This is a genomic window from Nonomuraea sp. NPDC050451, assembly GCF_044458585.1.
On the sequence record NZ_JBITHZ010000004.1, the window covers coordinates 650609 to 708279 of the forward strand.

General features: G+C 72.1%; 46 protein-coding genes (1 of these 46 cut by a window edge). 25 read left to right on the forward strand and 21 right to left on the reverse strand.

Annotated features, from left to right (window positions below; all coding sequences use genetic code 11):
• The 5 genes from ACIBI9_RS17990 to ACIBI9_RS18010 all read right to left on the reverse strand — a co-directional run.
• Positions 1–337 (reverse strand): carbohydrate-binding protein (locus ACIBI9_RS17990; RefSeq protein ID WP_397223221.1); only part of this gene is annotated, 337 nt, incomplete at its 3' end.
• Between the two features lie 139 nt (positions 338–476).
• Complete coding sequence (locus tag ACIBI9_RS17995) at positions 477–1427, reverse strand: catechol 2,3-dioxygenase (RefSeq protein WP_397223222.1); 951 nt, start codon at positions 1425–1427, stop codon at positions 477–479.
• Between the two features lie 51 nt (positions 1428–1478).
• Positions 1479–2555: a 4-oxalomesaconate tautomerase gene (locus tag ACIBI9_RS18000; protein WP_397223223.1), complete on the reverse strand. Its 1077-nt coding sequence runs from the start codon at positions 2553–2555 to the stop codon at positions 1479–1481.
• Positions 2556–2560: 5 nt separating this feature from the next.
• The gene (locus ACIBI9_RS18005; protein WP_397223224.1) at positions 2561–3271 is read right to left on the reverse strand and encodes a 4-carboxy-4-hydroxy-2-oxoadipate aldolase/oxaloacetate decarboxylase; all 711 of its coding nucleotides are present in this window, start codon (positions 3269–3271) and stop codon (positions 2561–2563) included.
• A complete protein-coding gene (locus ACIBI9_RS18010; protein WP_397223226.1) occupies positions 3268–4005 on the reverse strand; it encodes a PIG-L deacetylase family protein in 738 nt (245 codons plus the stop codon). The genes ACIBI9_RS18005 and ACIBI9_RS18010 overlap by 4 nt, the downstream gene beginning before the upstream one ends.
• Before the next feature lie 113 nt (positions 4006–4118).
• On the opposite strand from ACIBI9_RS18010, the gene ACIBI9_RS18015 reads away from it, so the two are divergent.
• Positions 4119–4922 carry a DUF1932 domain-containing protein gene (locus tag ACIBI9_RS18015; protein ID WP_397223227.1) on the forward strand — a complete coding sequence of 268 codons (804 nt, stop codon included), beginning with the start codon at positions 4119–4121 and terminating at the stop codon, positions 4920–4922.
• 43 nt (positions 4923–4965) lie between these two features.
• Here ACIBI9_RS18015 and ACIBI9_RS18020 read toward each other — a convergent pair whose 3' ends face one another.
• Entirely contained in the window at positions 4966–5604 is a 639-nt protein-coding gene (locus ACIBI9_RS18020; RefSeq protein WP_397223228.1) for a GntR family transcriptional regulator, read from the reverse strand.
• A gap of 63 nt (positions 5605–5667) precedes the next feature.
• Between ACIBI9_RS18020 and ACIBI9_RS18025 the strand changes: the two genes are divergently transcribed.
• The 9 genes from ACIBI9_RS18025 (at position 5668) to ACIBI9_RS18065 (ending at position 17618) form a co-directional block, all read left to right on the forward strand.
• Complete coding sequence (locus tag ACIBI9_RS18025) at positions 5668–5859, forward strand: hypothetical protein (RefSeq protein WP_397223230.1); 192 nt, start codon at positions 5668–5670, stop codon at positions 5857–5859.
• A 37-nt stretch (positions 5860–5896) separates the two neighbouring features.
• Positions 5897–7507, forward strand: coding sequence for an IS200/IS605 family accessory protein TnpB-related protein (locus ACIBI9_RS18030; RefSeq protein WP_397223231.1), 1611 nt, complete (start codon positions 5897–5899; stop codon positions 7505–7507).
• Positions 7508–7574: 67 nt separating this feature from the next.
• Entirely contained in the window at positions 7575–8285 is a 711-nt protein-coding gene (locus ACIBI9_RS18035; RefSeq protein WP_397223232.1) for an ATP-binding cassette domain-containing protein, read from the forward strand.
• Between the two features lie 147 nt (positions 8286–8432).
• Entirely contained in the window at positions 8433–8924 is a 492-nt protein-coding gene (locus ACIBI9_RS18040) for a hypothetical protein (protein ID WP_397223233.1), read from the forward strand.
• Entirely contained in the window at positions 8924–10306 is a 1383-nt protein-coding gene (locus ACIBI9_RS18045; RefSeq protein ID WP_397223234.1) for a hypothetical protein, read from the forward strand. Before ACIBI9_RS18040 ends, ACIBI9_RS18045 begins: the two co-directional genes overlap by 1 nt.
• Positions 10303–11622: a VWA domain-containing protein gene (locus ACIBI9_RS18050; RefSeq protein WP_397223235.1), complete on the forward strand. Its 1320-nt coding sequence runs from the start codon at positions 10303–10305 to the stop codon at positions 11620–11622. Before ACIBI9_RS18045 ends, ACIBI9_RS18050 begins: the two co-directional genes overlap by 4 nt.
• Before the next feature lie 12 nt (positions 11623–11634).
• Positions 11635–12750, forward strand: a complete 1116-nt coding sequence (locus ACIBI9_RS18055; protein ID WP_397223236.1) for an AAA family ATPase — start codon at positions 11635–11637, stop codon at positions 12748–12750.
• Positions 12747–15500 (forward strand): DUF5682 family protein, encoded by a 2754-nt coding sequence (locus tag ACIBI9_RS18060; protein ID WP_397223237.1) that lies wholly within the window; start codon positions 12747–12749, stop codon positions 15498–15500. The genes ACIBI9_RS18055 and ACIBI9_RS18060 overlap by 4 nt, the downstream gene beginning before the upstream one ends.
• A gap of 195 nt (positions 15501–15695) precedes the next feature.
• A complete protein-coding gene (locus ACIBI9_RS18065) occupies positions 15696–17618 on the forward strand; it encodes a serine/threonine-protein kinase (RefSeq protein ID WP_397223238.1) in 1923 nt (640 codons plus the stop codon).
• 47 nt (positions 17619–17665) lie between these two features.
• Here ACIBI9_RS18065 and ACIBI9_RS18070 read toward each other — a convergent pair whose 3' ends face one another.
• Positions 17666–17947 (reverse strand): hypothetical protein, encoded by a 282-nt coding sequence (locus ACIBI9_RS18070; RefSeq protein WP_397223239.1) that lies wholly within the window; start codon positions 17945–17947, stop codon positions 17666–17668.
• Between the two features lie 630 nt (positions 17948–18577).
• The gene (locus tag ACIBI9_RS18075; protein ID WP_397223240.1) at positions 18578–19498 is read right to left on the reverse strand and encodes a polysaccharide deacetylase family protein; all 921 of its coding nucleotides are present in this window, start codon (positions 19496–19498) and stop codon (positions 18578–18580) included.
• A 215-nt stretch (positions 19499–19713) separates the two neighbouring features.
• On the opposite strand from ACIBI9_RS18075, the gene ACIBI9_RS18080 reads away from it, so the two are divergent.
• The gene (locus tag ACIBI9_RS18080) at positions 19714–22971 is read left to right on the forward strand and encodes a glucodextranase DOMON-like domain-containing protein (protein WP_397223241.1); all 3258 of its coding nucleotides are present in this window, start codon (positions 19714–19716) and stop codon (positions 22969–22971) included.
• Between the two features lie 61 nt (positions 22972–23032).
• Here ACIBI9_RS18080 and ACIBI9_RS18085 read toward each other — a convergent pair whose 3' ends face one another.
• From ACIBI9_RS18085 to ACIBI9_RS18095, 3 genes are all read right to left on the reverse strand, one after another.
• A complete protein-coding gene (locus tag ACIBI9_RS18085) occupies positions 23033–24544 on the reverse strand; it encodes a cytochrome bc complex cytochrome b subunit (RefSeq protein WP_397223316.1) in 1512 nt (503 codons plus the stop codon).
• Positions 24545–24612: 68 nt separating this feature from the next.
• Complete coding sequence (locus ACIBI9_RS18090) at positions 24613–25233, reverse strand: hypothetical protein (protein WP_397223243.1); 621 nt, start codon at positions 25231–25233, stop codon at positions 24613–24615.
• Positions 25234–25271: 38 nt separating this feature from the next.
• Complete coding sequence (locus tag ACIBI9_RS18095) at positions 25272–28340, reverse strand: glycosyl hydrolase 115 family protein (RefSeq protein WP_397223244.1); 3069 nt, start codon at positions 28338–28340, stop codon at positions 25272–25274.
• A 221-nt stretch (positions 28341–28561) separates the two neighbouring features.
• Here ACIBI9_RS18095 and ACIBI9_RS18100 point away from each other — a divergent pair, with 221 nt between their 5' ends.
• On the forward strand, positions 28562–29752 hold the full coding sequence (locus ACIBI9_RS18100; RefSeq protein WP_397223245.1) for an Ig-like domain-containing protein: 1191 nt from the start codon (positions 28562–28564) through the stop codon (positions 29750–29752).
• Positions 29753–29958: 206 nt separating this feature from the next.
• Here ACIBI9_RS18100 and ACIBI9_RS18105 read toward each other — a convergent pair whose 3' ends face one another.
• Together ACIBI9_RS18105 and ACIBI9_RS18110 are read right to left on the reverse strand one after the other, a co-directional pair.
• The gene (locus ACIBI9_RS18105; protein ID WP_397223246.1) at positions 29959–30672 is read right to left on the reverse strand and encodes a response regulator; all 714 of its coding nucleotides are present in this window, start codon (positions 30670–30672) and stop codon (positions 29959–29961) included.
• A complete protein-coding gene (locus tag ACIBI9_RS18110) occupies positions 30669–31790 on the reverse strand; it encodes a sensor histidine kinase (RefSeq protein WP_397223247.1) in 1122 nt (373 codons plus the stop codon). Before ACIBI9_RS18110 ends, ACIBI9_RS18105 begins: the two co-directional genes overlap by 4 nt.
• 197 nt (positions 31791–31987) lie before the next feature.
• Here ACIBI9_RS18110 and ACIBI9_RS18115 point away from each other — a divergent pair, with 197 nt between their 5' ends.
• The 3 genes from ACIBI9_RS18115 to ACIBI9_RS18125 all read left to right on the forward strand — a co-directional run bounded on the left by ACIBI9_RS18115 (position 31988) and on the right by ACIBI9_RS18125 (position 34800).
• Positions 31988–32386, forward strand: a complete 399-nt coding sequence (locus tag ACIBI9_RS18115; protein WP_397223248.1) for a hypothetical protein — start codon at positions 31988–31990, stop codon at positions 32384–32386.
• A complete protein-coding gene (locus tag ACIBI9_RS18120) occupies positions 32383–33852 on the forward strand; it encodes a multicopper oxidase family protein (RefSeq protein WP_397223249.1) in 1470 nt (489 codons plus the stop codon). Before ACIBI9_RS18115 ends, ACIBI9_RS18120 begins: the two co-directional genes overlap by 4 nt.
• A gap of 72 nt (positions 33853–33924) precedes the next feature.
• Positions 33925–34800, forward strand: coding sequence for a fumarylacetoacetate hydrolase family protein (locus ACIBI9_RS18125; RefSeq protein ID WP_397223250.1), 876 nt, complete (start codon positions 33925–33927; stop codon positions 34798–34800).
• A gap of 42 nt (positions 34801–34842) precedes the next feature.
• Here the strand turns inward: ACIBI9_RS18125 and ACIBI9_RS18130 are convergent, their stop codons facing one another.
• Positions 34843–36828 (reverse strand): glycosyl hydrolase family 28-related protein, encoded by a 1986-nt coding sequence (locus ACIBI9_RS18130; RefSeq protein WP_397223251.1) that lies wholly within the window; start codon positions 36826–36828, stop codon positions 34843–34845.
• Positions 36829–36990: 162 nt separating this feature from the next.
• On the opposite strand from ACIBI9_RS18130, the gene ACIBI9_RS18135 reads away from it, so the two are divergent.
• From ACIBI9_RS18135 to ACIBI9_RS18150, 4 genes are read left to right on the forward strand one after another with little or no spacing between them, the layout of a single operon-like run.
• Complete coding sequence (locus ACIBI9_RS18135) at positions 36991–38025, forward strand: ABC transporter ATP-binding protein (RefSeq protein WP_397223252.1); 1035 nt, start codon at positions 36991–36993, stop codon at positions 38023–38025.
• 9 nt (positions 38026–38034) lie between these two features.
• Complete coding sequence (locus ACIBI9_RS18140; RefSeq protein WP_397223253.1) at positions 38035–39237, forward strand: ABC transporter substrate-binding protein; 1203 nt, start codon at positions 38035–38037, stop codon at positions 39235–39237.
• Positions 39234–40091 (forward strand): ABC transporter permease, encoded by an 858-nt coding sequence (locus ACIBI9_RS18145; protein WP_397223254.1) that lies wholly within the window; start codon positions 39234–39236, stop codon positions 40089–40091. Before ACIBI9_RS18140 ends, ACIBI9_RS18145 begins: the two co-directional genes overlap by 4 nt.
• Entirely contained in the window at positions 40088–40894 is an 807-nt protein-coding gene (locus ACIBI9_RS18150; protein ID WP_397223255.1) for an ABC transporter permease, read from the forward strand. Before ACIBI9_RS18145 ends, ACIBI9_RS18150 begins: the two co-directional genes overlap by 4 nt.
• A 36-nt stretch (positions 40895–40930) precedes the next feature.
• On the opposite strand, the gene ACIBI9_RS18155 is transcribed toward ACIBI9_RS18150, so the two are convergent.
• The 6 genes from ACIBI9_RS18155 to ACIBI9_RS18180 are packed head-to-tail and all read right to left on the reverse strand — an operon-like array spanning position 40931 to position 48413.
• Positions 40931–43156 (reverse strand): family 43 glycosylhydrolase, encoded by a 2226-nt coding sequence (locus tag ACIBI9_RS18155; protein ID WP_397223256.1) that lies wholly within the window; start codon positions 43154–43156, stop codon positions 40931–40933.
• A complete protein-coding gene (locus ACIBI9_RS18160; RefSeq protein ID WP_397223257.1) occupies positions 43153–44622 on the reverse strand; it encodes a sulfatase-like hydrolase/transferase in 1470 nt (489 codons plus the stop codon). The genes ACIBI9_RS18155 and ACIBI9_RS18160 overlap by 4 nt, the downstream gene beginning before the upstream one ends.
• Positions 44619–45587, reverse strand: coding sequence for an aliphatic sulfonate ABC transporter substrate-binding protein (locus tag ACIBI9_RS18165; RefSeq protein WP_397223258.1), 969 nt, complete (start codon positions 45585–45587; stop codon positions 44619–44621). The genes ACIBI9_RS18160 and ACIBI9_RS18165 overlap by 4 nt, the downstream gene beginning before the upstream one ends.
• 38 nt (positions 45588–45625) lie before the next feature.
• Positions 45626–46396 carry an ABC transporter ATP-binding protein gene (locus ACIBI9_RS18170; protein WP_363967019.1) on the reverse strand — a complete coding sequence of 257 codons (771 nt, stop codon included), beginning with the start codon at positions 46394–46396 and terminating at the stop codon, positions 45626–45628.
• Complete coding sequence (locus tag ACIBI9_RS18175) at positions 46393–47193, reverse strand: ABC transporter permease (RefSeq protein ID WP_397223259.1); 801 nt, start codon at positions 47191–47193, stop codon at positions 46393–46395. Before ACIBI9_RS18175 ends, ACIBI9_RS18170 begins: the two co-directional genes overlap by 4 nt.
• The gene (locus ACIBI9_RS18180) at positions 47190–48413 is read right to left on the reverse strand and encodes an ROK family protein (RefSeq protein ID WP_397223260.1); all 1224 of its coding nucleotides are present in this window, start codon (positions 48411–48413) and stop codon (positions 47190–47192) included. The genes ACIBI9_RS18175 and ACIBI9_RS18180 overlap by 4 nt, the downstream gene beginning before the upstream one ends.
• 222 nt (positions 48414–48635) lie before the next feature.
• Here ACIBI9_RS18180 and ACIBI9_RS18185 point away from each other — a divergent pair, with 222 nt between their 5' ends.
• Positions 48636–51485 (forward strand): beta-galactosidase, encoded by a 2850-nt coding sequence (locus tag ACIBI9_RS18185; protein ID WP_397223261.1) that lies wholly within the window; start codon positions 48636–48638, stop codon positions 51483–51485.
• A 132-nt stretch (positions 51486–51617) separates the two neighbouring features.
• Here the strand turns inward: ACIBI9_RS18185 and ACIBI9_RS18190 are convergent, their stop codons facing one another.
• A complete protein-coding gene (locus tag ACIBI9_RS18190; RefSeq protein WP_397223262.1) occupies positions 51618–51950 on the reverse strand; it encodes a putative quinol monooxygenase in 333 nt (110 codons plus the stop codon).
• Positions 51951–52056: 106 nt separating this feature from the next.
• On the opposite strand from ACIBI9_RS18190, the gene ACIBI9_RS18195 reads away from it, so the two are divergent.
• The 5 genes in view from ACIBI9_RS18195 to ACIBI9_RS18215 are tightly spaced (at most 32 nt apart) and all read left to right on the forward strand, a layout consistent with a single transcriptional unit that may run on beyond the window.
• Positions 52057–53673, forward strand: coding sequence for an ABC transporter substrate-binding protein (locus tag ACIBI9_RS18195; protein WP_397223264.1), 1617 nt, complete (start codon positions 52057–52059; stop codon positions 53671–53673).
• A complete protein-coding gene (locus tag ACIBI9_RS18200) occupies positions 53670–54641 on the forward strand; it encodes an ABC transporter permease (protein WP_397223265.1) in 972 nt (323 codons plus the stop codon). Before ACIBI9_RS18195 ends, ACIBI9_RS18200 begins: the two co-directional genes overlap by 4 nt.
• Positions 54638–55444, forward strand: a complete 807-nt coding sequence (locus tag ACIBI9_RS18205) for an ABC transporter permease (RefSeq protein ID WP_397223266.1) — start codon at positions 54638–54640, stop codon at positions 55442–55444. The genes ACIBI9_RS18200 and ACIBI9_RS18205 overlap by 4 nt, the downstream gene beginning before the upstream one ends.
• Positions 55441–57048: a dipeptide ABC transporter ATP-binding protein gene (locus tag ACIBI9_RS18210; protein ID WP_397223267.1), complete on the forward strand. Its 1608-nt coding sequence runs from the start codon at positions 55441–55443 to the stop codon at positions 57046–57048. The genes ACIBI9_RS18205 and ACIBI9_RS18210 overlap by 4 nt, the downstream gene beginning before the upstream one ends.
• A gap of 32 nt (positions 57049–57080) precedes the next feature.
• Positions 57081–57671 carry the beginning of a lanthionine synthetase LanC family protein gene (locus ACIBI9_RS18215; protein WP_397223268.1) on the forward strand. It continues 738 nt past the right edge of the window, so only the first 591 of its 1329 coding nucleotides appear in the window; it begins with the start codon at positions 57081–57083; its stop codon lies beyond the right edge, outside the window.

Consider the following 57671-nt stretch of genomic DNA (forward strand, 5'->3'; position numbering starts at 1 on the left):
AGTCCCAGGCCAGGGAGACGGTGCTCCCGCTCACGCCGGTCGAGCGCAGGTTGCCGGGCACCGACGGGGCGGTGGTGTCGGTGCCGCCGCCGGTCGAGGGCTTCCACAGGGCGGGCACGTTCGGGGGCTCCCAGCCGGGCTGGGAGGTGTGGCTCTGGATGCACTCGTACTCGACGCCGTTGTACGTGACGTGCGTGCCCGCCGTGTACGCCGTCCACGGGGCCCATTCGGCGAGGGCGGCGTACGCCGAGGCGGAGGCCGGCGGCGGGGCGACCGCCACGGCCGTGAGGGGCAGCAGTAACGCCACCAGGATCTTGCTCAGGACGCTGTGTCTCATGACGCTCCGACATCCGGTTGGGGGGTGTGCGAGGAGTGGGATGCCAGGAAACTATTAGGAAAGTTTCCTTTAAGTTATGAGACGACGTTAGCCTTTGCCTGCGGAGGCGTCAATGAGTGAAATTTCGGTGTAAAGCCGATTACGCGGTGGGCGGGGTGCCGTGCGTGTGGAAGGAGGCGATGGTCTTCAGCCCCCACGCCTGGCCCTTGGCCCGCTCGGCCTCCGTCCACGTGATCGTCCGCCAGTCCGGCGCCAGGATGAGTCTGGTCAGCGGGTTGCACAGCTCGACGCGGTTGCCGCCGGGCTCGTAGACGTACAGGAAGAAGGTCTGCTGTATGGCGTGCTTGTGCGGGCCGGTCTCGATGAACACGCCGTTGTCCAGGCAGAGGTCGGCGGCCCGCAGGATGTCCTCGCGGGTGTTCGTGGCGAACGCGATGTGGTGCAGCCGGCCCGAGGCGCCCGACCAGTCGTCGGTGTAGACGAGGTCGTAGGACTTGTTCGCGAAGTGCAGCCACTGGGCGGAGATCCGGCCGCTGTCCAGCATGATCTGCTCGGTCACGCGGGCGCCGAGCACGTCGCGCACGAAGGCGCCGGCGGCCGCGGCCTCGGCGGCCAGGAAGTTGACGTGGTCGAGGCGGCGCACGCCCACCCCGCGGCCGGGGAACGCCTGCGGCTGGTTCTTCAGCGCGGGACGCAGCTCCTCGGGCGCCTCGTACCACTGCGACTCCCAGTAGAGGCCCAGCTCGTGGCCGTCGGGGTCGCGGAAGGCGTACGTCGGGCCGCGGCCCGGGGCGCCGTCCCGCCAGCCGATGCCCAGCCCGGCGTCCTTGATCGCGCGCACCCGGCGCTCCAGCGCCTCCTGGCTGCTCGCCCGCAGCGCCGTGGACCCGATGCCCGAGGTGCGGTGGGCCGTCAGCGTGAGGCTGTGGTGCTCGTAGTCGTCATACGTGCGCAGATAGACCGAGTCGCCGTCCTGCCCGGCGGCGGTCATGCCGAGGATCTCGGTGAAGAACCACAGGCTGCGCTCCGGCTCGGGAGTGAGCAGCTCTACGTGGCCGAGGTGGGCGATGTCGTGCAGCAGGGCGTTCATCTCAACCTCGGGGGCATCTCAACCTCGGGGCGTCTCGACCTTGGGGGCGTCTCAATCTCGGGGGCGGGGGAAGACCGTGCCGTCGAAGAGCTTGCGCGCGGTCCGTACGTTCGCCGCCCGCAACGCGGTCGGCGGGCTGGTGGACAGGTCGAGCTCCACCTCGACCTCCAGGTGGCCGGTGGGGTGCTCGACGTCCACGCGAGCGCCCTCGGGCAGCCGGGCGAAGCGCCCGGCCACGCCGTTCGGGAGCAGTGCGGCGGTGACGACGCTGACCGCGCCGAGCACCCCGATCGCGGTGTGCGGCCTGACCGGGATGAACGTGCGGGTGCACAGCGCGCCGCCGTCCCTGGGCGGCGCGACCAGCGTGGTCTTGGGCACGGCCTCGCCGTTGACGTCGCCGAGCCCCATGAGCTTGCCCGCCTGGACGCGCAGCGACTGCACGCGCTCGCGGAGCCCGGCGTCGGCCGCGAGCGTCTCGTACGGCTCGTAGCCGGTGATGCCGAGGTCCTGCGCCGCCGCCACGACGACCGGCATGCCGTTGTCGACGCAGGTCACCTCGATCCCGTCGATCACGTCCACCTCGCGGCCGGTGGGCAGCAGCCGCCCGGTGCCCGATCCGGCGGTGTTCTCGAACCCGAGCACCACGGCCGCGGCCGTGCCCGGGACGCCGGAGATGGCGGTGCCGCCGCGGTAGTCGACGCGGCCGCCCGGGGTGGGGAAGCGGGCGGTGGCGACGCCGCCGGTGTTCACCAGGCGGATGCGGACGTCGGTGTCGTCGCCTCGCGGGCGGACGAGGCCGCGCTCCACGGCGAACGGGCCGACGCCGGCGAGCAGGTTGCCGCAGTTCTGCCGTCCGGAGACGGCCGGCTCGTCCACCGCGACCTGGAGGAAGAGGTAGTCGAGGTCGGCGCCGGGATCGGCACTGGGCGACACCACGGCCACCTTGCTCGTGAGCAGGTGCGCGCCGCCGATGCCGTCGATCTGGCGCGGGTCGGGGCTGCCCAGCACGCGCAGGAGCAGGTCGTCGCGCTCCCGGGGATCGCCGGGGAGGTCGCCGGCCAGGAAGTAGGCGCCCTTGGAGGTGCCGCCGCGCATCAGCATGCACCGCACGCCGTCGTCGTCGCCCATGCCCGTCACATCGGCCCGTCACATCGGTCGTACTCGGCGGCCGTCACGTACGTGATGCCGAGCCCGGGCAGCCGCTCGCGCAGGCCGTAGCGGTCGAGCCCCAGCTCTCCCTTGGCGAACGCCTCGCGGGCCGCGGCCTCCTTCTCGGCCCTGGCGGCGGAGGCGGAGATGCCCCGCTCCAGGTCGGCCCGCGGCACCACCAGCACCCCGTCGTCGTCGCCGATGATCGTGTCGCCGGGCCGGACGAGCTGCCCGCCCACGGTGACGGGCACGTTGACCGCGCCGGGCGTCGCCTTGACCGTGCCCTGGGCGCTGACGGCCGCGCTCCACACGGGGAAGCCCATGGCCCGCAGCCCGGCGACGTCGCGCACGCCGGCGTCGATCACCAGCCCGCGCACGCCCCGGGAGCGCAGCGAGGTGGCCAGCAGCTCGCCGAACATCCCGTCGGTGGACGGCGAGGTCGTGGTCACGACCAGGACGTCGCCCTCCTGACACTGCTCGACCGCGACGTGGATCATCAGGTTGTCGCCCGGCCAGCACAGCACCGTGACCGCGTTGCCGCCCGCGCTGCACCCGGGCCACGCGGGGCGCAGCCCCGGCCCCAGGAAGCCGGTGCGGCCGAGCGCCTCGTGGACGGTCGCGACGCCGTACGCGGCCAGGGTGTCGATCCGGTCGAGGCTCGCCCGCGGTGTGCCGGTGACGACCACGTGCCTCATGCCAGCACGTCCGTCACCTGCGGGTAGAGCCGCATGTAAGCCTCGCCCATGGTGTCGTGCGGCAGGCCCAGGTTGGGGCCCGCGTTGCGGCGCAGCTGCACCCCGCGGCGCTTGGCGAGGTCGGTGTAGTAGTCCCACATGTGCTGCTGGGCCGGCAGGCACTCCATCGCCTTGCGCTTCCTGTCGAACACCGGGGTGATGTCGAGCAGCACGTCGGGCTTGAAGTCGCACTGCTCGGGCTGGTGCGGCTCGAAGAAGAACACGGGCGGCGCGCCGAGCGGCTCGCCCGGCGCGTCGTAGCCCGCGGCCTGCGCCAGCACGCGCGCCTGCAGCGCCATGCGGGCCGCCGCGGGGTGGTCGCCGTTGTACGGGTCGGCCAGCGGATGCGTCAGCACCACGTCGGGCTCCGTCTCCCGGTAGATCCGCACCAGCCGGTCGACCAGCTCCGGGGTCTCCACCAGGGGATAGTCGCCCGCGTCGAGGAACTCGATTCCTGCGCCCAGGGCCGTGGCGGCGTTCTGCGCCTCCTCGCGGCGGATCGCCTTGATCTCGTCGAGCGTGCGGCCGGCGCGCCACGCCTTCGCGGACTCGCCGCGTTCGCCGAAGCTGAGGCAGACCACCTTGGCCCGCTCGCCGCGGCTGGCCGCGAGCGCGATGGCGCCGCCCGCGCGCCAGACGAAGTCGCCCGCGTGGGCGCTGATCACCAGAAGTGTGGGGGTCTTTGCCGAGGTCACTCGCTGACGCTATGAGCCGATCGTTCGGATTGTCAACAGTTTCATCGGCAATCCGGCTCCATGGGGAATTTCGGGCCTAGCCGACCATGGCCTTCGACAATATTGTCAACGATATGGCTTCTCTCTTGCAGGTGGCGGTGCTCGGCTACGGCGAGGTCGGCCACGTCCTCGCCGGCGGCCTCGCGCCGCGGGTGCCCCTACGCGTCTACGACCCCGCCCACCCGCCGTCGCCGTCCGGCGGGCCGCCGCTGGTCGCGTGCAACGCCGAGGCCGTACGCGGGGCCGACGTCGTCATCGCCGTCACCACCGGCGCCGACAGCCTGGCCGCCTGTGAGGAGTCCCGCCCCCACCTGCGGCCCGGCGCGCTCTACGCCGACCTGTCCACGAGCGCGCCCGGCGACAAGCGGCGCATCGCCGAGCTGGTGGCGTCGGCGGGCGCGTCGGCCGTGGACGGGGCGATCATGGCGCCCATCCCGCTGCGGGGCCTGGCGACCCCGATCCTGGCCAGCGGCGACGACGCGGCCCGTTTCGCCGACTTCGCCGGCCGCCACGGGATGGACGTGACGCCGATCGGCGGCTCGCCCGGGGACGCGGCGGCCCGCAAGCTGCTGCGGAGCGTGCTGGTGAAGGGGCTGAGCGCCCTGGTCATCGAGTCCCGGCGCGCCGCCGAGGCCGCGGGGCTGGGGGAGTGGTTCTGGGAGCACCTGCTGGAGACGGTGTCCGCGGCCGACGAGCGGTTCGTGGTGCGGCTGCTGGAGGGGGCGGGGCAGCACGGCGTGCGACGGGTGCACGAGATGCACGCGGCCACCCGGATGCTGGAGTCGCTCGGGGTGCCCAACGCCATGACCGCCGCCACGGCCGCCACCCTGGAAGAAGCGAGCCGCACCGGCGTCCCACCCGCCCCGGACGGGTCATGATGGCGGCCCGTCGGCCGGTGGCGTCCAGGGCGATGTCGGCCCGTCAGTCGGTGGCCTCCAGGGCCTTGGCGACGCTGCGCAGGTGCTGCTGCATGGCCGTCTGCGCCGCCTCGGCGTCGCGGGCGACGATGGCGGCCACGATCAGCTCGTGCTGCGGCAACGACAGCGCCGCCCGCCCCGGCTGCCGGGCCAGGCGGAACTTGTGCCGGATCACCTGCGCCCCCAGCCGTTCGATGATCGACGCCGAGGTCCGGTGGGCGGCGATCTCACGGACCTTGGCGTGCAGCGCCGCGTTGAGCTCCGAATATCGGTCGAGGTCGTTGCGCTCCACAGCGGCGCGCATCTCGGCGACGATCTCCCGCAGCCGATCGGCCTCCTCGGGCGTGACGCGCTCGGCGGCCTTGGCGGCGGACAGGCCCTCCAGCACCATCCGCACCTCCGTGATCTCGACGGCCTCCGCCTTGGAGATCGCCCGGACGCGGGCGCCCTTGTTGCGTAGGATCTCGACCAGCCCCTCCGAGGCCAGCTCTCTGAACGTCTCGCGCACGGCCGCGCGGGTGGCTCCGAACTGCGCGCACACGTCGGCCTCGACCAGCCGCTGGTTGGGCACGAAGTCCCCGCTGAGCACGGCCGCTCTGAGCCGGTCGGTCAGCGTCTCCTCCAGCGGGGACTCAGGGGTCACGGAATCCTCCCGTTGTCGAGCTTCGTTGACAATATTATCGACAATTATCCCGGGAGCCGCCGCATGAGGGGTGTGCTGCGGCAGGACTTCACCGGGGTGCTCGTCGCGACGGTCGTGCTGGTGCTGGTCGTCGGGGTGCGCGACGCCACGTTCCTGCAGGTCGGGCAGCTGGCCCAGGTGCTCAACCAGGCGGCCGTGGTCGGGGTGCTCGCGTATCGCTCGAATGTTCTACCCGGCATGGTCGAATACGGGTAGCCTTATGGTCACGTTCGGTAAAGGCCAGGAGGTGGGCGTGGCTGAGGTGCGGGCGATCGCGGCGCCGTACGTCGCCGCCCCTGCCTGCGGGGTGGCGATCCGCGATCGTCTCAAAGGGCTGAGCGGCCAGGATGAGATGGTGCTGCGGCTGACCGGGGCGCATCTGGGCGCGTTGGCCTCGAAGGATCTCGCGGTGCGGTGCCGGGACGGATTGGCGCATGGCGCTGATCGGTGGGCGGCCCGTAAGCGGGAGCTGACCACGCAGTCGTCGGCGCGGTGGGCGGGGGCGATCACCAAAGCCAGCCATGATCAGTGGGCGCTGGCCCGGCGTGGCCAGCTGGCCCACCTCCAGGCTCTGCGGGCTGAGATCGCCACGATCGCGCAGCGGCTGTCGCTGCCCGTGGGTCAGAAGGGTGCCAAGGGCGGGCCGGGTGGCTACCGTTCGCGGCAGGAGTGGTTCGCCAAGTCCCGCCGTCTGCGGGTGCTGGCCGATCGCCTGGCCGTCGTACGGGCCGATTGGCAGGGCGGGCGGGTGCGGATCGTGCGGGGCGGCAAACGGCTGGCCGGAGTGCGGCACCACCTGGAGGCGGCGGGGCTTGAGGAGCACGAGTGGCGGGCGCGGTGGCAGGCCGCGCGCTGGTTCCTGCAAGCTGATGGGGAGTCCGGCAAGCGGTACGGCAACGAGACGATCCGCGTCAGTCCGGACGGCGAGGTGTCGATCAGGCTGCCGGCCCCGCTGGCGCACCTGGCCAACGCGCCGCACGGCCGGTACGTGCTGTCCGCCCACATACGGTTCGCGCATCGCGGCACAGAGTGGGCCGATCGTGTGCACGCCGATCAGGCGGTGGCCTACCGCATCCATCTGGACGCCGAGCGCGGCCGCTGGTACCTGACCGCGTCCTGGCACACCCCGCCCGCCACAGTCATCCCGCTCCAGGCCGCGCTCACCCACGGGGTGGTCGGGGTCGACACCAACGCCGACCACCTGGCCGCCTGGCGGCTCGACACCCACGGCAACCCGATCGGCAACCCGCGCCGCTTCAGTTATGAGTCGTCCGGCAGCGCCGAGCACCGCGACGCTCAGGTCCGCCACGCCCTGAGGCGGCTGCTGACCTGGGCCAAGTCCTGCAGCGTGCGGACCATCGCCATCGAGGACCTGGACTTTCAGGCGGAGAAGACCCGGGAGAAGCATGGCCGTCGCAAGCGGTTCCGCAAGCTCGTCTCAGGCCTGCCTACCGGCCGCTTGCGGGCCCGGCTGGTCTCGATGGCAGGTGCGGCCGGTATCGCGATCGTTGCGGTGGACCCGGCCTACACCTCCAGGTGGGGCGCTCAGCACTGGCAGGCCCCGCTGACCGGCAAGACGCGCACGACCACCCGCCACGACGCAGCCGCCGTGGCGATCGGGCGACGTGCCCTCGGGCATCCGATCCGGCGACGGACGGCACCGCCCCCTACTCACCGGAGCGATGAGCAGGGGCATCGGACCGTCCAGGCCCGACCGGAGGCCTGCGGGCGTGAGGAAACCCGCCCCCCGCACACCGGATCATGCACACGATGCATGCCACTGGACCGTGGCGAGCAAGCGGGCGACCAGTGTGCCCAGCACCGTTCGGGGCACACGGCTGAGCAACTCCTGCTCAGTCCCTAGTAGCGGTACGTGACCACCCGCCTGCTCATCGAACGCGGCGGGGGCGGGGCCGCTCCGGCTGGTCTCGGTGACCGTGCCGGGGCGGCTGCACGAGGTGAGCCTGGAGGCCGCGCCCGGCGAGATCCTGGGCATCGCCGGGCTCGTCGGGTCCGGCCACACCGACGTGCTGCGCGTCGTCGCGGGCGCCCTGTCCCCGGCCTCGGGCCACGTGGAACTGCCGGGCGGCGCGCATCTGGCCCCCGGCATCCGCGCGGCCGTGAAAGCCGGGGTCGGGCTCATCTCCGGGGACCGGCGCGGCGTCGGGATCACCGCCGACAAATCCGTCTGGGAGAACGTCGTCCAGGTGGACGCCGTCGGCCTGGCCAGGCACGGCGGGTGGCTGGCGGCCGGGGCGCTGCGGGCGGCGGCCCGGGTGTTCGCGGAGCGGGTCGGCGTACGGATGTCCTCGATCGAGCAGGCGGTGGACCAGCTCTCCGGCGGCAACCAGCAGAAGGTCGTCTTCGCCAAATGGCTCGCCGCCCGCCCGTCCGTGCTGCTCATGGACGACCCGGCCAGGGGCATCGACATCGGCGCCAGGGCCGAGATCTACGCCCTCATGGCCGAGCTGGCCCAAGCGGGCGCGGTGCAGCTGCTGGCCTCCAGCGACCCCAAGGAGCTGGCCGAGATCTGCCACCGCGTCGTGGTGATCAGGAAGGGCCGCGTCTCCGCCGTACTGGACGGCGCGGGCCTGACCGCGCACGCCGTTCTGGAGGCGGTGAACGGCGACCACGCGCCGTGAAACCGCGAGGACCTCGCGCTTTGATCGTTTAGGCCTGATCTGTCGGTGAGCTCCGGTAAGTTCCCGGATCATTGATCAGCCGGTCGCGAAGGCGCGGGCACTCCCGCGCGCGCCCGTGAACCGGCCGGGGCGGGAGGGTTCGAGGTCGTGGACGCGGACAGAGCCGCGTGGGAGCAGCGCAGCGTGGTACGGGTGGTACCGCCTGTCGAGCCGAGGAAGCTGGCGAAGGTGCCCTTCGTCGAGCTGGCCGACGGGCGGTTGCAGGGGGTCGTGTCGAGCGGATCCGACATCGAACGGGTCTACGTATCGTCCATCACCGCCGGCACCCACGCCCTGAGCTGCAGCACCAACAACAACCGGCCGTGCGGCGCGCTGCACGGCTACGCCTGCAAACACATCCACCAGCTGGCCGACGAGGCGGTCCTGCAGTACGGGCTCGACCGAGTGTCCCGTTACCTGGGGGTGGAGGTGCCGGAGGGCCAGTTCCTGATGTCCTCCATCAAGGGGCCGGTCGAGCGCACCCCGGCCGCCGTGGTGTTCAGCAGGTTCCTGCGCCACCTGGCCTACCTGGAGGTGCCCGACAGCACGGAGCCGCTGGCCGAGCTGCACTGGTTCCCCGCGACGAGGATGGTGCGCTGATGCTTGACGTACAGCTCGGGGAGCTGCTGGGCGACGCCCCGGCCGGGGTCGGCGAGGCGCTCGACCTGGTGACGGGGTTCGACGACGCGCTCACCCACGGGTTCGCCCGGCTGGGCGAGGAGGCGTCCGGGGCGCTGGCCGCCCTGGCGGGCGCGCTGGCCGGCAGCCCGCTCGGCGACCGGCTGGCCGAGGCGGCGGAGAAGGTGACCGCCGGGTCGATCGGCGACGAACACCTGGCGGCGCTGGCCGGCGGGCGGGCCGCGCTGCTCGGCGCGGTGCACGACGCGCTGCTCGCCCGGTTCGACACGGCGCTGGGCCGCACCCGCGCCACCTGGGAGCCCGCCGGAGACGCGGGCGACCCGGCGGGCGTGCTCGCCGCGTGCCGGGGCTGGCTGCGCGAGCTGGCGATCAGCGGCTGGCGCGGCGTCGACCACGACGTCGTCTCCTCCGCCGATCCGGCGATCGAGGCGCTGCTGGCCACGCCCGAGCTACGCGGGCTGGCGGTGCTGCTCGACGGCCTGGCGGCGGAGCTGCGAGCGTCCTGCCCGGTGGCCACGATGGACCGGCTGCCCGTACGCAGATGGGCAGACCTGTGGACGCGTGCCCTGCTGCTGTCGCAGAAGGGGCCGTGGCACGGCGCCGCCGAGCCGGTCTCGGGGCGGCTGCTGATCCTCGGCGCCGACGTGCACGAGCACGCCACCGTGGTGCGGGTGCAGGTCCACGGCATCCTCGAGCCCGCGGGCGGCGCCCCTTCCCGGCTGGTACGCACGAGCGTGGCGGCCGCGAAGGTCGACACGATCTCCGGCCCGTCCGTGTGGCGGCTGATGGGCGACCACCCCGTGCTCATGGGCGCGCTGGCCGGGCATCTCAGCCTGGAGCTCGCCGACATGCCGCTGCTGCCGGGCGGCGACCTGGTGTGGCACGACGGCAAGGCGAGCGCCGGCGCGGCGGCCGACCCGTTCGCGACCGCGCGGGTCCAGCTCGCCGAGGCCGTGGCCCCGGCGACCCCGCCGCTCGACCGCCATCCCGTACGCATCGCGGAGCCCGTGTTCCTGGAGGGCTACACGATCCGCGACGAGACGCTCGACCTGGGCGGCAGCTCGCTCCCGGTCGCCCTCGACCGGTTGCCGGCCTGCGGGCCGCTCACGCCCGAGCTGGTGTCGGCCTCCTCCGCCTGCATCGGCCTGATGCGCTGGGACGGCGGGCAGTGGCTCCTGCAGCCGCTCGCCGTGCAGGCCACGGTCAAGAAGAAGAGCGTCACCGCGCACAACGGCGACTGGGCCGTGGGACCCACCGACCCCAAGGTCGTCAAGGCCGAGGCCAAGGCCGGCGACGTGGTCGCCGTGCTGCGCGAGCGAGCAGGGCGGCTGCTGCGGAAATGACCGACCCCGACAACGACACTGACAACGTGCAGGGCGCCGACGCGACCCGGCGCCAGGTGCTCTACTGGCGCCTGCTGTCCCGCGTCTTCGGCGCCGACGAGCAGCCCACTCTGGAGCGGGCGAGCGTGGCCATCGTCGACGACCTCGGCCTCCCTCCCGCCCTGCTCGACCCCGGCGTCTCGATCGACAACCTCGTGCAGCGCTTTCCCGGCCTGGCCGACGAGCTCCAGGACCTCATGGCCGAGAAGGACCACGAGGACGGCGACGAGGTCCGCCGCGCGGCCCTGGTCTCCAAGCTGCTGCTCAACGTGTTCTCGACGGGCACCGGCAACGTCACCGCGAGCCGGCTGGAGAGCTGGAAGAACGACGCGGGCTGGTTCGAGCGGGGCATGGGCTGCGAGCCCGGCGGCCTGCGCCACAGCCCCGGCGACGAAGAGGTGGCCGCGGTCCTGGCGGGCATCGAAGGCGACCTGGTCAAGCGCATGCACCTGCGCGAGGTGCTGGCCGACCCGGCGCTGTCCAGGCAGCTCACGCCCAGCATGTCGCTCATCGAGCAGCTGCTGCGCGACAAGTCCAACCTGTCGGGCGTCGCGCTGGCCAACGCCAAGGCGCTGATCCGCAGGTTCGTGGACGAGGTCGCCGAGGTGCTGCGTACGCAGGTGGAGAAGACCAGCGTGGGCGTCATCGACCGGTCGGTGCCGCCGAAGCGGGTCTTCCGCAACCTCGACATCGAGCGCACCATCTGGAAGAACCTCACCAACTGGAGCCCGGAGGACCAGCGCCTCTACGTCGACCGGCTCTACTACAAGCAGACCGCCCGCCGCACCACCCCGGCCCGCCTGATCGTGGTCGTCGACCAGTCGGGCTCGATGGTGGACGCGATGGTCAACTGCACCATCCTGGCGTCGATCTTCGCCGGGCTGCCCAAGGTGGACGTGCACCTCATCGCATACGACACCCGGGCGCTCGACCTGACCCCGTGGGTGCACGACCCGTTCGAGGTGCTGCTGCGCACCACGCTCGGCGGCGGCACCGACGGCACCGTGGCGATGGCCCTGGGCCGGCCGAAGATCACCGATCCGCGCAACACCGTGATGGTGTGGATCTCCGACTTCTACGACAACCGATCGCTGATCAACGACTTCGAGGCGATCCACCGCTCGGGGGTCAAGTTCATCCCCGTCGGCTCGGTCAACAGCTCCGGGCACCAGAGCGTCGACCCGTGGTACCGCCAGAAACTCAAGGACCTGGGCACTCCCGTGATCTCAGGCCATATCCGGAAGCTCGTCCTCGAGCTCAAGAACTTCCTCGCTTAGGAGACCTCACCCATGAGTGACGACATGCTGCGCGCCCCCGCAGAGGTGAAGTACGCGGAGGAGCTCGACTGGCTGGAGTCGGTCGACGACGGCCCCAAGCCGTTCTCGTGGCGGCTGAGCCCCCGCATGATCAGGCTGTTCATCCTCGGCTCCGAGCGCTCGGACGGGCTCGACCGGGAGATCCCCCAGAAGTGGTTCGGCGACCGCAGCTTCGTCGAGCGCAGCATCGTGACCCTGGCCTCCGACCGGGGCCTGCTGCTGATCGGCGACCCGGGCACCGGCAAGAGCTGGCTGGCCGAGCTGCTGTCCGCGGCCATCTGCCGCAACTCCACCCTTGTGGTCCAGGGCACGGCGGGCACGACGGAAGACCACATCAAATACTCCTGGAACGTCTCCATGGTCATCGCCAAGGGCCAGTCCCGCGAGTCGATGATCCCCTCGCCGATCATGACGGCGATGGAGAAGGGCGTGATCGGCCGCTTCGAGGAGCTGACCCGCTCGACCAGCGACGTGCAGGACGCGCTGATCTCGATCCTGTCGGAGAAGTACGTCTCCATCCCCGAGCTCGACGACGACAACATCGTCTTCGCCCAGCCCGGCTTCTCCATCATCGCCACCGCCAACAGCCGTGACCGGGGCGTCAACGACCTGTCCTCGGCCCTCAAGCGCCGCTTCAACTTCGTCCGCATCCCCGTCGTGTCGAACAAGAAGAGCGAGGCGGAGATCGTCCGGTTCCGCACCGAGGAGCTGCTGCGCCGGCACAAGATCGAGCTGGACCTGCCGCCGACGCTGCTGGACATCCTGCTGCAGAGCTTCGCCGACCTGCGCTCGGCCGCCGCGTCGGCCACCAGCGACGACGAGAAGCTGGAGTCGGCGCTGTCCACGGCCGAGCAGATCGGCGTGCTCGAGGACGCCATCCTGCACAGCCACTTCTTCGGCGACCGCGTGCTGCGCGCGCAGACCCTCGCCGGCTCGCTGGTCGGCTCGCTGGCCCGGCGCAGCCCCGAGGACCTCGCGATCCTCAACAAGTACTGGCACGGCGTCGTCGAGCCCCGCAGCAAGAAGGACGGCGGGGAGTGGCCGGAGTTCCTCGAGGGCGGCCGCGAGGCCATCGCCACGCTCTCATGACCGGCCAGACGAGCCCGTTCGGCGCGCTGCGAGAGCAGCTCCTCGACGCCGCCGCCGCGTTCGCCGACAGTCCCGTGACCGTGTCGGACATCCTGTCCGGCCTGGTGGACGACGTGGACCGGGCGCTGCGCGAGGAGCTGGAGATCTTCCCGGTCTGCCACCACTCGCCGGCCTCGGCGCTGGCGATGGTGCGCAGGCTGCGGGAGAAGCAGCCGAAGGTCATCTACCTGGAGCTCTGCGAGGACCTGCAGCCGCTGCTGACCGAGCTGCGCAACTGCCGGCTGCCGGTGGCGGTGCAGGCGTTCGCGACCCAGATCGACGGCTTCCCGCCGTCGTGGGCGCCGCTCAGCGTGGTGGCGCCCATCACCGAGGCGTCCGCCGAGTACCAGGCCATCTCGTACGCGCTGGAGACCCCGGGCGTCGAGCTGGTCCTGGTCGACCGCTCGACGGACCACGTCTTCCAGTGGGCGCCGAACGAGGAGCCCGGCAAGAAGGAGCACGCCGAAGAGGCCGGCCTGCACGGCGACGCGGTGGGCGTCGAGCTCGGCGACCTGCGCCCGCGCTTCGCCGAGCTGGAGGAGCACCTGCTGCACCACGGCAAGGTGCGCCACTGGTCCGAGTGGTGGGACCAGTACGTCGAGCAGCCGCTGTCAGGCGCCGACTACGACACCTACCGCCAGGTCATGGTGCTGATCGGCAGCCTGTTCCGCCGCCTCGACCGCGACGGCGGCCGCCGGACCGTGGACGAGGACCGCGAGCGCTACATGTGGACCAGGATGCGCGAGCACTTGGCCGCCTCGGGCGCCGACCCGGCCGACTGCCTGTACGTGTGCGGCGCCTTCCACGCCGCCAGCCACGTCGAGCAGTTCGGGCTGAGGTCCACGGCGACCTTCGAGATCACCCCGCGAACCGGCACGAAATGGCTGTACGGCCTCATCCCGTCCAGCCACTCGGCCATCGAGGCCCAGTTCGGGCTGGCCTCCGGCTCGGTGTCGATCGCGGCGGCGACCTGGGAGAAGTCGCTGACCCGCAGCAAGCTGACCCCGTTCCAGCTGGCCGGGCAGCGGGGCACGCGCAAACGCGTGGCCAAGCTGCCCGCGCCCGTCCCCCAGGGCGAGGTGGCCGACCGGCTGACCGGGTTCCTGTCGAAGCCGCCGGCGCTGGACGAGCTGGACGAGGCCGAGCTGCTCGGCTGGAGCGTGGAGATCGTCCGGCTGGCCCGCCGCAACGGCTACCTGGCCAGCACCGCCGACGCCATCGCGGTGTTCGAGACCTCGATCCTGCTCGCCGGCCTGCGCAACCGGGCCAGGCCCACCCCGTACGACTTCCAGGACGCGGCCGTCACCTGCATCGAGAAGGACGTCGTGCCGGGCCGCCGTGACGTGCGGCGGCTGTGCGAGATCATGCTCGGCGGCGACCGCGTCGGCGAGGTCGGCTACGACGCCCTGCCGCCGCTGGCCCGCGACGTGTACGACCGGCTCGCGCCGCTCAAGCTCGACCTGGAGAAACGCACGATCCAGCGGGCGCTGCTCGACCTCAACGCCAACCCCGAGCTGGTGCCCTGCTCCGACCTGCTGTGGATGCTGCGGTACCTGCTGCCGTCGGACGCCGTGCGCCCCATCATGGGCGAGCGCGGGCTGGGGGAGCGCTCGATCCAGGAGAGCTGGGACGTGGCGTTCGGCAAGCACCAGCGCTCGATCATCGAGCTGGGCTACGAGGGCGTCACCATCGAGCAGGTGATGGAGCAGCGGCTGCGCCGTTCGGTGTGGGACCCCAAGGCCACGGCGGCCGTCGCGCTGGCGGCCGTCGAGGACGCGGTGCTCTTCCTCGGCAGCCGCCGCTTCGCCGACGAGCTGGGGCAGCGGGCCGTGGAGCTGCTGGCGTCCGAGCGGAGCGTGGACGACGCGCCCGAGGTGCTGCGCAGGATCCGGCGGCTGATGTCCTACTACCGCGCCCACGAGCCGGAGCTGCCGGCCTGGTGCGAGGAGTTCGCGACCTCCGGCTACGCGCATTACTGCACCCTCCTGCCGACGGCCTTCGTGGCCGACGACACGGGGACGCGGCAGGTGGCGGCCATGCTGGGGTTCCTGTTCTCGATGGAGAGCCTCGCGCTCTCGCTGGGCTGCGACCGGGCCCAGCTGGAGCTGGCCGTGCAGCAGTCGCATCCGGAGGCGCCGGACAAGGTGGCGCTGCTGTGGGCGGCGCGGTCGCAGCTCGGGCTGCTGCCGCTGGCCGAGCTGCGGGCGCGATGCGACGAGCTGCTGGCCAACCCGCTGGTCGTCCCGTCGTTCCCGCTCTACATCCTGGGGTTCGTCCAGGCGATGGAGCCCGTCCCGGCCCTGTCGGGCTTCGTGGTGGAGGTGATCTCGAAGGCGTTCGGTCAGCTGCCCGACCGGGTGCTGCTGCCGTGGCTGCCGAAGCTGATCACGGCGCTGCGGGACCAGGCGGGCGAGCTGATGCCGGCGCTCGTACGCGAGGCCGGGCGCACCTTCCCCGGCACGCTGGCCGCCGTGGACGGCTGGGTGCCGCCGTGGACGGCGCGTCCCGCCGCCGTGGCGGCCGCCGCGCCGGTCGCGTCGGGGCCGGTGGCCGAGCTGCTCATGGGGCATCCGGCCGCGTGTGACGCGGTGGCGGGGCTGCTCGGCTGCGAGGGCTCGTGGCAGGCCCCGGCACCGGGGCGCGGTGAGGTCACCGCGCTCCTGGCCGATCACCCGGAGCCCGCTCTGGCGCTGGCGGGCCTGCTCGCCTGACGCCGCGGGCGGCCCCGTCCGGTACGGGGCCGCCCGCACGTTCTCCGGGAGATGAATCACCGGGAAACAGCGCATGACGTTTCTCTGACCAGGGCAAATATGTCCATTTATGTCGCCCTCCGGGGTCATCCACGAGGGCCTTCCGAATCGTAGTATCCGGTGCTGAAGCTCCTGCGCGATTCGAAGAGGGAAGCAGTGTCGCGTCCGCAATCGGGGGACCACCTCGGTCAGATCGCCGCCTACCGCCTCACCCGGTTCCTCGGCGAGGGCGGGCAGGGCGTGGTCTACGTGGGCCTGAGCCCGTCGGGCGACGAGGTCGCGATCAAGGTGCTGCACGCCAGGCTCTCGGACGATCCCGAGGCGCGGCGCAGGTTCTTCAGGCAGGTGGACCTCGCCCGCCGGGTCGCCCCGTTCTGCACCGCGCGGGTGCTGGACATGGGGATGCAGGCCGACCGGCCGTACATCGTGAGCGAGTACGTACGCGGCGAATCCCTCGAACGCGCCGTCAGGAAGGACGGCCCCCGCACCGGGGGCGGGCTGGAACGGCTCGCGGTGGCGACGGCGACGGCGCTGGCCGCCATCCACCGCGCCGGGGTCGTCCACCGCGACCTGAAGCCGGGCAACGTCATCCTCGGGCCCGAGGGCCCCGTGGTGATCGACTTCGGCATCTCGCGGGCGCTCGACCACGCCGTCACGCAGACCGGGGCGTTCGGCACGCCCGGGTACATGGCGCCCGAGCAGGTGAGCGGCGGCGAGGTGGGGCCGGCGGCGGACGTGTTCAGCTGGGCGGCCACGATGGTGTTCGCGGCGACGGGGCGGCGGGCCTTCGCGGGGGAGTCGGTGGCGGCGGTGCTGCACGCGCTCCTGTACGACCCGCCCGACCTGTCCGGCGTGCCCGCGTCGCTCAGGTCCCTGGTGACCACGTGCCTGGACAAGAACCCCGCCCGGCGGCTCACGGCGGACGACCTGGTCCGCGCCCTGACCGGCGACGACACCCTGACCATGCCCGCCCCGCTGCCCGACGCCTCCCTCGAGACCGCGCCGCCCCGCCGGGTGCCGCGCCGCGCAGTGCTGGCCGTCGGGGTGGCCGCCGCGGCGGCGGCCGTGGCCGTGGCGATGTGGCCGCGCGAGCGGGATCCGGTACGTCCGGCCGCGCCCGCCCTCCGGTTCGGCGCGGAGCTCGGCAAGCCCCTGGCCGGCCACGCCAACGACGTACGGGCGGTGTCCCTGGGCACCCTCGACGGCGTCCCCGTCACCCTGACCGGCTCGGACGACGAGACCGCCCGCCTGTGGAACCTCCGCACCTCCCAGCAGATCGGCCGGCCGCTCGCCGGCCACACCGAATGGGTCAGATCGGTCGTCCTCGACCAGCTCGACGGCGCGCCGATCGCCGTCACCGCGAGCGACGACGACACCGCCCGCGTCTGGGAGCTTCCCACCGGCGGGTCCCGCGTCCTGGCCGGGCACACGGGTGACGTCAAGTCCGTGGCGACCGGCCGGATCGGCGGCCGGCACGTGGCCGTCACCGCCTCCACCGACGGCACCGCCCGCGTCTGGGACCTGCGTACGGCCAAGGAGTACGGCGACCCGCTGACCGGCCACGAGGGCGGGGTGTGGGCCGTCACCGTCGGCCAGGCCGCAGGCGCGACCGTGGCCGTCACCACCGGCGACGACGGGACCGTGCGCGTCTGGGATCTGGCTTCCAGGAAACAGCTCGGCCGGCCGCTGACCGGCCACTCCGGCTGGGTGCGGTCGGTGGCGCTGGGCTTCCTGAACGGCACCCCCGTGGTGGTCACCGGCGGCGAGGACATGACCGTCCGGGTCTGGGACCTGATCGCCTGGAGGCAACTCGGCACCCCGCTCACCGGCCACACCGGCCTCGTCTGGTCGGTGGCGATGAGCAACCTCGACGGCACCCCCGTGGCGGTCACGGGCAGCGAGGACCGAACGGTACGCGTGTGGGACCTGAACACCAGGAGACCGCTCGGCACCCCGTTCACCGGACATTCCGACTGCGTCTGGTCGGTGGCGGTGGGCCTGCTCGACGGCCGGCCGGTCGCCGTCAGCGGCAGCCGCGATCAGACCGCCCGCACCTGGAACCTCGCCCCGGTCCGCTGACCGTCGATCGGGCGCCGTCGACGCAGCGGACCAGAGCGGTTCCGTGGTCAGGCACGCGCTGCGGCGGGCGCCCGCATCTCGCGTTCCATGCGCTGGAACTCCTCGGGAAGCTCCTCCCGCGTCTCCTCGATGCGCAGAGCGGTGCCGAGCGCGAAAAGCGTGGGAGCCCACTGCCCGACGAAGATGCCCCACCGGTCGGCCCGGTCGATGCCGGCGCGCTCGTACTTGAGCGAGGCGGTCCAGGTCGCGACCGAGAGCCCTATCGAGGCCAGGCCTGCCGCGTACAGCATGCCGGACCGGATCCCCATCTTGTGGAGCGTTCGAATCATGGCGTTCTCCCTGAGAGCGAGCGAGTGTTGCTGCCTACGCCTCGCTGCCCGCGATGGGCGGACCGATGTGGCGGTTGGTGGAAGATTGACGCCCGGGGGTGGGCTCTTTGCCCGCGCTTCGCTGTGCTCACTCTCCGCTGTCGCGGGGCAGGGTTTCTTTACGGTGAAGCGCGATGGCCAGGCCGGTTCCCAGCGCGACGGTCACCAGAAGGAACGCCGGGCCGCCGCCGTAGCGGTCGGCGAGAGGGCCGGCCAGTGTCGCGCCGGTGGCGCTGCCGATCTGGCCGGCGGTCGTCAGCCAGCCGACCAGAGCGCGACCAGGATTCCCAGCCGCTCACCCATAAGGGCGATCCGATGTAGACCGTCTCCACGGCGACGGAGTTGACGGCGTGGGCCCTGGCCGGGTCGCCGGAGGAGGTGAGGCGGGGCAACATCGAACGGACGCTGCTGGAGATCGGCGGCGTGCACAGCCCGCGTGGGCCGGCAGCCCGGCCGGCCCACGCGGTGTCCCTGCTGCCGGTGACGCATCCTTTCTGGTCGGCGCCTAAGCGCGATCACCGCTCACATCCGGAGATACGCGGGGAATGCGAGAAGTGTTCAGACTTGGCCCGAAGATTTGATCAGAGCAGCTCAGGGGGCGCCGAAGACGAGGCGCGGCGGGTGGCCGCCGAACAGCTCGCTGACGGTGACGAACCGGTAGCCGCGCTTGGCCAGCTTCCGCAGCACGCGCGGCATGGCCCGCACGGTCGTCGGGTGGATGTCGTGGAACAGGATGACGCTGCCGGGCCGCACCGATCTGAGCGCCCGGCGCGCCACCGTGGCGCTGCTGCGGAAGCGCCAGTCGAGGGTGTCCACGCTCCACAGCACCATCGGGCGGTCGGTCTGGCGGCGCACGGTGGCGTTGAGGGCCCCGTACGGCGGGCGGACGAGCCTGGGCACGACGCCCGTGACCGCCCTGATCGCCTGGTCGGTGCGGCCCAGCTGGGAGCGCACCCGGGCGGGCGGCAGTCTCGTCAGGTCGGGGTGCGACCAGGTGTGGTTGCCGATCTCGTGCCCGGCCGCGACGGTGCGGCGCAGGACACGGGGGTACGTCACGACGTTGCCGCCCACGACGAAGAACGTGGCGTGGGCGTGGTAGGCGGCCAGGTAGGCCAGCAGCGTGTCGGTGTAGGGGCCGGGGCCGTCGTCGAACGTGAGTGCCACGCACTTGACGCGGCGGCAGTCGACGCGGGGCCGCGGCAGTGGCCCGGTACCGGTCCTGTCATCGGGTGCTGACAACGCCGCCGCACCCCACGCCCCGGACGCCGTCGCACCCCACGCCCCGGACGCCGTCGTGCCCGACGCCCCGGACGCCATCACACCCCACGCGCCGGATGCGGGCGCGCTCGAGGCCGCGCCCGGCGGTGGAGCCGCCTGGGCGGCCTGGGAAGGCGCCGCCAGTGTGCTCGCGCCGCAGGTCATCGCCACCAGCACCGCCGTGGCGACCGTCCTGGCCGATCCCCGCCTGGCCCCGCCCAGGAAGGCCAGGCGCGACCTCGCACCGATGTCCATCGATCCCCCTTGCGCGCCGCCCCCGGCGCGTCTTCCCGTAGTGACGATCCCAGCGGGGATCGTTCCACTGAGTACGACAACCGTCGCCTGCACCTGGTTCGCCGGAGACCGCTTTCCGGATGACGAAACGCCGCGGCGACCGACCCTACGGGGCTTGACAGTCGGGTGGGGCTGGTCTTGTCTCTAGCCATCGGGGGTCTGGAGGGGAGCCCGGCATGCCTGCGATCCGACGTTCCGTCCTTGCCCTGCTCGTCTCCGCCGCGCTCGCCGCCGTGCCGCTCGATCCCGTCCTGGCCGCGACCCCCGCCCCGGGCGCGCCCGGGGCGCCGTCGCACTTCGGCCTGGCCCGCAAGGACTGCGTGGGCACGGCCACCGGCAGGACGTCCAAGGTCTGGTACACCGTCGCGGGCGGAGTCCTGTCCGACGTGTACGAGCCCACGATCGACAACACGAACGTCGAAACCATGCAGTTCGTCGTGACCGACGGAAAGACGTTCACCGAACTGCAGTCCCGCGACACCACCTACCAGGTTAGCACCGACCGCTCCGGCATGACCTGCACCGTCACCTCGGCGAGCAGGAGCGGCCGCTACCGCCTGACCACCACCTACGTCACCGACCCCGACCGCGACGCCGTGGTGGTGCGCACCCGGCTCCAGCCCGCCGGGCTCCGGCTGTACGTACGGCTGGACGCGAGCGTGAACGGCAACGGCGGCGGCGGGCAGCCCAACGGCGGCCCCGACACCGGCGTGGTCGACGGCCCCACCGGCGCCCCCGTGATCTCCGACGAGAACACCGAGACCTCCGCCCCCGCCCGCGACTACGCCGTGCCCACCCACCTGGCGCTGCGGGCCGAGCGGCGGCTGCCGCAGGCGAGCGTCGGCTACGCGGGCACGCCCGGCGACGGCGCCACCCAGCTCGACGCCGCCCGCGAGCTCACCCCCTACACTGAGGCCCCCGCCGGCAACGTGGTCGCCACCGCCAGGCTGCCGATCGACGGGAAGGGTGAGGTGACGTTCGCGCTCGGGTTCGGCCGGACCAGGGCCGCCGCGCTGCGGACCGCCGGCGAGGCGGCCGCCCGGCCGTTCGAGAGCACCCGCGCCCGGTACGAGTCCGGCTGGGCCGCCTACAACGCGCGCCTGCGCAGGCCGCCCGGCGCGCAGGCCGACCTCTACCGGCTGTCCGCGAACGTGCTCAAGGCCAGCGAGGACAAGACGTTCCCCGGCGCGGTCGTGGCGTCGCTGGCCAGCCCGTGGGGGCAGGCGGTGGGCGCGGGCGAGCTGGTCGGCGGCAAGGCGGTCTACTTCGGCTCCTACCGCGAGGTGTTCGCCCGTGACCTGTACGAGGCGTTCACCGGCTTCCTCGCCGCCGGCGACGTGGCCACGGCCCGCGACACCGCCCGTTTCCTGCTGGAACGTCAGCAACTGCCCGACGGCCGGATGCCGCGCAACTCGCTGCTGAACGGCAAACTGGCGCCCGATTCCGGCGGCGACCAGCTCGACGAGACCGCGTACCCGATCCTGATGGCCTACCAGTCGGGGCTCACCGGGGTGTGGGAGCGGGTGCGGGCGGCGGCCGACTTCCTGGTGGCGCACGGGCCCGCGTTCGGCGTGGAGCGGTGGGAGGAGCAGTCGGGCCACTCGCCGTCCACGATCGCGGCCGAGATCGCCGGGCTCGTCGCGGCGGGCGAGCTGGCCGCCCGGGCCGGTGACCAGGCCAGGGCCCGGATCTACCGGGGCGCGGCCGACCACTTCGCCCGCTCGATCAAGTCGTGGACGGTCACGACCACCGGCCCGTACGCCCCGCGCTACTTCCTGCGGCTGTCGCGCGGTGGCGACCCGAACGCGGCCACGTCGTACAACCTGGGCAACGGCGGCCCCACCGAGGACCAGAGGAGGGTGGTGGACGCGGGCTTCCTCGAGCTCACCCGGCTCGGCATCCTGCCCGCCGACGACCCCGACGTGCTGGCCAGCCTGCCGGTGGTGGACCGGGTGCTCAGGCGTACGACGGCAGGCGGCCCCGGCTGGTACCGCTACGGCTCCGACACCGCGGGCACCGAGGACGGCTACGGCGACTGCCACGAGCCCGACCCCACCTCGTGCGCGCCGTCGGGCCGCCCCTGGCCCACCGGCAACACGGGCTCCGGCCACCTGTGGCCGGTGCTCGCGGGCGAGCGGGCCGAGCAGGCGCTCCAGACCCGCGATTTCGCCTCGGCCGCCACGCTGCTGGCGGCCATGCGGGCCATGTCGTCGGGCACCGGGTTGATCCCCGAGCAGGCGTGGGAGAACCCGGACCTGGCCGCCTCGCCGTACGGCACCGACCCGGCCACCGCCTCGATCGGCTTCCGCGACGGCGGCCCGGCGGGCTCGGCGTCCCCGCTGACCTGGGCCCAGGCCCAGGTCGTCCGGCTCGTCCTGTCGCTCGGCTCCACCCGCCCCGTCGAGCAGCCGGACGTCGTACGGCTCCGCTACGCCGCCCGCGGCCTGCCCCAGGCCGCCCCGCTGACCGTCACCGCCCCCGCGGACGGCACGGCGGTCGCGGGCACGTCGGCGACCGTCGAGGGCACCACGTCACCGGGGGCGCGGGTGGACGTCGCGGCCACGCCCATCGACACCGGCGCGCCCACCCAGGTCGTCTCCGTACGCGCCGGATCGGACGGCGCCTTCACGGCGCGGGCACCGGTGTCGTTCGGGGAGGTCGTGCTCACCGTGACGGCCACCGCATCCGACGGCCGCACCGCCTACGCCCGGCGCACGGTCGTCGGCGACATCGTGGGCGCCACGACCGTGCTCGACGTCGCCGACCCGGAGGGCGACGACAACGGGCCCGGCACGTACGCGTACCCGACCGCCGGGGACTTCCACGCCGGGGCGTTCGACCTGCGCAGGTTCCAGGTGATCACGGACGCGACGACCGTCTACCTGCGGGCCGAGCTGCGTGACCTCACCCCGACGTTCGGCAACCAGATGGGCGCCCAGCTGCTCGACGTCTACGCGCAGGACCCGGCCGCGGCCACGCGGTCGCACGACGCGGCGTTCCCGCAGCGCAACTACCGCCTGGGGGACGCCTGGTCGCAGCGGGTGGAGGTGCAGGGCTTCGCTGCGCCGGTCTGGGTGACGGCCGCGGGCACGGCCCAGGCGGGCGCGGCGGTGCGCTCGTCCGGGACGACGCGGACCATCACGGTCGCCCTGCCCAAGGCCGCCTTCGGGACACCCGGCCCAGGGTGGCGCTTCGCCGTGGTGCTCACCGGGCAGGACGGCTTCAGCGCCGACCAGGCCAGGGGGTTCGCAGCGACGCCGCAGCCGTACCAGTTCGGGGTCTGCGCCGAGGGTGGCACCGGGCCGCTGTGCTCGGTTGACCCCGGCACGGTGCCCAAGGCGCTCGATGTGCTCGTCCCGTCGGGACAGTCCCAGTCGGACGTGCTCAACCCGCTCCTCGGCCCGGTCACGGTCCCCGCCGTCGCGGTCCCGTGACGGACGCCGCCTTCTGCCCTCCCCCCGAGTGCGGGCTCGGTGGTGGGGCGGAGGGCGGTCGTCAGCGGGACCAGGAGCGCTGGACGGCGTCGTGGACGCGGCGGCGGGCCGGGGGAGGGACGTCGCCGTCGGCCGCCGCCGGGAGGGCGGGCCGCGCGGGCGGCACGAGCACCGCGGACTCCTCGTCCGTCACCGGCCGCTCGATCTCGGTGAACGCGCCGTCCGCGCCGCGCACGATCACGCCGGTCTCCACCCCGTGCGCCACCGTGTGCCGGTCGCGGGCCAGCAGCCCGAGGCAGATCCGGCGGGCGATCACGAACCCCAGCACCGGCCCCGCGACCACCAGGACCCGGAAGATCCACGTGGTCGCGTACAGCGAGATGTGGAAGGTCGAGGAGAGCAGGTCGTTGCCGCCGGCCAGCCAGAGCACGCCGTAGTAGACGATCCCCGCGACCCCGAGGCCCACCCGGGTAGGCGCCTCGCGCGGCCGGTCCAGCAGGTGGTGGATCGTGTGGTCCCGGGTGATCCACCGCTCCAGGAACGGGTACACCGCCAGCACGGTGAACAGCAGCCCGGGCGCCCCCAGGGCCGGGATCAGCACGCTCATGGTGACCGTGTGCCCGAAGACGGTGAACTCCCACGGCGGCATGATCCGCAGCGCGCCTTCGAGGAAGCCCATGTACCAGTCGGGCTGTGAGCCCGCGCTGACCGTGCTGGGCGCGTACGGGCCGTACAGCCAGATGGGGTTGATCTGGAACACCGTGGCCAGCGCCGCCACCACCGCCAGCACCCACAGGAAGAACACCGTCGTCTTGGCCAGGAACGCCGGGAAGAACGGCGCGCCCCGCACCACCCCGTCGTTCAGCCCCTTGGCCCTGAACTGGGTGTGCGTCTGCCGCCACGTGAGCACCACCGCGTGCAGCGGCAGCAGCACGAGCAGCAGCCCGGGGATCAGCAGCACGTGCAGGCTGAACAGCCGGGAGATGATGTCCTCGCCGGGGAACTCGCCGCCGAACAGGAACATCGCCAGGTACGTGCCCACCAGCGGCACCGAGATCGTGACCCCGTGCAGGATGCGCAGCCCCGCGCCGGACAGCAGGTCGTCGGGGAGCGAATATCCGAACAACCCGTTGAGCATCACCAGCCCGAACAGGGCCACGCCGATCAGCCAGTTCAGGTCGCGCGGCTTGCGGAAGGCGCCGGTGAAGAAGTTGCGCAGCAGGTGGATGACGATGGCGCCCAGGAAGACGAGCGTGGCCCAGTGGTGCATCTGCCGCATCAGCAGGCCGCCGCGCACCTCGAAGCTGATGTCCAGCGTGGAGGCGTACGCCTGGCTCATCTGCACCCCGCGCAGCGGCACGTAGGCGCCGTCGTAGACCACTTCCTCCATGGTCGGTTTGAAGAAGAACGTGAGGAAGACGCCCGTGAGCAGGATGACCACGAACGCGTACAGCGCGATCTCACCAAGCAGGAACGTCCAGTGATCGGGAAAGACCTTCCGCATCGCCTTCTTCAGGAACCCGGCCCCGCCGATCCGATCGTCGAGCGCCTGAGCAAGTGAGCTGACCTTCATAGTCACCCCGCCTATGACTGGATGGGTACGTCACAGACAAGACGGAATGGGACCGGAAAATGTGACAGTCAGGCGAAACGTTCGACGGTGACCGGAATCAGGCCCTGCTCGCGGACGGCCTGCCGGAGGTGGTCCAGCAGTGCCCCGAGCACGCCGGCCGGGCCGCTCCCGAGGCGTACGGTCACGTCCACGCACCACGCGATGCCCGCGCCGATGCTGCGCAGCTCCCACGCGAAACCGTCGCCCGCCGCCCGGCCCGCCACGCGCGGGTCGTCGGCGGGCTCCAGGCGCAGGGCCGCGCGGGCGTTCGCCAGCCCGTCCGCGTCGAAGTCGCCCGCGAACAGGATGCGGTAGCGGCGCGCGTCCGGCGACGAGCCCAGGTCGAGCGGCGCGGCCGTGGGCAGGGGCTGGCGCTGCCGGAAGAGCCCGCGCAGCCGCTCCTCCTCGGGCAGCTCGCCCCCGCCGAGCCGCGCGTACGCCTGCGCCGCCGAGCGCCGGTCCACCGGGGTCACCAGCGCGCGGAGCCTGGCGTCGGAGCGCAGCTCGCGGCTCAGGTCGGGGCAGGCGGACCACATGCCGCTCTCCGGGCTCCACACGGCGCTGTCGATGCCGGCGGCGGTGTGGTCGTCGTGGAGGACGAACTCCTCCACGAGGATTCCGTCGGGGCCGGAGATCAGGTAGTAGTCCATCCGCCCCATGATTGCCCGGGGCGGATGGCGCGGCAATCTCACACGCGGCGGCTCTCCGGCGGGCCCAGATAGCTGGGCAGCACGCCGCCGGTGTCCACGACGATCCGCTGGAGCACGACGGTCGGGTCGACCATCCAGAACTTCACGACGTGGACGCCGGGCGTCGCGACCGTATGGGTGGTCGTGGTGACGTTGACGTTGTCGGAGGTGTTGCGCTCCCACTGGCGGTTCATGGTGGTGTCGTTGGCGCCGGTGGCGGTCGTGACGTTCACCCGCTGGGGCGGCTGGTCGTCGATGGACACGGCGTAGGTGAGGCCGTCGGCCGGCAGCACGTTGTTCCTGGGCGACAGCAGCACCGACACCTTCACCTGGCCGGTCGTGAACAGGGTCGTCGTGTACTCCAGCCGCGGGCTGCCGCCGCCGGGCGTCTGCCGCGGGGCGGTCACCGGGAGCGGGGTCACGCCGTCCGACGTCCTGCCGAGGCCGGGGATCACCCGCCACGGGCCGACGGCCCTGCTGTAGTGGCCGGCCTCGATCGCGACGTGGCCGCCCGCCTCGACGAAGCCCCTGGGCCGGGTGGCCGGGTTGTCGATGACGGCCTTCACGGTCACCTGCCGGCCCGCCCCCGTGACGGTGATGGGGACCTCGGTCCTGCCCTTGGGGGCGCGCGAGTAGTCCACCTTCACCGTCACCCGCACCTGGTCGGTGACCGTGCCGGACTTCGGGGTGACGCTCACCCAGGGCTGGGCGGGCGTGACGGTGTAGCCGAACGGGGTGGTGCCGCGGTTGAACACCTCGACGTACTGCGCCGGATATGCCTGGTACGGGCTGAACGCCGGGAGCACGGCCTCGCCGGTCGCCTCCGGCCACCACCGGTCGGAGCCGTCGATCGCGACGCCCAGCTCCGCGGCCTCGGGGACCTGCGTGCGGACGAGGTGCGGGTAGAAGGCGTCGGGCAGGGCCACGTTGTCCTTCTCCGGCTGCTGCCACGGCGCGTTCGGGCCGTACCGCTCGACGTCGCCGTACCCGATCTTGGGCTGCAGCTGGAAGTCCTTCCACTTCCCGCCGGCGAGCTCGCCGTAGTGGGCGTTCATGGCCTGGTCCGCGTCGAAGCGGGCCTGGGCGAGGTCCGCCCGGGCGTTGGCGGCGGCCCTGCCCTGCCGGGCGTAGAGGAGGTTGGTGAACTGGGCGCGGCGCAGCTCGTACAGGTTGGCGGTGGCCTTCACCTGGTAGTGGACGAGCTGGTAGTAGGCGTCGTCGTAGCCGGGCGGCAGATTTTTCCGGATTTTTTCGGCTTTGTCGGCCAGGTGCTGCCACTCCGCCACGACCCGGTCCATCTCGCGGTAGCTGGTCAGGCTGAACGGGGTGTCGTCGTCGTACCTGATGCCGGCGGGCGCGGCCGGGTCCAGGCTGATGCGGCGGTTCAGCAGCTCGGGCTTGCGGCGGGCCTGGAGCCTGCCGTACTCGTGCAGGACCTCGGCGATCTCCGCGGCCCGCTCCGGCCCGAAACTCTGCGCCGCGTACGCCTGCTCCCAGTCGTCCAGCCTCTCCAGCGGCAGCCTGGCGGGGTCCCAGGCGTAGTCGAGGAAGAACTGCAGCGGCAGCTCCTCGTTCTTCATGTCGCCCACGTTGACGACCCAGAGCCGGTCCACGCCGTAGGAGTAGGCGAGGTCGAGCTGTTCCCACGTGCCGGCCAGGTTGATCGTGTCGACCCACTTGTAGTTGCGGCCGCCGCCGACGTAGTCGAAGTGGTAGTACATGCCGTAGCCGCCGGCCCGCTTCGGGAGCGACTGGTCGGGCAGCTTGCGCAGGTTGCCCCAGTTGTCGTCGCAGAAGACCACGGTCACGTCGTCCGGCGGGCGCAGGCCCTGGTCCCAGTAGCGCTGCACCTCCTTGTAGAGGGTCTGCACCTGCGGGATGCTCTCCAGGTCCTCGCCGCTCTCGCGGGCCAGGATCTCGCGCTGGCTCTCGAGGATGCTCCGCATCAGCTCGATGCCGTCGCCGTCGGGCAGGCTCACGTCGCCGTTGCCGCGCATGCCGAGCGTGACGACGCCCTCGAAGCCCTGCTCCCTCATCCTGCGGATGCCGTCGGCCCAGTACTTCTTGATGGCCTCGCCGTTGCGGCGGAAGCTCCACTCGCCGGTCCCGCCGTACGGGTCGTGGCCGGGGGTGACGATGTTCCCCTGCGAGTCGCGTACGGCGGCGACCGCATGGCGGTTCCACTCCTCGATGCCCCGCATCATGGGGGCCTCGTGGGAGGTGCCCATGACGACGCCGTACTCGGAGGCGATCCGGTGGTTGTCCGGATCGTCCTCGGCGAAGGCCCGGCCCCAGACCGCCGGCCACAGGTAGTTGGCCCTGAGCCGGAGCATGACCTCGAAGACCTTGGCGTAGAACGCGCCGTTGAAGCCGCCGGGGTAGCCCTGGGCCTTGCCCGGGCCGAAGTGGCGGGGCGCCCAGGTGCCGAGGTTCGGGTTCTCGTCGTTGATGAAGAAGCCCCGGTACTTCACCTTCGGCGTGCCCTGGGTGTGCCGTCCCGGCAGCACGTACAGGGCGTCCCGGTGGCGGGCGGGCACGTCGTCCCACCAGTACCAGGGGGAGACGCCGATCTGCTTGGAGACGTCGTACACGCCGTAGACCGTGCCCCGCTGGTCGCTGCCGGCGATCACGAACGCGCGCCGCACGCCGGGCACGGGATTCTGCACGACCTGCTCCAGCGAGGTCTCCCACTTGCCGGCGATGCCCGAGACGTCCAGCTTGCCGGTGCTGATCAGGCGGTCGATGAGCGGGCTGCGGCCGATGGTGCCGACCAGCACCACGTCGTCCCGGCTCGGGACCTCGTCCTTCGCCAGGGCCGGCCGCACGCCGGTGACGCGCTCGATGTCGGCCTGGAGGTCACCCGCCACGCGGACGACGCCCGCGTGGTCGCCCGCGCTGACCACGATCGGCGCCGCCCGGCCGGCGGCCACGAGGGGGAAGCGCCCCGGGCCCGCGGAGCCCGATATGTACGTGCCGGGCGCCTGCGCCTGGGCGGGTGACGACGGGACGGCGGCGGTCGCGGCGGCCACCACCGCGACCGACAGCAGGATCCTGGAGAGCTTCGTCATGTCGCGATCTCCGGCGGGATGAGGGCGGCTGAAACTTTCGCGAGCAGGGGGAAAATTTCGGACCCGAGTCAAGCGGATGTTAAACCGCCTTCACAAGATCGGTCAATGCGCTGCCGGGGCGCCGCATGCCGGGTGCAGTTCGGGGCAGAACTGCACCGGGCTATAGAAATGCCATCTAGTGTGAAATGTCCCTATTTGTCAGGTTGTGGGAGGCATCAGCGATGCGGAACGGCCGGACCGTACTCGTCGGCACCTTCACCGCGGCCCTGCTCATGGCCGCCGGCTGCAGCTCGGGCGGCGGTCCGGGCGGCGGCCCGGGCGCGCCCGGTAAGTCGCAGGAGCAGGCCCCGGTGGCCAAGCTGGCGATCACACCGGCGAACGGCACGAAGAAGGTGCCCCCGGACACCGGGGTCAGCGTCAAGGCCACCGACGGCAAGGTCACCAAGCTGACCGTCGCCGACGCCAAGGGGCGTGAGGTGCGCGGGACCCTGGGCGCGGACGGGACGTGGCACCCCAGGTGGCCGTTGCGGCCCTCGACGGCGTACACGGTGAGCGCGCAGGCGACCGGCACGGACGGCAAGCCCGTCACCGCCCAGGTCACGTTCACCACCCTCAAGCCGAAGCGGGTGCTGGAGAGCGGCATGTCCCCGCTGGACGGCGAGAAGGTCGGCGTCGGCATGCCCGTCCAGCTCCTGCTGTCGCGACCCGTGACCGCCCAGGAAGACCGGGCCGCGGTCGAGAAGTCGCTGGTGGTGCGGATGTCCAAGCCGGTCGAGGGCGCCTGGAGCTGGGTGAGCGACCGCGAGGTGCAATTCAGGCCGCGCGAGTACTGGCCGGTCGGCGAGAAGGTCACCGTGGTCGCGCACCTGGCAGGGCTGCGGGCGGGGCAGGACGTGTGGGGCACCAAGGACCGCAGCCTGACGTTCACCGTCGGCCCTGAGCACATCACCCAGGTCAGCAACAAGACCCACCAGGCGGTCGTGCGGGAGAACGGCGAGGTCGTCAAGACCATCCCGGTCAGCCTGGGCAAGCCCGGGGACGACAGCTGGTCCGGTGTCATGATCGCCCAGGAGAAGGCCGCGGAGACCCTCATGGACTCGGCCACCATCGGCAAGCCGGGCGAATATCGCATCCGCACCAAGTGGAACGTCCGGATGACCTACAGCGGCACGTTCTTCCACGCCGCCCCCTGGTCGACCGGCGCGCAGGGCAACAGCAACGTCAGCCACGGCTGCGTGAACGCCAGCCCGGCCAACGCCCGCTGGTTCTACGAGTTCACCCAGCGAGGGGACATCATCGAGGTCAAGGGGACGTCGCGGAAGCTGCGCTTCGGCAACGGGCCGACGCCCTGGGCGAAGTCGTGGGACGACTGGCTGGCGGGCAGCGCCCTGGGCAAGCCGGTCAACGGCTAGCCGCCGTCCTGGATCACCCTGTTACGTCACCATCCGGGCCGGGCATGGTCTGGGAGGCACACTGGAAGTGTCATCGCCGTCGAGGGAAGGGCGTTGTGATACTGAGTGCCGAATGACGGAATCGGACGGGGGATGGCCCGGCTTCCCGCCGTGGCCCTGTGGCTGCTGGTCTGGCTGTTGAACGTCTACGAGTTCCTGCTGGCGATCTAGGCGCTCGTCCCCGGGACCACCAGGCCGGACTCGTACGCGACGACGACCAGCTGCGCCCTGTCACGCACGCCTAGCTTGGTCATCGACCTGCTCACGTGGGTCTTGGCGGTGGCACCGCTGATCACCAGGTGCTCGGCGATCTCCTCGTTGGACATGCCCCGGGCCACCAGGGTCACGATCTCGCGTTCGCGGTCGGTCAGGCGTTCGAGGCCGGGCGCCGGAGTGGGGCGGGGAGGGGTGCTGACGTACTCCTCGATCAGGCGGCGGGTCACCGAGGGCGACAGGAGCGCGTCGCCGCGGGCGGCCACCCGCACCGACTGCAGCAGGTCGCCGGGCTCGATGTCCTTGAGCAGGAAGCCGCTGGCCCCGGCCCGCAGCGCGGCGAAGACGTATTCGTCGAGCGCGTAGTTCGTGAGGATCACCACGCGGACGCCGTCGAGGTCGGGGGCGGCGCCGATCCTGCGGGTGGCCTGGATGCCGTCGAGCAGCGGCATGCGCACGTCGAGCAGCGCCACGTCCGGGAGCAGGCGCCTGGCCAGCTCCACGGCCTCCACGCCGTTGGCCGCCTCGCCGACCACGGTGATGTCGTCGGTGAGCTCCAGCAGCGCCCGGAAACCCGCGCGGATCAGCGGCTGGTCGTCCGCCAGCAGGACCCTGATGACACCGGAACCCGCCGTCATGCCGGGACCCGCCCCGTCGGCCGCCGTCATGCCGGGACCCGGACGGGCAGCTCGGCGCGGACCGCGAAGCCGCCGTTCTCGTGGGGGCCCGCGGTGAGCGAGCCGCCGATGGCGACCGCGCGCTCGCGCATCCCGATCAACCCCATCCCCGGCCCGGCGGTGCCCGCCTCGCCGTCGTTCTCCACCCGCAGCACGATCTTCGAGGGATCGTATTCGACCGCGAGCGTGACCGTGGCGGCGCCCGCGTGGCGCAGCACGTTGGTCAGCGCCTCCTGGGCGATGCGGTATGCGGCCCGGTCCACCTCGGGCGGCAGCGCGTACGGCGTCCCGGCCACGGTGTGCGCCACCCGCAGCCCCGCGCCCTCGGCCCTGGAGAGCAGGCGCGGCAGCCTGGACAGCCCCGCCTCCTCCGGCTCGCTCTGGCGCAGCACGCCCAGCGTGGCCCGCAGCTCGTGCATCGCCTCGTGCCCCGACTCCTTGATCGCGGCCAGCGCCTGCCTGACCCGCGCCGGGTCGCGCTCCAGCAACTGCATGGCCACCGCCACCTGGACGTTGACCACGGAAATGCTGTGGGTGAGCGAGTCGTGCAGCTCCTGCGCGATCCACAGCCGCTCCTCGCCGGCCCGGCGCAGCGCCGCCTCCTCGCGGGTGCGCTCGGCCTCCTCGGCGCGCTGCTCCACGGCCCGCAGGTACGCGCGGCGGTGCCGGGTCAGCTCGCCGATCACCACCATGGCCACCAGCCACCCGCTCAGCAGCCCCATCCAGCTCCCCGGGGGCGGATCGTCCTCGGCGATCGCCATGAGCCCGTAGATCCCCGTGGCCAGCGCCAGCGACAGCCAGATCGCCGCCTTGCGGCGGCCGAGCGCGGCCAGCGTGTAGATCGAGGCCAGCGCGGGCGCGGAGGCGAACACGCCCGGGTAGTGCAGCGCGTAGTAGACGACCCCGGCGGCCGCCGCGACCGCGCCGGCGGCCAGCGGCGCGGTGCGCCGGAAGGCCAGCGTCAGCGACGCGACCACGATCAGCGTCACGCCCGCCGGGTCGAGGGGGCGCTCCAGCGGGCCGGTCCACGAGAGGTTCGCGTAGGTCCCGCCCATGATCGCCGCCAGGGCGCCCGCCGCGACGAGCGCGTCCGTTCTCCGGCTGTCCATGCTCACAAGGTAGGCGACCCGGCCCGGGCCGGTCGTCGCCCCACGGTCGTATGTTCGCGGCCTCGGTGCAGGCCCGGTGTCATCCCACGGTCGTACGTTCGCGGCCCCGGACGGGCGGCGTACTCCACGGGGCGTATGCCGGGAAGCCCTCCCACGTGGGACGCGGCTCCAGGGGGCCTGCCTGGAGCATTCCGTGCATGACCGCATCACCCTCCGCTCCGCCCGGCTGGATCGTCTGGTCGCTGCGCGTGCTCGCCACCGCACACCTGGCCGGAGTGCTCGGGCAGGCCGCGCTGGCCGGGCTCTTCGCCACCGGCGACGTCGACCTGCTGGCCTGGCACCAGAACAACGCCGGGTTCACCCACGCCCTGCTCTACCTGCAGCTGGTGGCCGCCGTCCTGCTGTGGCGGCCGGGACGGGGGCCGGGATGGCCGGCGCTGGCCAGTCTGGGGCTCGTGGCCCTGGAGACGGTGCAGGTGGCGCTGGGACAGTGGCGGGTGCTGGGGCTGCACTTCCCGATCGGCATGGCGATCTTCGGACTGTCCGCCGTCTTCGCCGTCTGGACCTGGCGCGCCTACCGCCCGAGCGCCGCATGAGCGCCCTGACCAGGCGGGGGTTCCTCGGGGTGCTGGGCGGGGCCGCGCTGGCCGCCGCCGGGTGCGCCGAGATCTCGGGAGAGCTGCTGCGCAGCCGGCTGACCCTGCCCCGGCCGTTCACCGTGCCGCTCCCGATCCCCGAGGTCGCCCGCCCGGTACGCCCCGGCCGCTACGAGGTGACGCAGCGGGCCGCCAGGATCGAGATCATCCCCGGGACGGCCACCGAGGTCCTGGGCTACGGCGGGACCTTCCCCGGGCCCACGTTCGACCTGCGGCGCGGCAGCCGCGTCACGGTCGCCGTGCGCAACGAGCTGAGCGTGCCCACCTCCACCCACCTGCACGGCGGCGTCACCCCGCCCGGCTCCGACGGCTACCCGACCGACCTCGTGGCGCCCGGAGGCGGGACGAAGGACTACGACTACCCGCTGGAGCAGCGGGCCGCCACGCTCTGGTACCACGACCACCGGATGGACTTCACGGGGCCGCAGGTGTGGCGGGGGCTGGCCGGGATGGTGCTGGTGCGCGACGAGGAGGAGGACGCGCTGCCGCTGCCGAGGGGGGAGCGGGAGCTGCCGTTGATGATCTGCGACCGGGCGTTCGACGAGGACGGCTCCTTCCGGTACCCGAGCCCGCCCGGCGGCGGTCACACGGGTCACATGGGGATGGGCGGCGGCGGCCACATGGCCGCGGTCGACGGTGACTACATGGAAGGCGTCGAGGGGGACGTGATCCTCGTCAACGGGGCGCCCTGGCCGGTGGCCGAGGTGACGGCCACCCGCTACCGGCTGCGGCTGCTGAACGCCTCGAACGCCCGCCGCTACCGGCTCCGGCTCGCGCCGGGCGGCCGCTTCACGCAGATCGGGAGCGACTCCGGCCTGCTGGCCGCGCCGGTCGCGCACGACGAGCTCCCGATCTCGCCGGGCGAGCGGTACGACGTGGTGGTCGACTTCTCCGCCTACCCCGTCGGCACCGCGGTCACCCTCGTCAACACCCTCGCCGACGGCCCCGCCCGCAACGTCATGCGGTTCGTCGTCGCCCGCCGGGCCGCCGACGACACCGCCGTACCGGCCGTGCTGTCCCGCCCGCCCGGGCGCGTGGCGCCCGTGACCACCCGCAGGTTCGACTTCCGCAGATCATCGGAGGGGGTCTGGACGATCAACGGTCACCCCTACCGGCCGGGCGTCCCGCTGGCCCGGCCCCGGCTGGGCACCGCCGAGGTCTGGCGCCTGTCCAGCGACTTCCACCACCCCGTGCACGTCCACCTGGCCCACTTCCTGGTGCTGGCCAGGAACGGCCGGGCCCCCGCCGCCTCGGACGCGGGGTGGAAGGACACCGTGGACGTGCGCCCGTACGAGGTGGTGGACGTGCTGGCCCGCTTCGACGGCCACCGCGGCCGGTACATGCTCCACTGCCACAACCTGGAGCACGAGGACATGGCGATGATGGCCGACTTCGAGGTGATCTGACCCGCCAGAAACCTGCCCGGCCGGGTAGGGAAGACTCTCATCAGACTCGTCTGATGAGAATGAGGAGCAGGCATGCACATCGTACGGTTCGTCAGCCCCTTGACCGATGCCCCCGCGGTCGGCGTCGACGACGGCGAGCAGGTGGTGGAGCTGGCCGGCGTCACGACCGTGGCCGAACTGCTGCGGCTCCCGGTCGAGGGGCTGCGCGAGCGCCTGGCGGGGGCCGACGGGCCGGGCCACCCGTCCGCGTCCGTGTGGCGGCTCGCGCCGGTGGACGGGCTGATGGAGGTCTGGGCGGCCGGCGTGACGTACCGGCGCTCGCGCGAGGCACGGGTGCTGGAGAGCGAGCGCGCCGCCGACGTGTACGAGCTGGTCTACGACGCCGAGCGCCCCGAGCTGTTCTTCAAGTCGGTGGCCTGGAAGGTCTCGGGTGACGGCGGTCGCATCGCGGTGCGGTCGGACTCCGAGATCGACGTGCCGGAGCCGGAGCTCGGCCTGGTGCTGAACACGGCCGGGGAGACCGTCGGCTACACGGTCGTCGACGACGTGAGCTCGCGCACCATCGAGGGCGTCAACCCGCTGTACCTGCCGCAGGCCAAGATCTACCTGGGCGCCTGCGCGGTCGGCCCGGCGATCAGGCCCGTGTGGGAGGTCTCCGACCCGTACGCGCTGGACATCACGCTCACGATCGCCAGGGGCGGCGAGACGGTGTGGGACGGCAAGGCGTCCACGTCGGGCCTGCACCGGCGCCTCGACGAGCTGGCCGGCTACCTGTTCCGCGCCGACTCCTTCCCCGACGGCGCCGTGCTGGCCACCGGCACCAGCCTGGTGCCCGACCTGCCGTTCACGCTGCAGGACGGCGACACGGTGAAGATCGGCATCGCCGAGGTCGGCATCCTGACGACCACCGTGGTCAGGGGCCTGGAGGCCATGAGCCGGCCGGAGTGAGCCCCCGGCCGGGCCGGCGCGGCACAAAACGCGTCGGCCCGGTCACCAGGGGGACGGAGGCGGGGGCGCCGCGACCGGCGGACGGTCGTCGCAGGTGATGGTGTTCGGCAGGAGCCACGGCGCCAGCCAGGGCCCCGCCGCGCCACCACCGTCGTTCCCGCCGAGATCGGTCAGCGAGAACTCCGAGCCCGTGGGCGGGAAGCCGAACGAGCCGCAGTTGTTCACCCCGACCGCGCCCACGTTCCGCGCGTCCACGTTCTCGAACGTCGCCGACCCCTTCACCCGCGCGCTCACCACCGACGTCCCGGTCCCGTCGACCCGGATGTCCTTGAAGTGCACGTTCGTGATCGAGTACAGGTCCTTCACCGACCACTCGCTCACCAGCATGATCGCGTTGTACGTGTTGTCCAGGAAGTGGTTGCCGACCACCTGGACGTCCGCGGAGATGTCCCTCTCCAGCGCGTAGAACCAGATGGCTCCGAGCCCGATGTTCCAGTTCAGCTCGTACGTCCCCGACCTGACCGTGGTGTTTCCGGTGATCAGCAGCCGCCCGGTGAACGGCTCGGCGCCGAAGCGGGAGCCGACCTGGATGGCGCTGCCCTCCCTGACCGGGTCGGCCACGAGGTTGTTCGAGATCGTGTTGTCCCTGCCGCCGTAGACGGCGATGCCGTTGGCGAGCACGGGCGTCTGGACGGTGTTGTGGTCGAACGTGTTGCCGCTGTCGGCGCTCTTCTCCGACCACATGGCCAGCGCGTCGTCGCCGGTGTTGCGGATGAAGTTGTTCGACACGACGGAGCCGGTGACGCCGGTGTGGAAGTTCACGGCGTCGGCGATCTGGTCGACGATCACGTTGTTCGTGATCCGCACGTTCGTCATCGGCCCGTCGAACCACATGCCGACCTTGGTGTGCCGGATGTGCAGGCCGTCGATGGTGGAGTCGCTCATCGCGCCGCCGATCGCGTTCACCTGGTCGGTGTCGACGCGCTCCCGCACGTCCCCCTCGATGGCGAACCCCGACAGGTGCACGTTCCTGCTGCCGCCGGGCTTGCCGTAGAAGCCGACGCCCGTGTGGACCGAGCCGTCCGGCGCCGGGCTCCCGAGCGGGACCTCGTGGCCCTTGATGATCGTGTACCAGCTTCCCGCGCCCGTGATGGTGACGTCGTCCACGATGATGTGCCGGTTCACCTGGTACGTGCCCGGCGGGACGTACACCTCCAGCCGCTTGCGCTGGGCGAAGGCGATGGCCCGGTCGAACGCGTCCGACGATTCGCGCCGTCCGGACGGGTCGGCCCCGAACGCCAGCACGTTGGCCGCCGCGAGCCTGACCCGCGGCGGTCCCACGAGCTGGGAGTCCAGCAGGTCGACGACCGTCCACGCGGCGGCGCTCCCCGCGGGGGCCGTGAGGCGTACCCGGTCGCCCGCGCGGTACGTGCGGCCGAGCAGCAGGCGCTGCTCGTCGTAGAAGTGGTTCGGGCGGAACGGCTTCGCGATCACGGGTGGCGGCGTCGTGGCACTGGGCACGCACGCGCACTCGGTGATCCACCAGTCGGGGTGCAGCAGGCCGGCGCCGGGGTCGTTGGAGAAGGGGTACTGGTTGTACAGCCACGCGTACTGGGAGGTCAGCGTCATGGTCCGGCGGCCCTTGCCGTTGACCGTGACGTCGAGCGGCGCGGTGATGCCGCCCCCGCCGGGCGCGTCGGGGATGCTGTAGCGGACGGTGATCGCGTCGGCCGCGCGCGGCAGCGCGAACTCCACGTACTGGCCCGGCGCCAGCCGCACCGCCTTGCGGCCCGACGCCTCCGCGGGCAGCGTGTACGCGCTGCGGTCGGGGCCGATGACCGTGCCGTTCGTGACGGCGTTCTCCGCCTCCTGCTCCAGGAAGTCCACGGCGGCGCCCCGCCCCGCGACCAGCGCCGGATCGAGGGCCGCCCGCGTCACGACGGGCGCCGGTGCGGAGGAGGCGTGGGCCGGGGAAGCGGCGAGGGCCGTCGCGGCCGCGCATAAGACAGCCAGGACCGTGCGTGGCATCCGGTGCTCGTTTCTCTCGGGGGGTGAGGCGACAGTAGGCGCCCGCACACCGATACACAAGATGTTGTGAAGTAGTTTCGCAAATCTGCTGAGTTCTTGCGCTCACTTGCGTTCTGTTGCGGACCATGGCTTTGTCCGGGATGCGCATTTATGTTCATGAATATGAGCGAGACGGCCGTCGGGCTGCGCGGGCTGCGCAAGGAGTTCGGACCCGTCACGGCCGTCGACGGCGTCGACCTGGACGTGCGCGACGGGGAGTTCTTCGCCATGCTCGGGCCGTCCGGCTCGGGCAAGACCACCGTGCTGCGGCTGATCGCCGGATTCGAGGCGCCAACGGCGGGCCGCGTCGAGCTGGACGGCAGGGACGTGACCCGCCTGGCCCCCTTCGAGCGGGACGTCAACACCGTCTTCCAGGACTACGCGCTCTTCCCCCACATGAACGTGCTGGCCAACGTCGAGTACGGGCTGCGCGTGAAGAGGGTGCCGCGGGCCGAGCGGCGCGCGCGGGCACGGGACGCGCTGCGCTCCGTGCGCCTGGAGGGCTTCGAGGACCGGCGCCCGGCCCAGCTCTCCGGCGGCCAGCGGCAGCGCGTCGCGCTCGCCCGCGCACTGGTCAACCGCCCGCGCGTGCTGCTGCTGGACGAGCCGCTCGGCGCGCTCGACCTCAAGCTGCGCGAGGAGATGCAGGTCGAGCTGAAGGAACTGCAGCGCGAGGTCGGCATCACCTTCCTGTTCGTCACGCACGACCAGGAGGAGGCGTTGACGATGAGCGACCGGGTGGCCGTGTTCGACCGGGGCAGGATCGAGCAGGTTGGCACGCCGGCCGAGGTCTACGAGCGGCCCGCCACGGAGTTCGTGGCCGGGTTCGTGGGCACCTCGAACCTCATCTCCGGCGCGGCCGCCGAGAAGGTGCTCGGCCGCGCGGGCACCTACAGCATCCGCCCAGAGAAGCTGCGTGTCGCCCTCGACGGCGCCCCGGACGCCGGTCCGGGCGAGCAGTCGGCCGCGGGCACGATCGCGGAGATCGTGTACGCCGGCGCCGCCACCAGGTTCGTCGTGGACCTCGACGCCGGCGGCAGGCTGATCGCGCTCCAGCAGAACCTCCAGGTCTCGTCCATGGACGTGACGGGCCTGCGAGGTGCCCGCGTCCGGCTCGTGTGGCAGCGGCGGCACGAGTTCGCGATCACGTCCAGGTAAGGAGAGGACATGCGACCGAGCGGATCAGCGATCACTGTGGCGGCACTCGCGCTCGTCACCGCCTGCGGCGGCGGCCCCGCCACGACCGGCGGCGCGCCGGCGCCGGGCCAGAGCGGCTTCGTGCCGCCCAAGATCGACGCGCTGGGGAGCCTCGGCACGGGCGAGGGCCAGGTCAACCTCGTGGCCTGGGCCGGGTACGTCGAGGACGGCAGCAACGACCCCAAGGTCGACTGGGTCACCCCGTTCGAGCAGGCCACCGGGTGCCAGGTGAACACCAAGGTCGCGGGCACCTCGGACGAGATGGTCAACCTCATGAAGACCGGCGAGTACGACGCGGTCTCGGCCTCCGGCGACGCCTCGCTGCGGCTGATCGCGGCCGGCACGGTCGCGCCCGTCAACACCGGCCTGATCCCGAACTACGCGGACGTGTTCGACGGCCTGAAGGAGAAGCCGTGGAACTCGGTCGGCGGCGTCCCCTACGGCGTGCCGCACGGCCGCGGCGCCAACCTGCTGATGTGGCGCACCGACACCGTGAAGCCCGCGCCCGACTCGTGGAGCGTGGTGTTCGACCCGGCCTCGCCGTACAAGGGCAAGGTGACGGCCTACGACTCGCCCATCTACATCGCCGACGCGGCCGTCTACCTGATGGCGACCAGGCCGGAGCTCGGCGTCAAGAACCCGTACGCGCTGGACGACCGGCAGTTCCAGGCCGCGGTCGACCTGCTCAAGCAGCAGAAGCAGATCATCGGCGAGTACTGGTCCGACTACACCAAGGAGATCCAGGCGTTCAAGAGCGGCGACTCGGTGGTCGGCACCACCTGGCAGGTGATCGTCAACGTGGCGCAGGGCGAGAAGGCGCCGGTGCGGGCCACGCTGCCGAAGGAGGGCGCGACCGGCTGGTCGGACACGTGGATGGTGGCCGCCAAGGCCGCGCACCCCAACTGCGCGTACCTGTGGCTCGACCACATCATCTCGCCGAAGGCGAACGCCCAGGTGGCGGAGTACTTCGGGGAGGCGCCGTCGAACGCGAAGGCGTGCCAGGAGACCGCCGACCCCAAGCACTGCGAGACGTTCCACGCCACCGACGAGGCGTACTTCTCCAAGGTCCACTACTGGACGACGCCGATCGCGCAGTGCCTCGACGGGCGCACGGACGTGAAGTGCAAGGACTACGCCGAGTGGACGCGGGCCTGGACGGAGATCAAGGGGTGAGACCGGCCGCCCGGGGCCCGGCGCGGCGGTGGCTGGCGGGCTTCCTGCACCGCCGGGCCGGGGTGCGGCTGTCGCTGCTGCTGTCGGCGCCGCTGGCGTGGCTCGGGCTGGCGTACCTGGGTGCGTTGGCGGCGCTGTTCGTCACCGCGTTCTACACCACCGACACCTTCACCGGGGAACTCGTCAGGACGTTCACCTGGGCGAACTTCCGGGATCTCGTCACGGTCGAGGTCTACCGGACGGTCGCGCTGCGCTCGCTCGGCGTGGCGCTCGCAGTGACCGCGATCGACCTGGTGGTGGCCTTCCCGATGGCGTTCGCCATGGCCAAGCTGGCCTCGCCGCGGGCGCGACGCTGGCTGGTGATCGCGGTGCTGACGCCGCTGTGGGCGTCGTACCTGGTCAAGGCGTACGCGTGGCGGGTCCTGCTGTCCTCCGGCGGGTTGCTGGGGTGGGGGTTCGGGGTGACGGCGACGATCCTGACGCTGGCGTACCTGTGGCTGCCGTACATGATCCTGCCGATCTACGCGGGGCTCGAGCGGCTGCCGGACTCGCTGCTGGAGGCGGCGGGGGATCTCGGGGCGCGGTCGTGGCGGGTGTTCCGCACGGTGGTGTGGCCGCTGGCGTTCCCCGCCGTGGTCGCGGGGTCGATCTTCACCTTCTCGCTGTCGCTCGGCGACTACATCGCCGTCAAGATCGTCGGCGGGCGCAGCCAGCTCATCGGGAACGTCGTCTACGACAACATCGGGGCGGCCAACAACCTGCCGTTCGCCGCCGCGGTGGCGACCGTGCCCGTCGTGATCATGCTGGCGTACCTGGCGGCGGTGCGCCGTACCGGGGCCTTGGAGAACCTGTGAACCTTTCGCGCACGGCCCGGCTGCTGTTCCGCCTCGCGCTCTTCGCGGGGCTCGGCGTGATCTACGTGCCGCTGCTCGTCGTGCTGCTCAACTCCGTCAACGCCGACCGCACCTTCGGCTGGCCGCCCCCGGGGCTGACGACCCGCTGGTGGGGCGCGGCCTGGAACTCGTCGGGGGTGCGCGACGCGCTGTGGACGTCCGTGCAGGCGGGGCTGGGGGCGACGGCCGTCGCGCTGGTGCTGGGGACGATGGCGGCCTTCGCCGTGCAGCGCTACCGCTTCTTCGGGCGCGACACGGTCTCCCTCGTGATCATCCTGCCCATCGCCCTGCCGGGCATTGTGACCGGGATCGCGCTGAACAACGCCTTCCGCACCGTGCTGGAGCCGTTCGGGATCGGCCTGGGGCTGTTCACGGTGGTGGTGGGGCACGCCACGTTCTGCGTGGTGACGGTCTACAACAACGTGCTGGCGCGGCTGCGGCGGATGGGTGGCTCGCTGGAGGAGGCGTCGGCGGATCTGGGGGCGGACCCGTTCACCACCTTCCGGCTGGTGACCTTCCCGATGATGCGCTCGGCGCTGCTGGCGGGCGGGCTGCTGGCGTTCGCGCTGTCGTTCGACGAGATCATCGTCACGACCTTCACGGCGGGGGCGGGGGTGCGGACGCTGCCGATCTGGATCTTCGAGAACCTCTTCAGGCCGAACCAGGCGCCGGTGGTGAACGTGGTGGCCGCCGCGCTGATCGTCGCCTCGGTGGTGCCGGTCTACCTCGCCCAGCGACTGTCCACCGACGTGGGCGCCCACTGACCCGCCTTCAGGGGGCGCCCCACCGGGTGGCGCGGGTCAGTCGCGATAGGCGCGGACGTAGTCGAACTCGGCCAGGGCGCCCGACCGGTTCATGGAGATCAGCCCGATCCTGAGCGGCCCCTTCGCCGGAAGGGTCCACACGCCGTTGTGCACCCAGCGCCGGCCGTCCCGGCTGGTCGCCGCGCGCACCTCGTTCTCGCCGTTCGCCGCGTCGAAGTGGTACGACATCCGCAACCACATCGTCCCGGCCGCCGGCCCCCCGAACATCGGCCCGTTGAACACGGCGGTCGGCGGGGTGGTCGTCGGCCGCTCGCCCTCCTTGAGGAATTCGCTGACCTGCAGCAGCGCCCCGTTGCCACGCGCCAGCGGCAGCACCGAGTGGGCCATCTTGAAGTACCGGTCGTCGTTCTCGTACAGCACGAGCCCGGCCTGCTGGTTGCCCTGCGTCGGCGCGAAGTCCAGCTTCGCCTCGACCGTGTAGTCGCCCTGCGGCGCCTCCCGCAGCAGCACCGACGTCGTGTTGGTGCCCCGGTGCAGCTCGGCGTTCTGGGTGGGCCAGGACAGCACGCCGCCGGAGACGGCGACCCCGGGCGCCGGGCCGCGCACCCACTGCCACTTCGCGTCGATCGCCGTGCCGTCGAACTCGTCGCTGAAGTCCGGCAGCAGCTCACCGGGCGACGGCTCGGGCACCCGCCGCGTGACGGGCGTGTACAGCTCGGCGGCGCCCACGTTGTCGGCGTCTGCCGCGCCGCGCGCCACCGCGCCGACCGAGCCGGGGCGGGCGGCGGCCCGAGGCAGGGCGCGCCGCTGCTCCGCGACCGGATCGCCGAGCTTGTCGCCGCTCACCTGGACGGTCAGCCGGGTGTCGCGCAGCTCGGCGACCATGGTGTGCCAGGTGCCGAGGTCGAAACCGGCGGGCAGCGCGGTCACCTGCGTGCCGCGGCTCGTGCCGCCGATCACCACGTCGGTGACCAGGGCGTTGCGGTCCCTGTCGAGCCAGGCCACCACGTGGTTGTTCCGGTTGACGTGGGCGAGCGTGAGCCCGGCCGCGCCGGACGACACCCGCAGGTCCGCCTGCGCCCGCACGTCGGCGGCCGGCGTCTTCTTCGCCGAGACCACGTAGGAGAGGGCGCCCGTGTGGCTCGCGTACCCGTGGGTGTCCTGGCCGGTCCTGGCCTGCCAGCCGGGTCCGGCCTGCCAGCCGCTCAGGGAGCCGTCGCCGAAGGTGCCCCCGGCGTCGTACGAGGTGACCGGCGCGGGCTGGGCGCCCTCCGACGGCCCGGCCCCCGCGCGGACCACGGGCCAGCCGTCGATCCAGTCCAGCCGGTCGATCAGCAGCGGGCGCTTGGTCAGCCCCGACGGACCGTTGGTGATCGGCGGGAAGTCCGGGTCGGCCGTCGAGACGGCGTGGTAGACCAGCCAGTCCTGGCCGGACAGGTCCGTGACGAAGCCGCTGTGGCCCGGCCCGGCCCAGCGGTTGCCGTTCGCGCCGGCGACGATGGCGCCCTTGGTGGTCAGCTCCATCAGGTCCACGCCCTCGTCGTCCGTGAACGGGCCGAGCGGGCTGGTGGCGCGGCCGACCTTGACCTGGTAGCCGCTGTAGGAGCCGTCGCAGCAGCCGGCGTCGGAGTAGAACAGGTAGTAGAACCCGCCGCGGCGGACCACGTACCCGCCCTCCATCCGGCGGCCCCTGGCCACCTGCGTCACCGGGCCCTCGACGCGGGTGGCGTCGGCGTTCATCCGCGCGGCGCAGATGGTGTCGTAGCTGCCCCAGTACAGGTAGTGGCTGCCGTCCACGTCCGTGAACTGGGCCTGGTCGATGGTGTTCGTCGGGCACGCGTCCTGGGCGGCGGCCGGGAGCACGTCGCCCCGGTCGGTCCACGGCCCGGTCGGGCCGGGCGCGGTGACCAGGCCGACGTCGCCGGAGGCCAGCGAGTAGTAGAGGTAGTACTGGCCGTCGACGTAGCGGATGTCGGGGGCCCAGAGCCGGGCGCCGCCGTGCCAGGCGGGCTTGGTCTGCGGGGTGAAGACCTCGCCGGCGTACTCCCAGCTCACCAGGTCCTTGGAGCGCAGGATCGGCAGCATCCGCTCGCCGGCCTCGCCCTTGCTGCTGAACACCGGGTTCTGGGTGCCGTAGGCGTACCAGAGCCCGTCCCTGGCGTGGATGACGGTCGGGTCGGGGAGGGAGTCGACCACGCCGGCCGAGACCGGGTTGGTGAACAACCCGGACAGCAGGGCGGCGACGCCTAACAAGATCTTCATCCGGTGGTGCCCTCCTTCTCGAAAGCGCTCAGCGTGGGGTCGTAGTCCGAGGGGCCGATGTCGTACATCGGGGTCATCCAGTGGTAGAAGTTGTCGCCGCGCTCCCGCAGCAGGTCGTACAGCCTGCGCATCAGGCGGCGGCGGACCGGGGCCAGCTCCGGGTGGGTGTAGCGGTTGCTCAGCTCGTACGGGTCGGCGTGCAGGTCGTACAGCTCGTTGACCGACTCCGGGTTGACGACCAGCTTGTAGCGGTCCTCGCGGAGCATCCGCTGCGGGTAGGGGAAGTGGTGGCCGTGGAACTCGGCGAGCAGCTCGCCCGGCCACTCCGGACGCTCGCCGCGGACGAGGGGCACCAGGCTGCGGCTGTCCACCGCCGGCTTGGTGTCGCAGCCCGCCAGCTCCAGGATCGTCGCGGTGCAGTCGGTGAGCGTCACGAACTCGGTCCTGACCTGCGGTTCCGCGCCGGGGATGCGGACGATGCCGGGGATGCGGTAGATGTCCTCGTACATCGCCGGGCCCTTGTCGTGCAGCCGGTGCGCGCCGGTGAACTCGCCGTGGTCGGCGGTGAAGAAGACCGAGGTCTGATCCGACAGACCCAGCTCGTCGAGGCGGTCGAGGATCCGCCCGAGCTGCCGGTCGATCAGCGTCACGTAGCCCCAGTAGACCGCGATCAGCTTCCGCGTGACCTCGATCGGGATCGTGTCGAACGTCCAGTGCTCGCTGTAGTTGCGCTGCACCGGCGGCTTGCCCTCGAACGTCTCCGCGATCGACGGCGGCAGCTCGACCAGCGCCGGGTCGTACATGTCGAAGTACTCGTCCGGCAGCAGATAGGGCAGGTGCGGCCCGAAGAAGTGCGCGGCCAGGAAGAACGGCCGGCCGTCGGCCGCGTACCTGTCCAGGTGCTCGATGGCCCGGGTCGCCAGATAGTGCTCGAACGTGGCCTCCTCCGGCTGGTGCAGCCGGGCGGCCAGCAGGTTGCCCTGGTTGCCGTTGGGCGTGGTGCCCCGGATCAACTCCGAGATCCGGTACGGCGGCAGCCCCCGCTCCTCCAGGTACGCCAGGTAGTCGGGATGATCGACCGGGTTGTGCCAGCCGGGCAGGTCGGGCCCGTCGAAGCCGTAGGAGGCGGCGTTGCGCGTGGTGCCCCCGTGCCACTTGCCGATCAGCCCCAGCTGATAGTCGCGCTCCTTCAGCGCGGCGGGGAAGGTGAAGGCGTCCTCCCTCAGGTCCTCCAGGTAGCCGACGTTGCGCTCGTAGTTCGCCAGCAGCCGGTGCCGGAACGGCGCCTGCCCGGTGAGCAGGCTGGCCCGCGCCGGCGTGCAGATGGCCGTCGGCGTGTAGAACCGGTCGAACCGCGTGCCGGTCGCGGCCAGCCTGTCCAGGTTGGGCGTGGCCACGTGCGGGTTGCCGTAGCAGCCGAGGGTGTCGACGCGGTGCTGGTCGGTCATCAGGAACAGCAGGTTCACTTGCTGAACGCCTTCTCGTAGAGGTCGCCGGTGTAGTACGTGGCCGGGTCGGGCCGCGATTTGAGCTGGCCGGTGCCGACGAAGAAGTCGCCCAGGCTGTTCAGCCACTTGGCGACCGTGCCGTCCTTGGTCTTGGCGACCAGGTCGGCCGTCGTCATCGTCCGGACGTTGGCCGCGTCGGCCTTGACCTTGGCCGGGTCGAGCTTGAGCAGCGCGGCGGCCTCGGTGACCGCCTCGTCGGGGTGGGCGGCCCTCCAGTCGTTGGCCTCCTGCAGCACCTTGATGACCTTGCCGGTGAGCTCCTGGTCCACCTTGGCGCCGCCGACGAACGCGGTCGGGAACGAGTTGTCCGGGAACTCCTTGGTGCTGGCCACCTCCACCACGCCCGGCACCTTCTGCTTGATCGTGTCGATCAGCGGGTACCAGATGCCGGCGCCGTCGATCTGCCCGGCCGAGAACGCCGACACGACGGTGGCCGGGTCCATCGGCACCTTCTGGATGTCCTGGGCCGACATCCCGGCCTTCTTCAGCGCCAGGTTGAGCACCATGTCGCCGGACGTGCCCTCGGGCACGCCGACCTTCTTGCCCTTGAGGTCCCGCATGGTCGAGATGCCGGGACGGCCGATGACGCGGTCGGCGTACGCGAGCGTGTTGATCGCGACGACCTTGGCCTTGCCGGAGGCGGGCAGCCACATGGCGCCCGGGCCGATGTAGCCGAAGTCGAGGTCGCCCGCGCCGAGCGCCTGGATCTGCAGCGGCCCGTTGGTGAAGACCTTGATCTCGGGAGTGAGACCCTGCTTCTGCCACAGGCCCTGCTTGTTCGCGATCGCGAGCAGGCTGGCGCCGTTGTAGTCGCTGATGTAGCCGAAGCGGACCGTGGTGCCGTCGCCGGAGCAGGCGGTCACGGAGAGTCCCAGCACGGTCACCGCCGTGGCGGCCGTCAGGGCGCGGCGAAGAGAACGCATGGCGGGTGGCTCCTTTCGGGGGCCGGAAGGGGGGAGGGTCAGGCCGCGGGTGCCTGGTGGTAGACGGAGTGCCAGACCTCGTTGCGGATCCGCCCGAACTCGGGCGACAGCCGCATCTCCTCTGTCCTCGGGTAGGGCAGGTCCACGTCGATGACCTGCTGGACGCGGCCGGGTCTGGCCGCCATGACGATCACGCGCCTGGCCAGGTAGACGGCCTCGTCCACGTCGTGGGTGATGAACATGACCGTGCGCTGCTCCTGGCTCCAGGTGTCGAGGAGCTGGTCCTGCAGCTGTACCCGGGTGAGCGCGTCGAGCGCGCCGAACGGCTCGTCCATGAGCAGGACCTGCGGGTTCACCGCGTACGCGCGGGCGATCGCGCAGCGCTGCTTCATGCCGCCGGACAGCGTCTTGGGCAGCGCGTCGGCGAAATCGGACAGCCCGACCAGCTCGATCGCCCGCTCGGCCCGCCGCCTGCGCTCGTCGGCGGGCAACTCGGCCAGCTTCAGCCCGAACTCGACGTTCTTGCGCACGGTCAGCCACGGGAACAGCGCGTACTGCTGGAAGATCACCCCCCGCTCGGGCCCCGGCCCGGTGACCGGCACGCCGTCCACCAGCACCTCGCCCGACGTGGGCTCGACCAGCCCGGCCGCCATGCTCATCAGCGTGCTCTTGCCGCACCCCGACGGCCCCACGACCGTGACGAACTCGCGGTCGGCGATGTCCAGCGACACGCGGTCGAGCGCGGTGAACGTGGTGTCCTTCATCGGGTACGTCTTGATCACGTCCCGGAACGAGATCTTGCTGTTCATCGGCGTTCCTGCCAGTCGGTGAGGTGGCGCTCGGCCAGCAGCAGCAGCCGGTCCATCAGCAGGCCGAGCACGCCGATGGCGATCAGTCCCACGAAGATCGTGGACAGGTCGTAGTAGAGCTGGGCCTGCTGCATGCGGAAGCCCAGGCCCTCCTGGGCGGCGATCAGCTCCGCGGCGACCAGCGTGCCCCAGGCCGAGCCCAGCCCGACCCGCATGCCGACCAGGATGAACGGCGTGGACGCCGGCACCACGACCTTGAGGAAGATCGTCCGGTCGGACGCGCCGAGCACGCGGGCGGCGTTGATCAGGGTCCTGTCCACGTCCACCACGCCCTGGAAGGTCGCCACGACGCTGGACAGGAAGGCCGCCAGGAAGATCACGAAGACCTTCGGCACCTCGCCGATGCCGAGGAGCACGATGGCCAGCGGGATGATCGCCAGGGGCGGGATGGTCCGGAAGAACTGGATGTAGGGCTCGAGCAGGCCGCGCGCGGTGGCGTACCAGCCCATGAGGAAGCCGATCGGGACGGCCAGCAGGGTGCCGAGCAGGAAGCCCAGCAGCACCCTGCGCAGGCTGGCCAGCGCGTCGCCGAGGAGCGTGCCGTCGGCGATCAGCTCGCCTGCCTTGGCCGCGACCTCGAGCGGGGTCGGCAGGGCCTGCACGCCCAGAACGCCCAGCAGCGTCCAGACGGCCAGCCCGACGGCGACCGCGATCAGGTTGAGCGCGACGGCCCGCTGGGGACGCCTGGGGGCGCGCCGCACCGCCGGGGTTTTGGCCAGAGTGGTGAGCTGAGTCATGGTTGCCTCTGCTTGGTGTCCTCGAGGAGGTCGGGCGCGAGATCGGGGCCCGCGGGGTAGCGGGACAGCAGCGGGGACTCGTGCAACACCAGGGCGATGCCGCCGAGGGCGCCCGCGGCCTCGCCGAGCGTGGCCCGGCGCAGGCTGACGCGGTGCCTGGAGACCGGCATGACCTGGGCGCGCAGCGCCCGCTCGACCGGCTCCATCAGCGCGGGGCCGATCTCCGCCAGCTCGCCGCCGATCACGATCACGGAGGGGCCGATCGCGTTGCACACGGCCGCGAGCACGCCGCCGATCGTGCCGCCGACGCCCTCCAGGAGGGTCAGGGCCGTGCCGTCGCCCGCCCTGATCGCCTTCACCAGCTCGGGCACGTCGTCGGCCCGCCCGCCCGCGGCGCGGTAGGCGTCCAGCACGGCTCTTATCGAGGCCACGGTCTCCAGGCAGCCGGTGCCGCCGCAGTCGCAGGGCGCGCCGTCCGGGTCGACCGTGATGTGGCCGAACTCGCCGGACAGCCCGTACGCGCCGCGGTGCAGCGCACCGCCGACCACCAGGCCGCCGCCGACACCGTGGGACAGGCGCAGGTAGAGCACGTCCCGGCCACCGGCGGCGGCGCCCCAGATCGCCTCGCCCAGGGCGGCCAGCCTGGTGTTGTTGTCCAGCAGCACCGGCGCGCCGAACCGCTCGCTCAGCAGCGGCTGCACGGGGTGCGCGGGCTCGTCTCCCTCCAGGTCGTCCTCTGGCTCCGGCCAGCCGACCGGGCCGACCACGCCGGCGCCGATCGCGCTGAGCGCGCCCAGCCGCAGGCCGCCGTCGGTGAGGGAGCCGACGAGGCGTTCGGCCAGGTCCACCCGCTGCTCCCAGGGCAGGTCGGCGGCGTGCGGCTCGCTGGCCGAGCCGACGATCTCGTGGGCCAGGTTGACGGCGGCGACGTGCACCGCGCGGCGGGCGAAGTCGATGCCGATTGCCTGGCCCGCCTCCGGGTTGAGGGTCAGCGTCTCGGCCGGCCGGCCGCGGCCGCGCGGGGCCTCCTGCGGGCTGGCGGTGACGACCGCGCCGCCGGCGACCAGCCCGGCGAGGATGTCGTACAGGGTGGTGCGGGACAGCTGGCAGAGCTTGCCGAGCTCGCCCCGGCTGAGCGGGCCGTGCTTGCGCAGCAGACCGAGCACGAGCTCTTCGTGCCCGCGCCTCAGCTGCGCCAAGGGGCCACGTGGGTGTGACATAACGCGAAGTGTGCCGACCTCGCGGGTTTTTCGTCAACAACCCGGAAAAAACCAAAACTATGGCAATGAGCTGGGAAAACGCCGTGCGAAGGGTTTTGCGGTGCTCGTAACTTTCCGGTAACGGGCTGCGCGCGGTGATCGCCCGGCAAGCCGGATCCGTTGACTTTTGTTTGGATGCTCGCCAAATTAAATACAGTCCGCAGCCGACCCTGGAAGGCGACCATGAGGCGCTTGCTCGCGGTGTTCCTGGTCCTGCTCTGCGTCCTGCTGGGAGCGCCCGCGGGCGTCGGCGCGGCCGGGCACGAGGTCACGTACGACAGGTACTCGCTGAAGGTGGACGGCCGGCGGCTCGTCCTGCAGTCGGCCGAGTTCCACTACTTCCGCCTGCCGAGCCCCGAGCTGTGGCGGGACGTGCTGGAGAAGTTCAAGGCGGCCGGGTTCAACGCGGTCTCGATCTACTTCTCGTGGGCGTACCACTCGCCGAAGCCCGGCGTGTACGACTTCACCGGCGTGCGCGACGTGGACCGCCTCCTGCGGACCGCCCGGCAGGCCGGCCTGTACGTGATCGCCCGCCCCGGGCCGTACATCAACGCCGAGAGCACCGGCGGCGGGCTGCCCGCCTGGGTGAAGACCGTGCCGGGCAGGGCCCGCAGCAGCGCGCCCGGATACCAGGCCGCCTACCGCGAGTGGCTGCACCGGATCAACCCGATCATCGCCCGGCACCAGGTCACCGGCGGCGGCCCGGTCATCCTCTACAACGCGGAGAACGAGTACCAGGTCAACACCGACGCCGCGTACATGCAGGACATCCAGGACCAGGCGCGGGCGGACGGCATCGACGTGCCGATCACCACCAACGACTGCTGCGACGCCGGGAGCTGGAGCTCGACGTGGGCGACCGGCCCAGGGGCGGTGCAGATCCCGGGGGTGGACGACTACCCGCAGTCCTTCGAGTGCGCCAATCCCGAGGTCTGGGGGCCGTGGGGCGAGGGGCTGACCGAGCGGCTGCGCGACGACATCCCGGTGTTCGCCGCCGAGTACCAGGCGGGCGCGATCGACCTGGGCAACGCCGGGTACGACAAGTGCCGCGAGCTGACCGGCCCGGCGTACATGAAGTACTTCTACAAGAACAACCTGGTCACGACCGGGGCGACGATGTTCTCGTACTACATGGGGTACGGCGGCACGAACTGGGGCTGGCTGGCCCAACCCAACGACGTCTACACCTCCTACGACTACGGCGCCGCCATCACCGAGGCCCGGCGGCTCACGCCCAAGTACGACGAGTTCAAGCGCCAGGGCTACTTCCTGGAGGCCGTCGCGCCGCTGGCCAAGACCGACCCGGCCACCTCGCCGGCCGCGCCGGACAACCCCGCCCTCACCACCACGGCCCGCGCGAACCCCGACACCGGCACCCAGTTCGTCCTGGTGAAACATGCCGACCGGGCCGCCACCGGCACCGACGACGCCACCCTCGACTGGGCCGCCCCCGACGGACGTCACCGGGTGCCCGTGCGGGTCAAGGGGCGCGACGCGCACGTCCTGGTCGCCGGATACGACCTGGGCGGCCAGCGCCTGGCCCTGTCCACGTCCGAGATCATGACGCACGCCCTCATCGGCGGCCGTGACGTCGCCGTCCTGTACGGCACCGCGGGCTCGCCCGGCGCCACGATCCTGCGCTACGGCTCGCGGCCGGCGGTCAAGGTGCTCGAAGGGGACGTGCGGGCCTCGTACACCGGGGGAGACCTGCGCCTCGACTACACCCACGACGGGCTCGCTCGGGTGCTCGTCACTGGCGGCGGCCGGCGGCCGCTGCTGCTCCTGCTCGGCACGGACGGGACGGCGGCCGGGTTCTGGCGGGCCGAGACGGGGTCGGGGCCGGTGCTCGTGCGCGGCACCGAGCTGGTCCGCTCGGCCTCGGCGGGCGGAGACACCCTGAGGCTGGCGGCGGACACCGCGGGCGGGCAGGTCGAGGTGTTCGCGGGCCCCGCGGTGAGGCGGCTGCGGATCGGCGCGGAGGACGTACGCGTCGCCCGCACCCCGAGCGGCTCGCTCCTGGGCGCCACCCGCGCCCCCGAACCGGTCCGCCTGCCCGCGCTGACCGCGTGGCGCTCCCGCGCCGAGGCCCCCGAGGCCGCGCCCGGCTTCGACGACTCCCGCTGGACCGCCGCCGACCACACCACGACCATCAGCCCGCACCCGCCGAAGACCCTGCCCGTCCTGTACGCCGACGACTACGGCTACCACTACGGCAACGTCTGGTACCGGGGCCACTTCACCGCCGCCGGATCCGAGACCAGGATCGACCTGAACGCCGTCACCGGCCTGCGCGGCAACTACCTGGTCTGGCTGAACGGCCGCTATCTCGGCTCGGCCGCCGGAGGCGTGCAGGCGGACTCCGGCGACGCGTCGACCCCGCCCAACCCCGACCCGGGCCCCGGCCACTTCGACATCCCGGCGGGCGTGCTCAGACCGGGCACGGACAACGTGATCTCCGTCCTCGTCGCCAACATGGGCCACAACGACGACTGGATCGCCGACGACCTGCGCTTCAAGCAGCCGCGCGGCCTGGTGGCCGCCACCGTCGGCGGTGCTGTCGGCGGCCCTGTCGGCGGCACCCCGATCTCGTGGCGTATCCAGGGCTCACCGGGCACGGACCCGCTGCGCGGCCCGCTCAACAACGGCGGCCTGTACGGGGAGCGCACCGGCTGGCACCTTCCGACTTATCCCGATAAATCCTGGAAAACCGCCAGCGCTGAGCTGGCCCCCGGCGTCACCTGGCTCCGGAACGCGTTCCGCCTCGACCTCCCCAAGGGCCAGGACGCGCCGGTCGGGCTCCGCTTCGGCGGCGACCCGTCGCCCGCGTACCGCGTGCAGATCTTCCTGAACGGCTGGAACGTCGGCCAGTACGGCGGCGACATCGGCCCGCAGCGCGACTTCGTGCTCCCCGCCGGGCTCCTGGACGAGCACGGGACCAACACGATCGCCCTGGCCGTCACCGCCGAGCAGGCCGTGGCGGGCCCCGGGCCGATCAGCCTGTTCACCTACGGCAACGTCCGTCAGGCCCGCTGACCGCCGTACTTCGCTGACGGCCTTCGGGGGAAGGCGGGTCGGCCACCGGGCTCGACACCCCTGGCCCTTGGAGGGTCGCCCGCCGCACTCTGGCCCCTGGACTTCGGAGGGCCGGCCGTCGCGCCCGGGCCGCTAGCCGCGGTCCGGGACGGCCAGTTCGCCGAGCAGGGACCAGTCGTCCTGCGGGACGGTGGCGTTCACGATGCGCGGCGTCTCGGCGAGGTGGGGCGGCAGCGTCTGCTGGGCCTGCTTGAAGTGGGCCGACTGGACGTGCGCCGCCCCGGCGTCGCCGTCGCGGAACGCCTCCACCAGGACGTACTCCGCCGGGTCCGCGAGGCTGCGCGACCAGTCGAACCACAGGCAGCCCGGCTCGGCCCTGGTCGCCTCGGTGAACTCGGCGACGATCTCCGGCCAGCGGTCGGCGTGCTCGGGCAGGATGCGGAACTTGGCGGTGATGAAGATCATCGAGCTGGCTCCTTCGAGTCCGTGGGGATCAAGCCTATCGAGAGGGCGTTGACAGGCATTCATGCATTACCTACCGTTTGGCTAGGTAATACCTCGGCCCCAAGGAATGCGTGTGAAGCGACTCAAGGGCATCGCCCCCTTCGTCCTCGTCGTCTCTCTGACCGCCTGCGGCTCTCAGCAGCCCGCCCAGCAAGCCCAGGACACGTCCCTGACCTGGGCCATCGAGACCCAGCCGCTCACCTTGAACCCCCAGCAATGGGGCCAGAACAAGGTCAGGCTGCTCGTGTTCAACCAGTTCGACGCGCTGCTCTCACGCCAGAAGGACGGCACGTTCCAACCGTGGCTGGCCAAGGCGTGGAAGGTGTCGGACGACGGTCTGACGTACACGCTGCAATTACGCGACGACGTGACGTTCCACGACGGCACGAAGTTCGACGCGGCGGCGGTCAAGGCGAACCTGGAGCAGTTCCTGGTGCCCGGCTACAACCCCGGTATCGCCTCCATCCAGCTCAAGTCCTTCGCCAGGGCCGAGGTGAAGTCGCCGACCACCGTCGAGATCACGCTGAAGGAGCCGGACGCGCTCTTCCTCGACTTCCTCGCCTCGCCCCTGGCGGGGCAGGTCTCGCCGAAGTCGCTGAAGGCGGCCAAGGACCTCAAGTTCGGCGGGCCCGACCTGGTCGGCACCGGGCCGTTCATCCTGGAGTCGTACGTGCGGGGCCAGGAGATCCGCTACCGGCGCAACCCGGACTACACGTGGCCGCCCGCCGGGTCCGGGCACCAGGGGCCGGCCTACCTCTCGCGGATCACGTACCGGTTCCTGCCCGAGGCGGCGGTGCGCGTCGGCGCGCTCACCTCGGGGCAGGTGCAGGTCATCGAGGGTGTCCCGGCCACCGACGCCGCCATGATCAAGCAGGATCCGGGTCTGACATACCAGACCTCGCTCAACTCGGGCACCTCCTTCTCCTACTACTTCAACACCGCCCACGCCCCCTTCGACGACCAGCGCGTACGGGAGGCGTTCCGCGAGGCCGTGGACGTGGACGCGGTGCTGAAGGCCGTCTACCAGGGCACCGCCACCAGGGCGTGGAGCGTCGTCACCAAGGGCGGCCCGTTCTACGACGCCTCGCTGGAGGGCGCCTTCGGCGGGAACACCGCCAAGGCCAACGCCCTGCTCGACGCCGCCGGCTGGAAGCAGCGCGACGCCCAGGGCTACCGGGTCAAGGACGGCAAGCGGCTCACCGTGCGCTCCGTCGCCTCCGCGCCGTTCGTCCGCGACCGCCGCGACATCCTCGCCCAGGCCATCCAGGCGCAGGTCAAGCAGAGCGCCGGGATCGACTTCCAGGTCAAGATCGTGGACCAGGGGACGGCGCAGAAGGCCTACACCGAGGGGGAGTACGAGATCTTCGAGAACTCCCGCGGCGACGCCGACGCGGGCGCCGCGCTCAACCTGATCCTGCCGCGCAAGGGACCGATCAACCGCACCGGCTTCTCCGACCCCGAGGTGGAGAAGTGGCTGGCCACGGCTTCGGCCTCCGCCTCCCTGGACGAGCGCGAGGAGCTGTACGCCAAGGTGCAGCAGGCCGTGGTGAAGGACAAGGCGATCGTGTTCCCGATCTACGTGCCCGCCGACCAGGTCGCGGCGCAGAAGAGCGTCCAGGGCCTGGGCTTCGAGGCCGGCTCCGGCACGCCGCGCAGCGCGTACGACGTCCGGATCGGCACATGACCGGACGGCCGACGACGGCCCGGGACAGCGGCGCCGTCAAAGCCTGGGGCAGGGGCGTCGTCAAGCGCGTGCTCACCGGGCTCGCGGTGTTGTGGGCGGCGGCCAGCGCCTCGTACGTCGCCCTGCTGCTCGCGCCGGGCGAGACCATCGACATCCTGGTCGGCGACGGCCCCGACACCCCCGAGATCCGGGCGCGGATCGTCGCCGAATGGGGGCTCGACCGGCCGGAGGTCCTCCAGTACGTGGCCTACCTGTGGCGGCTGCTCCACGGCGACCTCGGCCGCTCGTACCAGCTCCAGGTCGGCGTCGGCGAGATCCTGTCCACCCAGCTCGGCCCGACCCTGCAGCTCACGCTGGCGGCGGCCGGGGTCGGGGTGTCGCTCGCCGGGGTGATCGCCGTCGTGACCGCGGGGCGGGGCCGGTGGCTGCGCGGCGCGGCCTCGGCGGCCGAGCTGGTCTCGGTGTCGGTGCCCCCGTTCCTGATCGGGCTGGTGCTGCTGGCGGTGTTCTCGTTCACACTCGGCTGGTTCCCCGTGTCGGGCGCGTCCGGGCCGCAGGCGCTCGTGCTGCCCGCGCTCGCGCTGGGCCTGCCGATCGCCGGCGTGCTCGGGCAGGTGCTGCGCGGCGGCCTGGAGCGGGCGCTGGAGCAGCCGTTCGCGGTCACGGCCAGGGCCCGCGGGCTGAGCGAGCAGCGGCTGGTGGCCAGGCACGCGCTCCGGCACGCGCTGATCCCCGCCGTGACGCTGGCCGGCTGGTTCACCGGCACGCTGCTCGGCGGGGCCGTCATCACCGAGGTGCTCTTCGGCCGGCCGGGGCTCGGGCAGGTGGCGATGCAGGCCGTCACGGGCCGGGACATGCCGGTGGTGATGGCCGTCGTCCTGCTGTCGGCCATCGTGTACGTGACCATCAGCACCCTCCTCGACCTGGCCTACCGCGCCATCGACCCCCGGATCGGAGGCCGGCCGTGACCTGGTCGCGCTCGTTGCTGGTGCCCGCGGCGTTCCTCGCCCTGCTGGCGGTGGCGGTGGCCGCGCCCGGGCTGCTGACGGGGGTGGACCCGCTGGCGGCCGACCCGGTGAGCGCGCTCGCGCCGCCCGGCGGCGCGCACTGGTTCGGCAGCGACCACCTCGGCCGCGACGTGCTGTCCAGGGTCGTCCACGGCGCTCGCCACTCGCTCAGCATCGGCGTCACCGCGACCGCCCTGGCGGTGGCCGCCGGGGTGCTGCTCGGCCTGGCCGCCGGGCTGTCGCCGAAGTGGCTGGACGAGGCGCTGGCCAGGTCGTTCGACGTCCTGTCCACGCTGCCGGAGCTGCTGCTCGCCCTGCTCGTCATCGCCGTCACCGGCCCCGGCACGGGCAACGTCATCTTCGCCATCGCGGTCGCCCAGGTCCCCAACTACGCCCGCGTCATCCGCGCCCAGACCTTCGTCGTGCGCCGCGCCGGGTACGTCGAGCAGGCCGTCACGTTCGGCCGCTCCAGGGCCGCGATCACCGCCGGGCACGTGCTGCCGAACGTGCTCGGGCCGATCCCCGTCCTGGCCACCATCGGGCTCGGCCAGGCCGTCATCGCCGCCTCCGGGCTCAGCTTCCTCGGCATGGGCCCGCAGCCCCCGGCCGCCGAATGGGGCGCGATGCTCTCCGAGGCCCGCAACTACCTGCGGGTCGCCTGGTGGGAGGCGCTGTTCCCGGGCGTCGCGATCACGCTGACCGTGGTCAGCCTCACCGTCGTCGGCCGCCGCCTCCAGCGCCGCTTCGAGGGGAGAACCCCATGACGACCTATGTCTCCCCGCCGACGGTCGCCACCCTCGTCGCCGTGGAGGACCTGCGCGTGAGCTTCGGCGGGACCGAGGTCGTGCGCGGCGTCTCCTTGTCGGTAGCCCCCGGCGAGTGCGTGGCCCTCGTCGGCGAGTCCGGGTCCGGCAAGAGCGTCACGGCCCGCACGCTGCTCGGCCTGGCCGGGCCGGGCGCCGCCGTGCGGGCGTCCGCGTTCAGCGTCGGCGGCCAGGACGCGCTCGGCTTCGGACCGGCGCAGTGGCGCCGGTTGCGCGGCGGGTTCGCCGGGCTGGTGCTGCAGGACGCGCTGGTCTCCCTCGACCCGCTGCGGACCGTGGGGGCCGAGATCGGCGAGGTGCTGGCCGTCCACGACGTCGTCCCGAGAGCACGGCGCCGCGACAGGACGCTCGAGCTGCTCGACGCGGTCGGCGTGCCCGATCCGCCGCTGCGCATCGGGCAGCACCCGCACCAGCTCTCCGGCGGGCTGCGGCAGCGGGTGCTGATCGCCTCGGCCATCGCGGCCGGGCCCGAGCTGATCATCGCCGACGAGCCGACCACCGCGCTCGACGTCACCGTGCAGGCCCAGATCCTGCGGCTGCTCGCCGAGCGCCGGGCCGCCGGTTGCGCGCTGCTGCTGATCAGCCACGACCTGGCCGTCGTCGCCTCGATCGCCGACCGCATCCTCGTCATGAAGGACGGCCGCGTCGTCGAGGAGGGCCCCGCCGGGAGCGTGTTGTCGGCGCCCTCGCACGACTACACCCGCTCGCTGCTGGCCGCCGTCCCGTCGGCCGCCTCCCGGGGCACCCGCCTATCGGCAGCTCGACCGGGAACACCGCTGCCGCGCCGCACGCCGAACCCGTCGGCGCGGGTGCTCGCCGGCACCGGGCTGTCCAGGTCGTACGGGCCGCGCCGGGTGGTCGACGACGTCTCGTTCGCCCTGTACGAAGGCGAGACGCTCGGCGTCGTCGGCGAGTCGGGCTCGGGCAAGACCACCCTGGCCCGCCTGGCCCTCGGCCTGCTCGAACCCGACGCGGGCCGGGTCACCCTGCACGGCCGCCAGTGGAGCGACGTGCCCGAACGCAAGCGCCGCCCGCTCCGCCGCAGGATCCAGCTCATCTCCCAGAACCCGCTCGACTCCTTCGACCCCCGTCACACCGTCGGCCGCCTGGTCGCCGAGCCGCTCGACCTGCCCAGGGCCGAGCGCCGGGCGCGGGTGCTCGACCTGCTCGAACGCGTCGGCCTGCCGCCCGGCGTCGCCGGCCGCCACCCCCGGGAGCTGTCGGGCGGCCAGCGGCAGCGCGTCGCCATCGCCAGGGCCCTCGGCCCCCGCCCCGACGTGCTGGTCTGCGACGAGCCGGTCTCCGCGCTGGACGTCTCGATCCAGGCCCAGGTGCTGGACCTGCTCGCCGAGATCCAGGCCGAGTACGGTACTGCCATGCTGTTCATCAGCCACGACCTCGGCGTGGTGCACCACGTCAGCGACCGGGTCCTGGTCATGAAGGACGGCCGGGTGGTCGAGGAGGGTGACGTGACGGAGGTGTTCACCCGCCCCGGGCACCCGTACACGCGGGAACTGGTCGCGGCGGTTCCTCGGCTTTCCTGAATTTCCTACCAAATGTGTGGGATACTGCACGGGTGAGTCTGGACAGGATCCGCGCATCGAGCGCCCGAGCCGATTCCCCGCTGACCGCCGCCATCCTGGCGGGGCGATGGATCAGATCCGCCGCGGCCGACGACGAGCACGGAAGGCGCTGGCTGGCCAATCCCGATCCGCACGGCGGGTCGGCGGTCACCTCCGAGCCCTCGTCCCTCTACTCGGGAGCGGCGGGCGTCGTGCTGTTCTTCCTCGAGCTCGCCGCGGCCACCGGCCACGAGGCGTACCTGGAGGACGCCAGGCGGGGGGCCCGCAGGCTCGCCGCCACCTGGCGCGAACAGGACGACCTCTCCCTCTACCACGGGCTGACCGGCACGATGGTCGCGCTCATGGAGGCGGGCTGGGTGCTCGGCGAGGGCGCGTTCGAGGCCGAGGCCGCCGCCATCGCCGACGTGATCGTCCGCCGGGGCCGGGAGTCCGAGGGTGGCGTCGGTTGGTCGCGCGATCCCGCGCAGCGCGGCGAGGGCGGCATCATCCTGGGGCTGCTGCGGGCCGCCGCCCATCTCGGCGTGCCCGCGTACGAGGAGGCGGCCGTCGAGGCGGGCCTGCGGATCGCCCGGCTGCCCGTCCCC

Coding starts and splice junctions, on each gene's coding strand:
- ACIBI9_RS17995 (WP_397223222.1), bottom strand. CDS start 1,427: ATGAACGCCCTGCTGCACGACATCGCCCACCTCGGCCACGTAGAGCTG.
- ACIBI9_RS18000 (WP_397223223.1), bottom strand. CDS start 2,555: ATGGGCGACGACGACGGCGTGCGGTGCATGCTGATGCGCGGCGGCACC.
- ACIBI9_RS18005 (WP_397223224.1), bottom strand. CDS start 3,271: ATGAGGCACGTGGTCGTCACCGGCACACCGCGGGCGAGCCTCGACCGG.
- ACIBI9_RS18015 (WP_397223227.1), top strand. CDS start 4,119: ATGGCTTCTCTCTTGCAGGTGGCGGTGCTCGGCTACGGCGAGGTCGGC.
- ACIBI9_RS18025 (WP_397223230.1), top strand. CDS start 5,668: ATGAGGGGTGTGCTGCGGCAGGACTTCACCGGGGTGCTCGTCGCGACG.
- ACIBI9_RS18045 (WP_397223234.1), top strand. CDS start 8,924: ATGCTTGACGTACAGCTCGGGGAGCTGCTGGGCGACGCCCCGGCCGGG.
- ACIBI9_RS18050 (WP_397223235.1), top strand. CDS start 10,303: ATGACCGACCCCGACAACGACACTGACAACGTGCAGGGCGCCGACGCG.
- ACIBI9_RS18055 (WP_397223236.1), top strand. CDS start 11,635: ATGAGTGACGACATGCTGCGCGCCCCCGCAGAGGTGAAGTACGCGGAG.
- ACIBI9_RS18060 (WP_397223237.1), top strand. CDS start 12,747: ATGACCGGCCAGACGAGCCCGTTCGGCGCGCTGCGAGAGCAGCTCCTC.
- ACIBI9_RS18070 (WP_397223239.1), bottom strand. CDS start 17,947: ATGATTCGAACGCTCCACAAGATGGGGATCCGGTCCGGCATGCTGTAC.
- ACIBI9_RS18075 (WP_397223240.1), bottom strand. CDS start 19,498: ATGGACATCGGTGCGAGGTCGCGCCTGGCCTTCCTGGGCGGGGCCAGG.
- ACIBI9_RS18080 (WP_397223241.1), top strand. CDS start 19,714: ATGCCTGCGATCCGACGTTCCGTCCTTGCCCTGCTCGTCTCCGCCGCG.
- ACIBI9_RS18085 (WP_397223316.1), bottom strand. CDS start 24,544: ATGAAGGTCAGCTCACTTGCTCAGGCGCTCGACGATCGGATCGGCGGG.
- ACIBI9_RS18090 (WP_397223243.1), bottom strand. CDS start 25,233: ATGGACTACTACCTGATCTCCGGCCCCGACGGAATCCTCGTGGAGGAG.
- ACIBI9_RS18095 (WP_397223244.1), bottom strand. CDS start 28,340: ATGACGAAGCTCTCCAGGATCCTGCTGTCGGTCGCGGTGGTGGCCGCC.
- ACIBI9_RS18100 (WP_397223245.1), top strand. CDS start 28,562: ATGCGGAACGGCCGGACCGTACTCGTCGGCACCTTCACCGCGGCCCTG.
- ACIBI9_RS18105 (WP_397223246.1), bottom strand. CDS start 30,672: ATGACGGCGGCCGACGGGGCGGGTCCCGGCATGACGGCGGGTTCCGGT.
- ACIBI9_RS18110 (WP_397223247.1), bottom strand. CDS start 31,790: ATGGACAGCCGGAGAACGGACGCGCTCGTCGCGGCGGGCGCCCTGGCG.
- ACIBI9_RS18115 (WP_397223248.1), top strand. CDS start 31,988: ATGACCGCATCACCCTCCGCTCCGCCCGGCTGGATCGTCTGGTCGCTG.
- ACIBI9_RS18120 (WP_397223249.1), top strand. CDS start 32,383: ATGAGCGCCCTGACCAGGCGGGGGTTCCTCGGGGTGCTGGGCGGGGCC.
- ACIBI9_RS18125 (WP_397223250.1), top strand. CDS start 33,925: ATGCACATCGTACGGTTCGTCAGCCCCTTGACCGATGCCCCCGCGGTC.
- ACIBI9_RS18130 (WP_397223251.1), bottom strand. CDS start 36,828: ATGCCACGCACGGTCCTGGCTGTCTTATGCGCGGCCGCGACGGCCCTC.
- ACIBI9_RS18135 (WP_397223252.1), top strand. CDS start 36,991: ATGAGCGAGACGGCCGTCGGGCTGCGCGGGCTGCGCAAGGAGTTCGGA.
- ACIBI9_RS18140 (WP_397223253.1), top strand. CDS start 38,035: ATGCGACCGAGCGGATCAGCGATCACTGTGGCGGCACTCGCGCTCGTC.
- ACIBI9_RS18155 (WP_397223256.1), bottom strand. CDS start 43,156: ATGAAGATCTTGTTAGGCGTCGCCGCCCTGCTGTCCGGGTTGTTCACC.
- ACIBI9_RS18165 (WP_397223258.1), bottom strand. CDS start 45,587: ATGCGTTCTCTTCGCCGCGCCCTGACGGCCGCCACGGCGGTGACCGTG.
- ACIBI9_RS18170 (WP_363967019.1), bottom strand. CDS start 46,396: ATGAACAGCAAGATCTCGTTCCGGGACGTGATCAAGACGTACCCGATG.
- ACIBI9_RS18175 (WP_397223259.1), bottom strand. CDS start 47,193: ATGACTCAGCTCACCACTCTGGCCAAAACCCCGGCGGTGCGGCGCGCC.
- ACIBI9_RS18180 (WP_397223260.1), bottom strand. CDS start 48,413: ATGTCACACCCACGTGGCCCCTTGGCGCAGCTGAGGCGCGGGCACGAA.
- ACIBI9_RS18185 (WP_397223261.1), top strand. CDS start 48,636: ATGAGGCGCTTGCTCGCGGTGTTCCTGGTCCTGCTCTGCGTCCTGCTG.
- ACIBI9_RS18190 (WP_397223262.1), bottom strand. CDS start 51,950: ATGATCTTCATCACCGCCAAGTTCCGCATCCTGCCCGAGCACGCCGAC.
- ACIBI9_RS18195 (WP_397223264.1), top strand. CDS start 52,057: ATGCGTGTGAAGCGACTCAAGGGCATCGCCCCCTTCGTCCTCGTCGTC.
- ACIBI9_RS18200 (WP_397223265.1), top strand. CDS start 53,670: ATGACCGGACGGCCGACGACGGCCCGGGACAGCGGCGCCGTCAAAGCC.
- ACIBI9_RS18210 (WP_397223267.1), top strand. CDS start 55,441: ATGACGACCTATGTCTCCCCGCCGACGGTCGCCACCCTCGTCGCCGTG.